General features: G+C 59.8%; 48 protein-coding genes and 1 pseudogene (1 of these 49 running past the window's edge). 38 read left to right on the forward strand and 11 right to left on the reverse strand.

What is annotated here, in order from left to right; translation table 11 throughout:
• Nucleotides 1-13: 13 nt before the first annotated feature.
• Nucleotides 14-2,194 (reverse strand): TonB-dependent siderophore receptor, encoded by a 2,181-nt coding sequence (locus HX899_RS17000; RefSeq protein WP_181292893.1) that lies wholly within the window; start codon nucleotides 2,192-2,194, stop codon nucleotides 14-16.
• A 414-nt stretch (nucleotides 2,195-2,608) separates the two neighbouring features.
• Between HX899_RS17000 and HX899_RS17005 the strand changes: the two are divergent.
• The 9 genes and pseudogenes from HX899_RS17005 (at nucleotide 2,609) to HX899_RS17045 (ending at nucleotide 12,199) form a co-directional block, all read left to right on the forward strand.
• Nucleotides 2,609-3,895: pseudogene (locus HX899_RS17005) on the forward strand (GGDEF domain-containing protein).
• Nucleotides 3,896-4,072: 177 nt separating this feature from the next.
• Nucleotides 4,073-4,816 (forward strand): FadR/GntR family transcriptional regulator, encoded by a 744-nt coding sequence (locus HX899_RS17010; RefSeq protein WP_003550551.1) that lies wholly within the window; start codon nucleotides 4,073-4,075, stop codon nucleotides 4,814-4,816.
• On the forward strand, nucleotides 4,800-6,398 hold the full coding sequence (locus tag HX899_RS17015) for an ABC transporter substrate-binding protein (RefSeq protein WP_181292894.1): 1,599 nt from the start codon (nucleotides 4,800-4,802) through the stop codon (nucleotides 6,396-6,398). The genes HX899_RS17010 and HX899_RS17015 overlap by 17 nt, the downstream gene beginning before the upstream one ends.
• Nucleotides 6,399-6,482: 84 nt before the next feature.
• On the forward strand, nucleotides 6,483-7,442 hold the full coding sequence (locus tag HX899_RS17020; RefSeq protein WP_168253851.1) for an ABC transporter permease: 960 nt from the start codon (nucleotides 6,483-6,485) through the stop codon (nucleotides 7,440-7,442).
• A 2-nt stretch (nucleotides 7,443-7,444) separates the two neighbouring features.
• Nucleotides 7,445-8,323 (forward strand): ABC transporter permease, encoded by an 879-nt coding sequence (locus tag HX899_RS17025; RefSeq protein WP_181292895.1) that lies wholly within the window; start codon nucleotides 7,445-7,447, stop codon nucleotides 8,321-8,323.
• A gap of 18 nt (nucleotides 8,324-8,341) precedes the next feature.
• Nucleotides 8,342-9,259, forward strand: a complete 918-nt coding sequence (locus HX899_RS17030; protein WP_181292896.1) for a dihydrodipicolinate synthase family protein — start codon at nucleotides 8,342-8,344, stop codon at nucleotides 9,257-9,259.
• 8 nt (nucleotides 9,260-9,267) lie between these two features.
• Nucleotides 9,268-10,284 (forward strand): ABC transporter ATP-binding protein, encoded by a 1,017-nt coding sequence (locus HX899_RS17035; protein WP_181292897.1) that lies wholly within the window; start codon nucleotides 9,268-9,270, stop codon nucleotides 10,282-10,284.
• Nucleotides 10,285-11,238, forward strand: coding sequence for an ABC transporter ATP-binding protein (locus tag HX899_RS17040; RefSeq protein WP_181292898.1), 954 nt, complete (start codon nucleotides 10,285-10,287; stop codon nucleotides 11,236-11,238).
• Between the two features lie 25 nt (nucleotides 11,239-11,263).
• Complete coding sequence (locus tag HX899_RS17045; RefSeq protein WP_181292899.1) at nucleotides 11,264-12,199, forward strand: dihydrodipicolinate synthase family protein; 936 nt, start codon at nucleotides 11,264-11,266, stop codon at nucleotides 12,197-12,199.
• Nucleotides 12,200-12,301: 102 nt separating this feature from the next.
• Here the strand turns inward: HX899_RS17045 and HX899_RS17050 are convergent, their stop codons facing one another.
• The gene (locus tag HX899_RS17050) at nucleotides 12,302-13,066 is read right to left on the reverse strand and encodes an IclR family transcriptional regulator (protein WP_181292900.1); all 765 of its coding nucleotides are present in this window, start codon (nucleotides 13,064-13,066) and stop codon (nucleotides 12,302-12,304) included.
• A 193-nt stretch (nucleotides 13,067-13,259) separates the two neighbouring features.
• Here HX899_RS17050 and HX899_RS17055 point away from each other — a divergent pair, with 193 nt between their 5' ends.
• The 7 genes from HX899_RS17055 (at nucleotide 13,260) to HX899_RS17085 (ending at nucleotide 21,441) form a co-directional block, all read left to right on the forward strand.
• Nucleotides 13,260-14,834 (forward strand): ABC transporter substrate-binding protein, encoded by a 1,575-nt coding sequence (locus HX899_RS17055; protein WP_181292901.1) that lies wholly within the window; start codon nucleotides 13,260-13,262, stop codon nucleotides 14,832-14,834.
• 146 nt (nucleotides 14,835-14,980) lie between these two features.
• Nucleotides 14,981-15,835 carry an alpha/beta hydrolase gene (locus HX899_RS17060; protein WP_181292902.1) on the forward strand — a complete coding sequence of 285 codons (855 nt, stop codon included), beginning with the start codon at nucleotides 14,981-14,983 and terminating at the stop codon, nucleotides 15,833-15,835.
• Nucleotides 15,832-17,442 carry a gamma-glutamyltransferase gene (gene ggt / locus HX899_RS17065; RefSeq protein ID WP_181292903.1) on the forward strand — a complete coding sequence of 537 codons (1,611 nt, stop codon included), beginning with the start codon at nucleotides 15,832-15,834 and terminating at the stop codon, nucleotides 17,440-17,442. The genes HX899_RS17060 and ggt overlap by 4 nt, the downstream gene beginning before the upstream one ends.
• Nucleotides 17,443-17,569: 127 nt before the next feature.
• On the forward strand, nucleotides 17,570-18,544 hold the full coding sequence (locus HX899_RS17070) for an ABC transporter permease (RefSeq protein ID WP_065282810.1): 975 nt from the start codon (nucleotides 17,570-17,572) through the stop codon (nucleotides 18,542-18,544).
• A gap of 4 nt (nucleotides 18,545-18,548) precedes the next feature.
• The gene (locus HX899_RS17075; protein WP_138390398.1) at nucleotides 18,549-19,463 is read left to right on the forward strand and encodes an ABC transporter permease; all 915 of its coding nucleotides are present in this window, start codon (nucleotides 18,549-18,551) and stop codon (nucleotides 19,461-19,463) included.
• Nucleotides 19,460-20,437: an ABC transporter ATP-binding protein gene (locus tag HX899_RS17080; protein ID WP_181292904.1), complete on the forward strand. Its 978-nt coding sequence runs from the start codon at nucleotides 19,460-19,462 to the stop codon at nucleotides 20,435-20,437. Before HX899_RS17075 ends, HX899_RS17080 begins: the two co-directional genes overlap by 4 nt.
• The gene (locus tag HX899_RS17085; protein ID WP_210273785.1) at nucleotides 20,437-21,441 is read left to right on the forward strand and encodes an ABC transporter ATP-binding protein; all 1,005 of its coding nucleotides are present in this window, start codon (nucleotides 20,437-20,439) and stop codon (nucleotides 21,439-21,441) included. The genes HX899_RS17080 and HX899_RS17085 overlap by 1 nt, the downstream gene beginning before the upstream one ends.
• A 49-nt stretch (nucleotides 21,442-21,490) precedes the next feature.
• Here the strand turns inward: HX899_RS17085 and HX899_RS17090 are convergent, their stop codons facing one another.
• Both HX899_RS17090 and HX899_RS17095 read right to left on the reverse strand, forming a co-directional pair.
• On the reverse strand, nucleotides 21,491-21,916 hold the full coding sequence (locus HX899_RS17090; protein ID WP_017957358.1) for a CBS domain-containing protein: 426 nt from the start codon (nucleotides 21,914-21,916) through the stop codon (nucleotides 21,491-21,493).
• A gap of 326 nt (nucleotides 21,917-22,242) precedes the next feature.
• On the reverse strand, nucleotides 22,243-23,292 hold the full coding sequence (locus HX899_RS17095; RefSeq protein ID WP_181292906.1) for an AI-2E family transporter: 1,050 nt from the start codon (nucleotides 23,290-23,292) through the stop codon (nucleotides 22,243-22,245).
• Nucleotides 23,293-23,434: 142 nt separating this feature from the next.
• On the opposite strand from HX899_RS17095, the gene HX899_RS17100 reads away from it, so the two are divergent.
• Genes HX899_RS17100 through HX899_RS17110 form a run of 3 tightly spaced genes read left to right on the forward strand, consistent with a single transcriptional unit; the run spans nucleotide 23,435 to nucleotide 25,790 of the window.
• Complete coding sequence (locus HX899_RS17100; protein ID WP_246697128.1) at nucleotides 23,435-24,529, forward strand: alpha/beta fold hydrolase; 1,095 nt, start codon at nucleotides 23,435-23,437, stop codon at nucleotides 24,527-24,529.
• Between the two features lie 35 nt (nucleotides 24,530-24,564).
• Entirely contained in the window at nucleotides 24,565-25,239 is a 675-nt protein-coding gene (locus tag HX899_RS17105) for a L,D-transpeptidase (protein ID WP_138390401.1), read from the forward strand.
• Between the two features lie 14 nt (nucleotides 25,240-25,253).
• Nucleotides 25,254-25,790: an OmpA family protein gene (locus HX899_RS17110; RefSeq protein WP_138390402.1), complete on the forward strand. Its 537-nt coding sequence runs from the start codon at nucleotides 25,254-25,256 to the stop codon at nucleotides 25,788-25,790.
• A gap of 92 nt (nucleotides 25,791-25,882) precedes the next feature.
• Here HX899_RS17110 and HX899_RS17115 read toward each other — a convergent pair whose 3' ends face one another.
• Nucleotides 25,883-28,345: a glycoside hydrolase family 3 C-terminal domain-containing protein gene (locus HX899_RS17115; RefSeq protein ID WP_181292907.1), complete on the reverse strand. Its 2,463-nt coding sequence runs from the start codon at nucleotides 28,343-28,345 to the stop codon at nucleotides 25,883-25,885.
• A 201-nt stretch (nucleotides 28,346-28,546) separates the two neighbouring features.
• Between HX899_RS17115 and HX899_RS17120 the strand changes: the two genes are divergently transcribed.
• Nucleotides 28,547-29,185, forward strand: coding sequence for a TetR/AcrR family transcriptional regulator (locus tag HX899_RS17120; protein WP_181292908.1), 639 nt, complete (start codon nucleotides 28,547-28,549; stop codon nucleotides 29,183-29,185).
• A 60-nt stretch (nucleotides 29,186-29,245) separates the two neighbouring features.
• Here HX899_RS17120 and HX899_RS17125 read toward each other — a convergent pair whose 3' ends face one another.
• Nucleotides 29,246-30,082 carry an alpha/beta hydrolase gene (locus HX899_RS17125; RefSeq protein WP_181292909.1) on the reverse strand — a complete coding sequence of 279 codons (837 nt, stop codon included), beginning with the start codon at nucleotides 30,080-30,082 and terminating at the stop codon, nucleotides 29,246-29,248.
• Between the two features lie 123 nt (nucleotides 30,083-30,205).
• On the opposite strand from HX899_RS17125, the gene HX899_RS17130 reads away from it, so the two are divergent.
• Nucleotides 30,206-31,147, forward strand: coding sequence for a LysR family transcriptional regulator (locus HX899_RS17130; protein WP_181292910.1), 942 nt, complete (start codon nucleotides 30,206-30,208; stop codon nucleotides 31,145-31,147).
• 94 nt (nucleotides 31,148-31,241) lie between these two features.
• Here HX899_RS17130 and HX899_RS17135 read toward each other — a convergent pair whose 3' ends face one another.
• Entirely contained in the window at nucleotides 31,242-34,268 is a 3,027-nt protein-coding gene (locus HX899_RS17135; protein ID WP_180196539.1) for a glycoside hydrolase family 38 C-terminal domain-containing protein, read from the reverse strand.
• A gap of 274 nt (nucleotides 34,269-34,542) precedes the next feature.
• Entirely contained in the window at nucleotides 34,543-35,562 is a 1,020-nt protein-coding gene (locus HX899_RS17140) for a LacI family DNA-binding transcriptional regulator (protein WP_180196538.1), read from the reverse strand.
• 170 nt (nucleotides 35,563-35,732) lie between these two features.
• Here HX899_RS17140 and HX899_RS17145 point away from each other — a divergent pair, with 170 nt between their 5' ends.
• The 8 genes from HX899_RS17145 to HX899_RS17175 all read left to right on the forward strand — a co-directional run bounded on the left by HX899_RS17145 (nucleotide 35,733) and on the right by HX899_RS17175 (nucleotide 44,887).
• Nucleotides 35,733-36,992 (forward strand): sugar ABC transporter substrate-binding protein, encoded by a 1,260-nt coding sequence (locus HX899_RS17145; RefSeq protein ID WP_181292911.1) that lies wholly within the window; start codon nucleotides 35,733-35,735, stop codon nucleotides 36,990-36,992.
• A gap of 63 nt (nucleotides 36,993-37,055) precedes the next feature.
• Nucleotides 37,056-37,937: a carbohydrate ABC transporter permease gene (locus HX899_RS17150; RefSeq protein WP_020047465.1), complete on the forward strand. Its 882-nt coding sequence runs from the start codon at nucleotides 37,056-37,058 to the stop codon at nucleotides 37,935-37,937.
• Nucleotides 37,930-38,766, forward strand: coding sequence for a carbohydrate ABC transporter permease (locus tag HX899_RS17155; protein WP_181292912.1), 837 nt, complete (start codon nucleotides 37,930-37,932; stop codon nucleotides 38,764-38,766). Before HX899_RS17150 ends, HX899_RS17155 begins: the two co-directional genes overlap by 8 nt.
• Before the next feature lie 13 nt (nucleotides 38,767-38,779).
• Complete coding sequence (locus HX899_RS17160; protein ID WP_181292913.1) at nucleotides 38,780-39,922, forward strand: ABC transporter ATP-binding protein; 1,143 nt, start codon at nucleotides 38,780-38,782, stop codon at nucleotides 39,920-39,922.
• A 141-nt stretch (nucleotides 39,923-40,063) separates the two neighbouring features.
• The gene (locus tag HX899_RS17165) at nucleotides 40,064-41,437 is read left to right on the forward strand and encodes a NosD domain-containing protein (RefSeq protein WP_181292914.1); all 1,374 of its coding nucleotides are present in this window, start codon (nucleotides 40,064-40,066) and stop codon (nucleotides 41,435-41,437) included.
• A 92-nt stretch (nucleotides 41,438-41,529) separates the two neighbouring features.
• Nucleotides 41,530-43,218 carry a glycoside hydrolase family 32 protein gene (locus HX899_RS17170; protein ID WP_181292956.1) on the forward strand — a complete coding sequence of 563 codons (1,689 nt, stop codon included), beginning with the start codon at nucleotides 41,530-41,532 and terminating at the stop codon, nucleotides 43,216-43,218.
• A gap of 129 nt (nucleotides 43,219-43,347) precedes the next feature.
• Entirely contained in the window at nucleotides 43,348-43,536 is a 189-nt protein-coding gene (locus HX899_RS35120) for a hypothetical protein (protein ID WP_246697123.1), read from the forward strand.
• A 211-nt stretch (nucleotides 43,537-43,747) separates the two neighbouring features.
• A complete protein-coding gene (locus HX899_RS17175) occupies nucleotides 43,748-44,887 on the forward strand; it encodes an ROK family transcriptional regulator (RefSeq protein ID WP_138390410.1) in 1,140 nt (379 codons plus the stop codon).
• A 27-nt stretch (nucleotides 44,888-44,914) separates the two neighbouring features.
• On the opposite strand, the gene HX899_RS17180 is transcribed toward HX899_RS17175, so the two are convergent.
• Entirely contained in the window at nucleotides 44,915-45,961 is a 1,047-nt protein-coding gene (locus HX899_RS17180; protein ID WP_138330771.1) for a Gfo/Idh/MocA family protein, read from the reverse strand.
• Between the two features lie 369 nt (nucleotides 45,962-46,330).
• On the opposite strand from HX899_RS17180, the gene HX899_RS17185 reads away from it, so the two are divergent.
• The 6 genes from HX899_RS17185 (at nucleotide 46,331) to HX899_RS17210 (ending at nucleotide 52,730) form a co-directional block, all read left to right on the forward strand.
• A complete protein-coding gene (locus tag HX899_RS17185; RefSeq protein WP_003550504.1) occupies nucleotides 46,331-47,629 on the forward strand; it encodes a hypothetical protein in 1,299 nt (432 codons plus the stop codon).
• Nucleotides 47,630-47,699: 70 nt separating this feature from the next.
• Nucleotides 47,700-48,629 (forward strand): carbohydrate ABC transporter permease, encoded by a 930-nt coding sequence (locus tag HX899_RS17190; protein ID WP_003550501.1) that lies wholly within the window; start codon nucleotides 47,700-47,702, stop codon nucleotides 48,627-48,629.
• A complete protein-coding gene (locus HX899_RS17195; RefSeq protein ID WP_011649125.1) occupies nucleotides 48,626-49,468 on the forward strand; it encodes a carbohydrate ABC transporter permease in 843 nt (280 codons plus the stop codon). Before HX899_RS17190 ends, HX899_RS17195 begins: the two co-directional genes overlap by 4 nt.
• Before the next feature lie 38 nt (nucleotides 49,469-49,506).
• Nucleotides 49,507-50,745, forward strand: a complete 1,239-nt coding sequence (locus HX899_RS17200) for an ROK family transcriptional regulator (RefSeq protein WP_181292915.1) — start codon at nucleotides 49,507-49,509, stop codon at nucleotides 50,743-50,745.
• Nucleotides 50,746-50,791: 46 nt separating this feature from the next.
• The gene (locus HX899_RS17205) at nucleotides 50,792-51,646 is read left to right on the forward strand and encodes a sugar phosphate isomerase/epimerase (protein WP_180196531.1); all 855 of its coding nucleotides are present in this window, start codon (nucleotides 50,792-50,794) and stop codon (nucleotides 51,644-51,646) included.
• A 22-nt stretch (nucleotides 51,647-51,668) separates the two neighbouring features.
• Nucleotides 51,669-52,730, forward strand: coding sequence for an ABC transporter ATP-binding protein (locus HX899_RS17210; protein WP_138390414.1), 1,062 nt, complete (start codon nucleotides 51,669-51,671; stop codon nucleotides 52,728-52,730).
• 148 nt (nucleotides 52,731-52,878) lie between these two features.
• On the opposite strand, the gene HX899_RS17215 is transcribed toward HX899_RS17210, so the two are convergent.
• Nucleotides 52,879-53,364, reverse strand: a complete 486-nt coding sequence (locus HX899_RS17215; RefSeq protein ID WP_180196530.1) for a ProQ/FINO family protein — start codon at nucleotides 53,362-53,364, stop codon at nucleotides 52,879-52,881.
• A 276-nt stretch (nucleotides 53,365-53,640) separates the two neighbouring features.
• Here HX899_RS17215 and panC point away from each other — a divergent pair, with 276 nt between their 5' ends.
• Both panC and panB read left to right on the forward strand, forming a co-directional pair.
• Nucleotides 53,641-54,552 carry a pantoate--beta-alanine ligase gene (gene panC, locus HX899_RS17220; protein ID WP_180196529.1) on the forward strand — a complete coding sequence of 304 codons (912 nt, stop codon included), beginning with the start codon at nucleotides 53,641-53,643 and terminating at the stop codon, nucleotides 54,550-54,552.
• The gene (gene panB / locus HX899_RS17225) at nucleotides 54,549-55,370 is read left to right on the forward strand and encodes a 3-methyl-2-oxobutanoate hydroxymethyltransferase (RefSeq protein ID WP_180196528.1); all 822 of its coding nucleotides are present in this window, start codon (nucleotides 54,549-54,551) and stop codon (nucleotides 55,368-55,370) included. The genes panC and panB overlap by 4 nt, the downstream gene beginning before the upstream one ends.
• 21 nt (nucleotides 55,371-55,391) lie before the next feature.
• Here the strand turns inward: panB and HX899_RS17230 are convergent, their stop codons facing one another.
• Nucleotides 55,392-56,306, reverse strand: coding sequence for a hydrogen peroxide-inducible genes activator (locus HX899_RS17230; protein ID WP_181292916.1), 915 nt, complete (start codon nucleotides 56,304-56,306; stop codon nucleotides 55,392-55,394).
• Between the two features lie 143 nt (nucleotides 56,307-56,449).
• Here HX899_RS17230 and katG point away from each other — a divergent pair, with 143 nt between their 5' ends.
• On the forward strand, nucleotides 56,450-57,671 hold the 5' portion of the coding sequence (gene katG / locus HX899_RS17235; protein WP_181292917.1) for a catalase/peroxidase HPI. 968 nt of this gene lie beyond the right edge of the window; the window shows 1,222 of its 2,190 coding nt (coding positions 1-1,222); the start codon lies at nucleotides 56,450-56,452; its stop codon lies off the right edge, out of view.

Raw genomic sequence — 57,671 nt, forward strand, 5'->3', positions numbered from 1 at the left:
CCGCCGCCATATATTACCACCGATACTTCAGGGTCGCCGTCATGTTGCGGCCCTGGCCGAGATAGCAGAAGCCCTCGTTGCAGACCGTGTCGCGCTGGTCGGCAATATTGCGGATATTGAAGGCAGCCGTCAGACCCTCGTAGTTCTTGTCGATCGCGCCGAAATCATAAGCGGCAGATGCATCGACGTAGAAGCTCGAAGGGTTCTTCGAGGTATTGGCGGTATCCGTCCAATTCTCGCTGACATAACGGACGCCCGCGCCGACCGACAGGCCGTTGAACGGATTGGTTTCCTGGAAAGTATAGTTGGCCCAGAGGCTTGCGACATGCGCGGGCGTGAAGGCCGGCGTGTTACCCTCGTTATTGCCCCCGGTGACCTCGGAATGATTGTAGGTGTAGGCAGCAATGAGATCGAGACCGTCGGCGATTGCCGCGCGGGCTTCAAGCTCGATGCCCTTTCCCGTCACTTCGCCGAGCGAGTCATAGGCAAGGGTCAGCGGATTGACCAGCACCGGCTTGTTCTTTTCGACGATATGGTAGGCGACCGCCGACAGCAGGATGTCGGTGCCGGGCGGCTGGTACTTCACGCCGAGCTCGTACTGTTCGCCCTCCGTCGGCTCCAGGATCTTGCCGGATGTCGACCGGTTGGTCACCGGATCGAACGAGGTCGCATAGGAAACGAAGGGCGCAATGCCGTTGTCGAAGAGATAAAGTGCACCGGCCTGCCAGGAGAAGGCATTCTTGTTGACGTCTTCCGAGTCGTTCAAGCCGAAGGAGGGGTAAGTCGTGTCACGCGTCTGGTTGACCCAGGTCTGGCGTCCGCCGAGGTTGAAGCGCCAGTTTCCAGCCTCGATCTGGTCCAGGGCGTAAACGCCGACTTGGCGCATATCGGCATCGGCAACGATGAAGTTATAGTCCGGCGTTGCGCCCGAAACACCATAGGTCGGATTGGCAATATCGAAATCGAATGCCGAGTTCACCGCCCCGATGCCGTAGCCCCAGTTCGACTGGAGATTGGTGTAATCGAGCCCGAACAGCATCGTATGGGCAAGCGGGCCGGTATCGAACTTCGCCTCGAGCTGGTTGTCGACCTGGAAGACATTCATCTCATCCCGGATCGAACTTGCGTTGCGATGGGCGACAGTCCCGGTCCAGCTGGAAACGCCGAGGTAACGAGCCCTGAGATCGAGATGGGAATAACGCAGGTTCTGCCGGAAGGTCAGGCCGTTGTCGAATTCATGCTCGAACTGATAGCCGACCTGCTGCTGCTTGACCTTCTGGTAGTCATAGTCGGGATCGCTCGCCCTGATGTCGAGGATCCTCCCGTCGACGGTCGTGATCGCGCCGACATTGGCATCGGTCTCGTCGGACTGCGCCAGGCCGTACAGCGTGAAGGATGTGCCTTCGTCGGGCTTCCAGGTGAAGGACGGCGCCAGGAAATAGCGGTCGTCGGCAATATCGAAATTGTTGTCGCCGTGACGGGCAAGACCGACGATGCGATAGAGAAAATCGTCGTTCCCTTCGCTGATCGGTCCACCGAAATCGAACATCGCCTGAGCCCGATCCTTGGTGCTGTAGGAGATGCCGACTTCATGGATCGGCTCTTCGGTCGGAAGCTTCGATATCTTGTTCACCAAACCACCCGGCGATCCCGAGCCGTAGAGAACGGATACCGGCCCCTTGATCACCTCGACGCGTTGCAGCTGATAAGGATCGGTGCGGAACATGCCGTAATTGATGTAGGGCTGGCGCAAGCTGTCACGATAGTCGCCAACCGTCGTAACGTTGAAGCCGCGAATGAAGATCTGGTCGAATCGCGGATCGAACCCGTTCGGTCCGGTTGTCACGCCGGCCGAATAGCGCACGGCCTCGATGATGCTCTGGGCGCCACGCTGCTCGATTTCCTTCTCGGTGGTCACCGAGACCGAACGCGGCGTCTCGACGAGCGGCGTGTTGATCTTGGTCGCAGCCGAACTGTTCTTGGCGGCAACGGACGTCCGGTCGGTCTTGCTATCAGAGGATGCGCCTTGAATGACGATCGGTTCCAGCGCTGTCGCGCCGGCATCTGCGGATGCGCTCTGGGCTGATGCCGGCGATGCTGTAATGCCGATCAGGACGATCGCTGTCGTGACAAATAGGCTATCTCTATAAATTCGCGATACATTATTAGAAACATTCAAAAAAACACGCGCCATTGCTTGGTCCCTACGTCACGGATGCGGGCGGAACCTATGGAGCGAAATTGGCTCTGTCAACATAAGATGATTGTTTTAGTCATCTTTTAATCGATAAAATTGCTGCGTTCGACGCTCCCGAACAGGTTGCACTCAGCATCGAGGCCCGTAACGTTCTGTTCGGGTAAATTGCCAACGCAGGCGGTTCTGTCGTGCGAGGGACCAAGTGCGGACCGAGACGACTGTCAATCTGCCGGTCTCGATGGGGCGAACCGTAAATTTGGCCCGGCACCGGTGAGACTTTGAACCGATGTGACACACTTAACAACATACTGTCGTGAAGTGGTCCAAAATCATTAGGGCAAGCATATCGTCTTTCGGGGCGGAATTCGCGGCTCGTCTTGTCTCCGACCGTCTGCTCCCTAGATCCGACACATGGATACCGAGCGAACCACAGCTCCTATCAAATCGGTAAGGGCGTCTTCGCGGAAACCTCTTCAGAGGTTGAGCCCGGCCATTGTAGAGCAAGTCGAGCGCCTGCTTGGTGGACGCACGCGTGATATCCGCCTCAATGGCGAGCTGACTCAGCTTTTTGGCGAACGCTCCTGGCCGCGGACTGCCAAGATCATCCGCGCGTGGATGGTTTGAGTTATCGTGCTCGACGTCCTGACGTTGGGCCTCAACGCGATCTTGCTTCCGGCTGAAACGGTCATGTCGATGCTTTGGCCAGCGTCTATCCTTCCCCCCGCGGCTCTTGTCGCCGCGATAGCCTTCCTGCGGCCGCACGCTTTGTGGGTGCAGGGAGTTTTCCTCCTCTCTGCTGTTTTTCTCATTCTCCTGTCGGTCGCCTTGGTGGGCGTCAATACCGGTGGCGAGTTTTATGAGCGGCATTTGACCATCATGCTTTTTGTGGCCGTCACTGCCATTATCATATTTCCCGTTCCACTCGGTTGGGCGATGGCGATCGGTGCTGCCGCCCTTGGTATCTACCTTGTGTTTCAGCTGCGCAATCCGGGCATCGAAGTGGGAAGTGCTCTGGCCGGGACGCTGTTTTTCGCCAGCGGGGTGGCGGCAACCATCGTTGCCCGACGCACCGCCACCATCTTCGCTCAGAAGACTTTCTTGCTCGAGTTACGAGATCGAAGCCGGCTCGCGGCGCTTACCGACGCCAACTCGCAGCTGGAATTGCTGGCGCGGACCGACCCGCTGACGGGTGTCGCCAACCGGCGTTCGATGATGGAAACGCTAAATCATTTCTGGAACGAGGACCTTAAACGAACGAGCGGCGCGGCGATGCTGATGTGCGATGTCGACGACTTCAAACATCTCAACGATAATCTCGGACATGCCGAAGGCGACCGTTGCCTGGTGAAAGTTGCCGGCATCATTCAGAGCAGCATGAGAGACGAGCGGGACCAGGTCGCCCGGTACGGAGGCGAAGAATTTCTCGTCTTTCTCCCAAGCTCCGATGAACAAGAGGCCGGGTTGGTCGCTGAGAGAATTCGCAGCCGAGTGGAAGCTGCGTCTCTTCCAAATCCTACCTCCCGCGTCGGTCCCTGGGTCACTGTCAGCATCGGCATAGCGATATTGATGCAAAACGGTGAACTCGTGTCAGCAGAGCACATGCAGCGCCAAGCGGATGCGGCCCTCTACCTTGCCAAAAAGACCGGCCGCAACCGGGTCGTGGTCCATTCTCCAGAGGTCGATCAAAGCCTCCAATGAAGTAATTCCAGCAAAAGTACGCTGTTCCTGTTTGTCCTTCTGGTGCCCAAAAACGACCGCCTTAAACGGCTTCGAGCCGGTTTGGTGTCGACCGTCCGAGCTTGCCCATTTGACAGATATCCTACAAGTCGATATGTAACATCCATCTTATCGACGATGCGGGAAAGTGACCGGGGCATGACATTGAAATCGATGAAGCCGCTGACGCGCGCCCCGCTGTTGCATGTCTCCGTGCAGGAAAGTCTGCGCGCCTATATCGACGACAATGGCCTTGCGCCGGGAACCCTGCTTCCGGCGGAAGGAGAGCTTGCCACCCAGCTCGGTGTCAGCCGCAATTCGCTGAGGGAAGGCATCAAGGCGTTGGAATCGCTCGGCGTGCTGGAGACGCGGCGCGGCGTCGGCATCTTCGTGAAGGCCTTTTCCTTCGAGCCGCTTCTCGACAACCTCGCTTACGGCCTCGGCGGCGCCCTGCGGCAGATCGAGGAGGTCCTCGAAATCCGGCGTACGCTGGAAGTGGGATTGATCGGCAAAACGATCGACGTGATCGGCGAGGAGGACATCGCCGAGCTGCGCGCCACGGTCAATCGGATGCGCGCCCATGCCGAGCGGGGCGAAACCTTTGCGGAAGACGACCAGCTGTTCCACCGACTGCTGTTTCGCTGCCAGGACAATGAAACGCTCGTGCGGCTGATCGATGTCTTCTGGCTCGCCTTCTACAAGGCATCGGATTTCGTCAATCTTGAAAATGCCGATCCGATGGCGACGTGGCGCGACCATGCCGCGATCGTCGATGCGATTGAGGCAAAAGATCTGGAGGAGGCGCGCAGGCGCCTGGATCGTCACTACGAGGGCATCGCCCGGGTGATTGCCAACAACAAGACAAGTTCAAACGTGGGAGGAACACATGAAAAGACTGTCTAGATTATCCGTTATTGCGCTTGGCGCTCTGCTGTCGACGGCTGCCGTTCCGGCTCTTGTCGTTTCGGGCGCAGCAGCTGAGGCTCAGGCAGCCACGCTGTCGGGTGGCTTCGATGTCGGCCCCGGAGGCTTCCAGGGCAACTTCAATCCGCTCGCCGCGACCGCCGGCTTCACCTGGCTCAGCGTCTACTACGAACCGCTGATCACCTATGACGAGAAGCTGCAGAAGGTTATCGGCGCGCTGGCAAGCTCCTACGAGGTCAGCTCCGACCAGATGACCTACACGTTCAAGCTGGCGGACGCCAAATGGCATGACGGCAAACCGTTCACCGCCAAGGACGCAAAGTTCACCATGGGCCTTGCGATGGATGCGAAAACCGGCTCGGTGCTCGCTGCCCGGCTGAAGGGCATATCGTCGGTCGAGACGCCGGATGAGCACACTGTTGTCATCAAGCTCAGCGCGCCGAGCAGCAGTTTTCCCGACACGATGACCAAGGTGATGATGCTGCCCGAGCATGCGCTCTCCTCGATTCCGGCCGACCAATTAGCGAAGAATACCTGGTGGTCCACCGCTCCGATCGGCACCGGTCCGTTCAAATTCACCAAATACGTCTCGGATCAATATGTCGAACTTGCCGCAAACACCGATTATCGCGGTGGCAAACCCGCACTGGAACGCGTCATCAATCGCTATTTCGCCAACCCGGCTGCGGCGATCGCGGCGCTGAGATCCGGCGAAATCCAGTTCACCTATGTCGATTCCAACGACGTGCCGACCTTCAAGGACAACAAGGACTTCAAGGTCATCGAAGGCAACTCTTTCGTCGTCAACTATCTCGGCTTCAACCACGAATCCCCGCTCTGGAAGGATGTGCGCGTCCGCCAGGCGGTGATGTACGCGATCAATCGCGATGCCATCATCCAGAGCCTCTACGGCGGCGCGGCCAAGCCCGCCAACTGCGCCTATGTCGCCGAACAGCTGATACCTCAGGGCATCGACAGCTATGCCTATGATCCTGAGAAGGCCAAGAAGTTGCTGACGGAAGCCGGCTGGGACCAGATCAATGGCGGCAAGCCGATCACGCTTCTGACCTATTACACCACGCCGCTGGCCACCAACGTGCTTGCCGCAGTTCAGGCGATGCTTGCCCAGGTCGGCATCAACATCGTCCCGCGCGCCGTCGATGCGCCAACCTATAACAGCATCGTGCTCAATGCGACGCCGGACATTGCCCAGTTCCAGTTGGTTTATGCCGGGCTGCAGAACGGACCGGATGCCGGAAGCATCAATGTCGGCCTCAACGAGAAGCAGATCCCTCCGGCCGGACCGAATGTCGCCAGGGTTCGCATGCCTGACCTCACCAAGGCGCTCGATAGTGCCTTGGCCGAGCCGGATAGCGCCAAGCGGGATGCCGCCTACCAGGACGTCTGCAAGGTGATGAACACGAACCTACCCTGGGCGACGCTCTGGGTGGCAAATCGCTACGGCATCGTCTCGACCAAGGTGAAGGACTTCGTCTGGACGCCGGCGCCGGGCGGCGGTCCCTACCAGGCCAACCCGCAGAAATGGTCGATCGCCGAATAGGCGTTTTCCTGGAAAGCTGGAGGGTGGCTTCGGCCACCCTGACCAGATGGCCTGAACAAGACGGCCCGACAAGACGGATTGCCGATGCTCCAATACAGTCTCAGACGCCTGATCATAGGAATAGGCATGCTCGTCGCCCTGAGCATGCTGATCTTCCTGCTGCTGCGCCTGACGCCCGGCGATCCGATCGACGCCTATATCGATCCGAACCTGCCGATGTCGCCGTCAGACCTTGCCGATCTGCGCAGAAGCCTCGGGCTCGATCAGCCCTTGCCCGTGCAGTATCTGGGCTGGTTGCAGCAGGCGCTGACGGGCAATCTCGGCTATTCGATCAAGCGTCTCGATCAACCGGTTCTGGGTCTCGTGCTGTCACGGATTGGCCCGACAGTGCTCTTGATGGGCACCGCACTTGCCTTCGCAATCGTCGCAGGCATCACCTTCGGGGTGATCGGCGCCGTCCGCCGCAATTCGCTTGCCGATCTCTCCTTGTCGGTGGTTGCGCTTGCCGGCATTTCCAGCCCGGCATTCCTCAGCGCGCTGATCGGCCTCTATATTTTCTCCGTCCGCCTGCACTGGATGCCATCAGGCGGCATGCTGACGCCGGGCGAGGAATTCTCGGTGGGCGATCTCCTCCACCATCTGATCCTGCCGGCGGCACTTCTGTCTGTCGCGCAAGCTGCGTTGATCATGCGCTACATGCGCGCTTCGCTGCTCGAAGTCCTGAACCAGGATTACGTGCGCACGGCCCGTGCCAAGGGTGTTCGCGAGTTCTGGGTCATCAGCAAGCATGCGTTGCGCAATGCGCTTCTTCCGATCGTCACCCTGATCGGTTCCACCATCGGGCTTGCAATCGGCGGCGCCATCTTCATCGAGAGCGTATTCAACTGGCCGGGCATGGGGCTGTTGCTCGTCGATGCCGTGCAGACCCGCGACTACCCCGTCATCATGGGGGCGACGCTCGTCATCGGCGCGTGCGTTATCGTCGTCAATCTTCTGACCGACATCACCTATGCGGTCGTCGACCCGCGCATCAAGGTGGGTTGATCATGCTGGCACGCTCTTCCGAACGCCGGAGCCCCGGTCCACTTGCCCGCGCCTTCAGTCGGTTTCTGCTCAACCGCGCAGCTGTTGCCGGCGTCTGCATTGCCACGCCAATGCTGCTGCTGATCCTCTCCTATCCCCTATGGTGGGCTTTCCGGCCGAACGACATCGATCTTCTGGCCATGAATAGCGGCCCGACGGCAACGCACTGGTTCGGAGCCGATGGCGTCGGCCGCGACGTCTTCGCGCGCGTGCTCGAGGGCGGCCGGATTTCGCTGCTGGTCGCTGTCGCATCGACCGCGCTTTCGGCAGTCATCGGTTTTCTCTTCGGGGCAATCTCGGCGCTTGCAGGACGCTGGACGGACGCCGTCTCGATGCGCTTCGTCGATCTGGTGATGACCCTGCCGCCCGTCATCTTCCTGCTTGTGCTCGCTTCGATTGCCGGCACCGGCATCTGGCCGACGGTGCTGGTCATCTCGCTGCTCTCCTGGCCGCTGCTTGCGCGCATGATCCGCTCGCGGCTGCTGGAATTGCGCGAACGCGACTTCGTCATGGCCGCCCGCGGCATGGGCGCCGGCATCGGACATCTGCTCTTTCGCCACGGCCTGCCGAACTCGATCGATATCCTGGTGGTCTATGCAACGCTTCAGATCGCCAATGCCATCCTGCTCGAGGCGGGGCTATCCTTTCTCGGTCTCGGCATCGCCCCGCCGGCGGCAAGCTGGGGCAACATGCTGAACGCGGCCCGCTCGACCGCGGTGCTCGAACAATATCCGTGGCAATGGCTCTTCCCCGGCGCCGCGCTCATCCTTGCCGTCCTGGCAATCAATTTCATTGGCGATGGCCTCAGAGATGCCTTCGACCCGCGTGCCGAACTGAACTGACAATCGAAAGAAGCGAAAATGACCAAATTCAAGGGTGTCGTCCCCCCCGTCGTAACACCGCTCAATCCGGATCTCACCATCGACTACCCATCCTATACACGCGTGCTCGAGCATCTGATCGATGCCGGCTGCCATGGCGTATTCGTGCTCGGTTCGACGAGCGAGGTGATCTTCCATAACGAAAAGACCCGGCGGGACATCATCGACCATTCGGCCAAGGTGGTGAATGGTCGGGTGCCGCTGATCGTCGGCGTCATCGATCCGACCACGGATCGCGTCATCGCCCATGCGAAGGTTGCAAAGGCGGCCGGCGCCGATGCAGTCGTGGTGACGGCGCCATTCTATACCGTCACCAGCCAGTCCGAGATCCTCGATCACTTCCGTTATATCCGCGACGCGGTGGATGTTCCCCTGGTCGCCTACGACATTCCCGTCTGCGTTCACGTCAAGCTGCAGCGCCAGACCGTCGTCACGCTCGCCAGGGAAGGCGCGATTATCGGCCTCAAGGATTCCAGCGGCGACGACGGCAACTTCCGCTATGCGCTGCTCGACCTTGCCGAACATAAGGACGTCTTCCTGATGACCGGCTCCGAGATCGTCGTCGACACTGCCTTGCTGATGGGCGCCCATGGCGTCGTTCCCGGTATCGCCAATGTCGATCCGCACGGCTATGTCCGCCTTTGGGATGCTGCCCAGCGCGGCGACTGGGTCGCCGCGAAGAAGGAGCAGGAGCGCCTCTGCCGCCTGTTCGAAATCGTGTGGGTCGCGCAGGGCCGGGTCAGCGGCGGCGCAGCCGGCATCGGCGCCTTCAAGACCGCCATGCGCAGCCTCGGCATCATCGATTCCGCCGTCATGCCGCGGCCGCGTGCCTCCCTCAACGATGCCGAAACGGCGAGGATCGACGAGATCCTGCGAGCAACCGGCCTGCTGAACTGAGCCGGCTGATGGAACAGACCGCCGAACCCGTGCTCGACATCAAGGGATTGCGAACGATCTTCCGCATCCGCAGCGGCGAGATCACGGCGGTCAACGATATCGACCTGACCGTTGCCGCCGGCGAGACGCTTGCGCTCGTCGGCGAATCCGGCTCCGGCAAGTCGGTCACCAGCCTGTCGGTCATGCGGCTGCTGACCCGCAACATCGGCGTGATCGCCGCAGGCAGCATCCGCCTTGCGACGGGCAACGGCGTGGTCCGCGATCTCGTCTCCCTCGACGAAGAGAGCATGCGCAGGATCAGGGGCGACGACATCGGCATGATATTCCAGGAGCCGATGTCGAGCCTCAACCCCGTCTTCACCATCGGCGACCAGATTGGCGAGCCGATCCGCATCCATCGCGGTGCCGACCGCAAGGCGGCAATGAATGCAGCCATCGCGTTGCTTGAAAGCGTCGGCATACCGGACGCTCGACGCCGTGCCGGCCAATATCCGCACGAACTGTCGGGCGGCATGCGGCAGCGCGCGACGATCGCCATGGCGCTCGCCTGCGATCCGGCGCTGCTGATCGCCGACGAGCCGACGACGGCGCTCGACGTGACGATCCAGGCGCAGATTCTCGACCTGCTTCTCAAATTGCAGCGCGAGCGCGGCATGGCCATGCTCTTTGTCACCCACAATCTCGGCGTCGTCGCCGAAATCGCCCATCGCGTTGCGGTGATGTATGCCGGCCGGATCGTCGAAGAAGGGCCGGTCGGCGAGGTGTTTCGCAATCCCAAGCATCCCTACACGATGGGTCTTCTTGCCTCGATGCCGCGCCTTGGCGATGCGGCGCGGATGAAACAGGCCGGCGAAAAGCTTGCGGCCATTCCCGGCATGGTTCCGAGCCTGATGAACATGCCGAGCGGCTGCGCCTTTTCCCCGCGCTGCAAATTCGCGATCGAAGCCTGTCGCGCTGCCGTTCCCGCGCTCGAACAGGTCAATCCGCAGCACCGCAGCCGCTGCATCAGATGGCAGGAGATCTAGATGAGCGCACCGCTGCTCTCCGTCCGCGACCTTTCGAAACATTATACTTCCCGCGGCACGCGGCTGAACATTCTTGAGGGCATCTCCTTCGATATCGGCAAGGGTGAAGTCGTCGGGCTTGTCGGCGAATCTGGCAGCGGAAAGACCACGATCGGGCGTTCCGTCCTTCGCCTCGTCGAACCGTCGTCAGGCAGCGTCCGTTTCGACGGGACGGAACTCACGGCACTTTCCGCCTCGGCGCTCAGACGGCAACGGCCGCGCATGCAGTATATTTTCCAGGACCCCTTCGCCAGCCTGTCGCCGCGCATGACGATCGGCGAGATCCTGACGGAAGGCCTGAAGATCCAAGGGATCGGAACCGCCCGCGACAGGCTCGAACGGGCGCAGTCGGCCTTGGCAAAGGTCGACCTGCCCGCCGATGCGATCAATCGGTACGCGCATGAATTTTCCGGTGGCCAGCGCCAGCGCATCGGGATTGCCCGTGCGTTGACCTTGTCGCCCGAATTCATCGTCGCCGACGAGCCGGTCTCGGCGCTCGACGTGTCGATCCAGGCGCAGGTGATCAACCTACTGCGCGACCTGCAGCAGCAGCTTGGCCTGACCATGCTGTTCATCTCGCATGACCTTGCCGTCGTCGAATATATCTGCGACCGGGTGATCGTGCTCTATCTCGGCCGCATCATGGAAATCGCACCCAGTGCCGATCTCTATGCGAGACCGCAGCATCCCTATACGCGCGCGCTTCTCTCGGCGATTCCGTCGCCCGATCCGGATGCCCGCCGCAACAGGCAGATCCTGAAAGGCGATATTCCAAGTCCGGCCAATCCGCCGAGCGGATGTGTTTTTCGCACGCGCTGTCCGAGCGCGCTGGAGGCCTGCGCCGCCGCCGTTCCCCAATTGCGGGAAATCGCGCCCGGCCACTTCAAGGCCTGCATTCGCGACGACCTCAACTGATCCGTCATCCATCGGAGAAAAACAGATGACTGCGAAGACGCCGCATCCCGCCATCAGCGGAAATTGGGCGAGCCTGCTTCTACCGATCGCGGCCGATGACAGCATCGAATTCGACAAGCTCGGCGAAGAGATCGACATCCTCATCGATGCCGGCGTCGATGGTATCTATTCGAACGGCACTGCCGGCGAATTCCACAATCAGACGGAGGCGGAGTTCGACAGGATCCAGGCAATGCTGGCCGAACGCTGCAAGGCATCTTCAACGCCATTCGTGATCGGCGCCTGCCAGCCCGACCCGCTGATCATGCTCAATCGCGTCCGCCGCGCCGCCGCGCTCGATCCCCGCGCGATTCAGGTCATATTGCCGGACTGGTGGCCGCTCAACGATGCCGAAGCGGTCGACTACCTGAAACGAGTGGCCGAGGTTGCCGACGGCATTCCGCTCATCCTCTACAACCCGCCGCATGCAAAACGCGTGCTGGCGCCAAGGGAGCTCGGCATGGTCTGCGCGGCAGTGCCTGAGGTGATCGGCATCAAGCTCGCCGATGGCGACGCCTCCTGGTATGCCGAGGCACGCCGGCATCTGTCCGGGCTTTCGCTCTTCGTCCCAGGCCATCATCTCGCAACCGGCACCAAGGAAGGTGTGGCAGCAGGCTCCTTTTCAAACGTGGCCTGCCTCAGTCCCCGCGGTGCTCAGACCTGGACGGTCTCGATGCGAAACGATATCGACGCCGGACTCGATCTGGAGCGACGCATCTGCACGTTTATGGACGCGCATATCGTCCCGTTTCGCCAGGAATTCGGCTATTCGAACGCCGCTCTCGACAAGCTTTTGGGTGCGATCGGCAATTGGGGACCCGTGGGCACCCGTTTGCGGTTTCCCTACCGCTCGATAGACATGGCAGAAGCGGTCAGGTTGCAACGCATCGCACGCTCCGAACTCCCCGATCTTTTCCCCTGAGTTTGCTCAAAGGACGGGCCTGGCACGAAACAAGCTGCGTTGGCTCGCCTTGATGGGCGCCGAACCGAAGAGACAAGGCCCGATGGCGCAGAACGAAAAGCTCTACCATCCCAGCCGAGCCGATATCTTGCTGGAGGCTTCCTTCAGCAGAACGATGAAGCGATCGACATCGCTTTTTTGCGTGCGAAAGGCCGGGGCGCCGACATTCACCGCGGCGATCACGGATCCGTCGAATGCCAGAACCGGCACTGAGACGGAGACGAGTTGCTCGCTGACTTCACCATAACTCACACAAAATCCCTGGCGGCGGATTTTATCCAATTCAGCAACCAACTTGCCACGATCCGTGATCGTGCGCTTGGTCAGCCGCGGCAAAGTCTCGGGGATCATTTGCAACTGCACCTGGGGGTGGAGATAGGCGAGAAGCACCTTGTACGAGCCGGCCGTGAGCGGCCGCCTTCGACCGATCATCGCCTGAACCCGCAAGTCACGCATCGGTTCGAACTTTGCAATGCACAGGGATTCCCCATTGTCGATGATCCTGAGCTGGGTCGTTTCGTTCGCCTTCTGGCCGACTTCTTCAAGAATAGGATTGGCTATTCGCACCAGATCAACCTGTGTCGAGGCCGCAGTCCCGAGAATGATCGCAGTCGTCCCCAGCCGATAAGTGCCTGTATCGCTCTTCCGCACTAGGCCGCGCCGTTCCAGTGTGCGTAACATGCGCAAAATTCTCGGCTTGGTTTCCGCAAGGTTCTGCGCCACCTCAGTCAGTCTGATGTCCGGGTTTTTGGCGACATTCAGCAATACGTCGATGCAGACATCAACAGATTGCACAATATCGCTTTTTGATGATTGTCTTTTGTCCATGGGACCAGAATTTTCTCCGCGACCGAGGCTGAAGGATTGGCATAGTTTCAAGTTACGCCTACCGTAACGCGCTTGTTTTCCGTTTGACAGCCCCCTTGAGGCCCCCTTACCAATTTGTGTCAAGAGTGGACGGGAACCCGCTCGTACCGACCAAGCAAGGTCGGCCCAAAAACGCTAAACCGGGATGGAAGAAATGGCCGCAAAAATATTGACGCGGGCAGCGATCGGGCTGCTCGGAACGATCGCTATTCCTGCAATGGTCGCCGCACAGGAAACCCCGCTGACGATCGGGATGTCGACGACGCCAACGACGCTGGATCCCCATGAAGACAGTTCGGCGCCAAACAATGCGACCTCGCGCCATATCTGGGACAGCCTCATAAACCTCACGGGAACGTCGGCAAATGCCCCGGAACTCGCCACCGAATGGAAGGTCGTCGACCCGACCCACTGGGAATTCAAGCTGCGGAAGGGCGTGAAATTCCATGACGGCAGCGAGTTCAACGCCGATGACGTCATTGCGTCGCTTCTGCGTGCCCGCGACAAGCCCAGCCAGAGCTTTGCTTCCTACACCCGCAATATTGTCAATGTCACGGCCACGGATCCCTATACCATCGTCGTCCAGACAAAGGTTCCGGATCCGATCCTGCTGAATTCCGTCAGCCGAATTCGCATTATCAGCGCCGATTGCAAGGAGGCGCCGGTCCAGGATTTCGACAACGGCAAGTGTGCAATCGGAACCGGGGCCTATTCCTTCGTCTCCTATTCGCCAGGCAGCAACCTGACCTTGAAGCGCAATGACAGCTATTTCGCTGGCCCCTCGCACTGGTCAAACGTCACGCTCCGCTTCCTGCCCGATGACGGCGCCCGTCTGGCATCGCTTCTCTCCAACGAGATCGACATTGTCGAAACCCTTCCTGCCGATGGAATGGCACGCGTGGAAGCGAGCGATAATCTGCAAGTCATCAACGGCCTGTCTTCCCGCTTCGTTTATCTTGGCCTCGATGTCAGCCGCGATGTTTCACCTTTCGTGAAGGCTGCGGATGGCTCCGATCTCGACAAGAACCCGCTCAAGGATGAACGGGTGCGTCGTGCAATGCTGATGTCGATCAACCGGCCGGCAATCGTCGACCGCGTCATGCAGAAGAACGGCACGGTGGCCGACCAGTTCGTCACCCAAGGCTATGCGGGCTATTCCGAAAAAGTCGAGAAGGTGGGTTATGATCCCGCCGCCGCCAAGGCGCTTCTGGCCGAGGCCGGTTATCCCGATGGCTTCAGCCTGACCCTGCATGGCCCCTCTGGCCGTTACGTCAAGGATGCCGAAGTTCTGCAGGCGGTCGGCCAGATGTTCACGCGCATCGGCATCAAATCGAAAGTCGAGGTCCTGCCCTGGTCGATGTATTCGGAAGCCTACTCAAAAGGCACCTACAGCACCTATTTCGGCTCCTGGGGTGTGAACACCGGCGAAACCACCAATCCGACTGTTGCGCTCGTCGCCACGCGCGACGAGAAAAAGGGGACCGGCAGATATAACGGCGGCGGCGTGTCCGATCCGAAGATCGACGAGGTGCTGGCCAAGGCCAGTTCGACGCTCGATCAAGCCGAACGCGCGCCCCTTCTCGAGGAACTGTCGACCGAGACCTTCAACAACCTCTGGCTCCTGCCGATGCATTACGAAAACGTCGTGCTGGGCGCAAAGAAGACCGTGTCCTACACCCCGCGCGGCGACAAATATACGCTCGCTTACGACGTGAAGCCGGTGGACTAATGCATGTCGTCCAAAAGCGCGCAGCGGTTTTGGGACAAATAAAGACTTGAAGTGCGTCGCATCGATCCACTCGCTGCGACGCGGTTTAAAACAGCAGCATGGGGCCGCACCGGGCCGTCCCTTTCTTCATCTCCCAGGAGACATTCATGCAGGAACTTGGAACGGGCGAAGCCGTCGCCCGGGCGAAGGCCATCTATGACTATGGCCAGACGGCCATCTTCGCCTCTCAGGCCGATCCCCGCCTCCATATGGTGCTTTATGTGCCGCCAACGGCGGCAGACGGCCGCAAGCTCGACCTCCTGGTCGCGGTCCACGGCACTGGGCGCACGTCGGCCATCGACTTCCGCGACGGTTTTGCCGAATTCGGGCTCTACAACGATTGCGCCATCCTTTGCCCGATCTTCCCGGTTGGCGTTCTCGGCGATGGTGCGCGTTCCGGCTACAAGTTTCTTGAGGAAGGCGACATCCGCTACGATCAGGTCGTCCTCGCCATGGTCGCGGAGATGGCCAACAAATACCGCCAGGACTGGTCCAAATTCGCCATGTTCGGCTTCTCCGGCGGCGGGCATTTCGTGCATCGTTTCACCATCCTGCATCCGGAAAAGCTCTGGGCGGCATCGATCGGCGCACCTGGTTCCGTCACCCTTCTGGATCCCACGCGTGACTGGTGGGTCGGCATTCGGGATCTGGAAGCGCGCTTCGGCAAATCCTTCCGGCCCGAGGATCTCGCCAAGGTGCCGGTGCACATGATCGTCGGCGATGCCGATCTGGAGACCTGGGAAATCACCCACAAGCCGGGCGGCAAATATTATATGGACGGCGCAAACGACGCCGGCAAAACGCGGCCCGAGCGCCTTGCCGCCCTGGCGAGCTCATTCCGCAAAGCGGGTGTCGATGTGACGTTCGATTGTGTTCCGGGCGTTTCTCACGACCGGATGAAAGTTCTCGGTCACGTCAAGGCCTTCCTGGCAAAGGTACTCGAGGAGCGGCGCGCGAAATGAGAAATGCAACGATCGTGGCGCCTCAGCCGGAGGCCGTCGAAGCCGGTGCGGAAGTTCTCGAACGCGGCGGCAATGCCATCGACGCAGCACTCGCCTGTGCCTTCGTCCAAGGGGTGGTCGACCCGCAGATGGCCGGCATCGGCGGCTTCGGCTCCATGCATGTCTACATGCCGAAAAAGGGTGTGCACGAGATCCTCGAATTTTATGCGCGCGCGCCGTTGAAGGCTGCGCCGGACATGTGGCTCGACAAGATCAAGCACGAGAGCCGCGACGGCTTCGGCTACGTGCTTGAAGGCAATATTTCCGATATCGGCTACCTTGCCGTCTGCACCCCCGGCTCGCTCAAGGGCTATGACACCGCGCTGCGCGACTACGGCACCTTCGATTGGGCCGATCTCATCAAGCCGGCTATCCGCCTTGCCCGTAACGGTTTCATTATCCGAAACCATATGCACTGGTATTGGGCCAAGGACCAGTCGAACGACGGTTTTGCCAACACGCTCGACAAGCTGCGCTTTTCTGAAACGGGCCGGAGAACCTATTTCCACGATGACGGCACGATCAAGAATGTCGGCGACCTGCTCGTCAACAAGGACATGGCACAGACCCTCGAACGCATCGCGCGAAGCGGCGGCTCGGACATCTTCTATCACGGCGAACTGGGCGAACAGATCGCCGACGATTTCAAGGCAAATGGCGGCTTGATCGATCGGCAGGATCTGGCGCGTTACGAATTGTCGAAGGTAGAGCCGGTTTGGGGCGACTACCGCGACAACCGCATTGCTACCTCACCTCCGCCAGGCTCGGGCTTCCCGATGCTGGAACTCCTGCATATCATGGAGCAGTTCGATGTCGGCTCGCTGCGGCATGGCAGCGCCGAACATATCCACATCCTGTTCGAAGCGATGAAGCGGATGACGATCGACAAGGACGCGCATATGGGCGATCCCGCCTATGTCGACGTGCCCTATGAAAAGCTGCTGTCGAAAGAGCATGCAAAGGTGCATGCCGGCGCGATAAAGGCGGGCGAGATCGCCAGTGTTTCGCGTCTTGATAGCTCGCAGCGCGACACCACCCACATCTCGGTGATCGACAAGGACGGCAATGCCGTCGCGATGACCCACACCCTCGGCAGTCCCTCGGGCGCGATCACGGACGGCCTCGGCTTCATGTATAATGGCACGATGAGCCGCTTTAATCCGCTTCCGGGCAAGCCCGGCTCCATCGCGCCCGGCAAGCGGCGTCCCAGCTCGGCGGCACCGACGATCGTCTTCAAGGGCGATGAGCCCAGCATCGTCATTGGAGCGCCAGGCGGCAGCTATATCGCGCCCGCCGTTGCGCAATGCCTGATGAACATGATCGATTTCGACATGTCCGTGCTCGAAGCCGTCTCGGCGCCGAGGATCGTAGGGGTGTCGAACACGATCGACATCTGCAATCGCATTCGCCACTCTGTCGAAGACGAGCTGCGGACGCTGGGCTACCAGGTGGCGCGGTCACCGCAGACATATGCGTTCGCAGCAGTCCACGCGATCAAGATTGACGGCGGCATCTCGAAAGGCGCGGCCGATCCGCAACGCGACGGGATGGCGATCTCCGTCGGCTAAAGCATGTCGCGCAAAAGTGCGCAGCGGTTTTGCGACAACGACATGCGTAAAAACAAAGACGTCGATTCAAAGTGTTACAGCCTTTGCGGCTCTCGAAAAGACGTACGGCGCTGTAGGGAGAGGTTCAATGGTCACATCCATTATCAGGCGGTTGATACAGGCGCTGTTCGTCATTGTCGCGATGACGATCATTGTCTTCATCGGCGTCAATGTGATCGGCAACCCGGTCGACATCCTGATCAACCCGGACGCCAATCAGGCGGAGCGGGCACTCGTTATCGCGCATTACGGCCTGGATCAGCCGCTGTGGAAACAGTATCTGCTGTTTCTCCAAGGGCTTCTGCACGGGGACTTCGGCAACAGCTTCGTTTATGGGCGGCCGGCGCTCGGCCTGATCCTCGAACGCCTCCCGGCGACGCTCGAACTGGCGATCACGGCTCTCGGCATCGCGCTGCTGTTCGGCCTGCCGCTTGGGCTGTATGCAGGGCTCTACCCCAATCGGATCTCCTCCAAGCTGATCATGAGCGGCTCAATTCTGGGGTTCTCGCTTCCGACCTTCTGGGTCGGTCTCATGCTGATCATGGTGTTTTCCGTCGAGCTCGGCTGGTTGCCGACAAATGGCCGCGGCCCAACGCGGGAACTGCTTGGCGCACAATGGTCGTTTCTGACCGGGGACGGCATCAGGCATCTTCTATTGCCGGCCTTCAACCTGGCTCTGTTCAAGACGTCGCTCATTCTTCGGCTGACCCGCGCCGGCGTGCAGGAGGTCCTTCCCCAGGACTATGTGAAGTTTGCCCGCGCCAAGGGATTGCGAGAGCGGCGGATCATTTCGGTGCACGTTCTCAAGAACCTGATGATCCCGGTGGTGACGATCATCGGTCTCGAGTTCGGCTCACTGATCGCCTTTTCGGTCGTCACCGAAAGCATCTTTGCCTGGCCGGGCATGGGCAAGCTCATCATCGACTCGATCAACCTTCTCGATCGCCCCGTCATCGTCGCCTACCTGATGATGATGGTGCTGCTCTTCGTCGTCCTCAATTTCATCATCGATATCTGTTATACCCTTCTGGATCCGCGGGTCCGGCTGGAAGGAAAGGCTTGACCCCATGGCCGAACCACAAACGCAAGACACCAGCGCTCCAACGCCCGAACCCAGTCGTCTCTCGAAAGGGATCGCGGATTTCTTCAGCTCTCCGGCAGCGGCGATCGCCTTCCTCACGCTGGTGATCATCTGTTGCCTGGCGCTGTTCGCGCCATGGATCTCTCCGCAAAATCCCTATGATTTGATGCAGCTCGACATCATGGATGGACGACTGCCGCCGGGGTCCGAATCCATGACCGGGCTTGTCTATCACCTCGGTACCGACAGCCAGGGCCGCGATATCCTGTCCGGCATCCTCTATGGGCTGCGCACGTCGTTATTGGTGGGCGTTCTGTCGGCTTTCGCCGCTGCCATCATCGGAACCTCAGCCGGACTGTTCGCCGCTTACATGGGAGGGCGCACAGAAACCGCGATGATGCGGCTCGTCGACCTGCAGCTGTCGTTTCCCACCATCTTGATGGCGCTCATGATGCTTGCCGTGCTTGGCAAGGGCGTGCCCAACGTGGTGATCGCACTGATCATCGCCGAGTGGGCGACCTATGCCCGCACGGTCCGCGGCACCGCTCTGGTCGAGCGCGAGAAGGAATATATCGAGGCGGCCCGGATGCTGCGCCTGCCCGGATGGCGCATCCTCTTCAGGCACCTGCTGCCGAACTGTCTTGCGCCGGTCATCGTCATCGCCACCATGCAGATCGCCCGGGCAATCGGCCTCGAAGCAACCTTGTCCTTCCTCGGTCTCGGTGCATCCGTGACCGAACCCTCGCTCGGCATGCTGATCTCGACGGGCTACCAGTATCTTCTGACAGGCCTTTACTGGATCAGCTTCTTTCCCGGCATTGCGCTTCTGGTCACGATCGCGGCGATCAATCTCGTCGGCGACCGGCTGCGCGATGTCCTCAACCCGAGGAACATGTCATGACCCCATTGCTGCAAGTGAGCAATCTTGTCACCGAATTCGGCGGCGGCAGGGGACGCCCCAGCCTTTGCGCCGTCAATGATGTGTCGTTCACGGTGGAGCGCGGCAAGGTCCTTGGTCTTGTGGGAGAATCCGGATCCGGAAAGTCGGTGACCGGCTTTTCGATCATGCGGCTCCTTGATAAACCCGGCCGGGTTGTCGGCGGCAGGGTCATCTTCGACGGCGCCGACATCGCGAAATATTCGGACGAAGAGATGCGGCAGCTGCGCGGCAAGCGGATCGCCATGGTATTCCAGGATCCGATGATGACGCTCAATCCGGTCCTGACGGTCGGAACGCAGATGGTGGAAGCCGTCCAGGCACACGAGCGAGTCTCGAAGGATGCCGCCCGGCAGCGGGCGCGGGATGCTTTGGCGCTGGTCGGCATACCAAGCCCTGAAGAAAGGCTTGCCGCCTATCCGCATCAGTTTTCCGGCGGAATGCGCCAGCGCGTGGCAATTGCCATCGCGCTTCTTCACAAGCCGGACCTCATCATCGCCGATGAACCGACAACGGCGCTTGATGTGACGATCCAGAGCCAGATCATTTCCGAATTCCAGAAACTCACGGAAGAGGGAAGTACGGCGGTGATCTGGATCACCCACGATCTGGCTATCGTTTCAAGATTGGCCGACGAGATCGCCGTCATGTATGCCGGCCGCCTCGTCGAGACCGGACCGGTGGGCAAGGTTCTGACCGATCCTCACCATCCCTACACCGCCGGTCTGATCGCGTCCGTTCCTTCGCAAAACAGACGCGGAGAGCCCCTTCACCAGATCCGCGGCATGACGCCGGCGATTAACCGGCTCCCACAGGGATGCAGTTTTCGTACGCGCTGCGATCGGGCAACCGACGGCTGTCTGGTCATGCCGGCGCTCATGCCGGAAGGCGATCGCTCCTTCCGTTGCATTCATCCCGTAACGAAAGAGGTAGCATGATGACGGTGACCGCCGCGCCCCTGATCGAAGCGAGGAACGTGTCGCAGCGCTTCGGAGCCAAGCCCGACCTCGCCGCCAAGATCGCGCTCAAGCTCAAACTGGCCAAGCCGGCGCCTGTCGTTCACGCGCTTGATAATGTCAGCCTCAGCATTCGGCCCGGAGAGGTTGTCGGCCTTGTCGGCGAAAGCGGCTGCGGGAAGTCGACGCTCGGCCGCGCCATTGCAGGGATCACCTCGCCAAGCCAGGGCCACATTCTCTGGAAGGGGATGGACCGAAGCGCCATGTCGAAAGGCGAGCAGCATCAGTTTGGTCTCGCCAGCCAGATGATTTTCCAGAATCCGATGGCGGCTCTCAATCCGCGCATGACCGTCGAGCAGCTTATCTGGGAGGCGCCTCGAACACATGGGCTTGCCCGCTCGACGGAACGCGACGCCTATGTCGACAGATATTTGATGCTGGCCGGTTTCGACCCGGCCATGAAAAAGCGATACCCGCACCAGTTTTCCGGTGGCCAGCGGCAGCGCGTCAATATTGCGCGCGCGCTCGCCGTGCAGCCGAAATTCCTCGTCTGTGACGAAAGCGTCGCGGCGCTCGACGTTTCCATCCAGGCTCAGGTGATCAACCTGTTCATGGAACTTCGTGACAAGCTCGACCTGACCTATTTGTTCGTCAGCCATGATCTCGGCGTCGTGGAACATATTTCCGACCGCGTTGCGATCATGTATCTCGGCCGCATCGTCGAAGAGGCGCCCGTCGAGGAGGTTTTCAGGCGGCCCAATCATCCTTACACGAAAGCGCTCTTGGCCGAAGTGCCGCGCATCGAACCCGGCAAGCGACAGTTCAAGCCCGTCGATGGCGAACTGCCCAGCCCGATAAACCCGCCGAAAGGCTGCCACTTCCATCCGAGATGCCCGTTTGCGATGGACCGCTGTCATATGGAAGTGCCGGTGAAAAAGGAAGTTGCACCGGGGCACTTGTCGGCTTGCCACCTCAACGATGAATGATCTCAAGCGATAGGATCGCTGATTGCTTCAGGCCAAAATCATCCCGGTTCTAATGTGCATGAGCGCCGCCCGGACGGGACACTTTTTTCAATCCGGCTCCCGCTGCAGCGGTGTCCGCCAGGGACGCATCGCCGAGCGAGATGACGCCGGTAAGGCGTTTGTCACGATTGACGACGGGAAGGCGGCGGACCTGGACCTGCCCCATATTGCGGGTCACGTCGTCGACATCTTCGTCTTCGAAACAATATTTGACATCGCGCGACATGACTTCGCGCACCTTTGCATCGCCCCCTAATCCGTCGGCAAGTCCGCGCACGACAAGATCGCGGTCCGTGATGGTTCCGACGAGCCGGTCATTGTCGCCGACCGGCAGGAAGCCGATCTGCCTGTCGGCCATGCATCTCGCGATTTCGGCTATCGTCTGATTAGGGTTGGCGATTTCTACATCGCGCGACATGATCTCTGACACTTTCATGGTCTTTCCTCCTGTTGTGCGGTTAGCGGAACGTCAAACGTTGCGGTGAGAGTCGTTCCAGGCTCCATTTATGCCCGCTCCTCCTGGTCACTCCTCGACCCATCTTCAACGGGGCTTATCAGGATCCGACCAGAGGGCCCGGACTTCTGCCGGCAGTCCGTGGCGCACTTTCCGCACCTTGCTTGCTCGGATCACTATAGTAACATAGGCCCCGAAAACCGACCTTACGGTTGGCGTCGATTGAACATGATGATGGCTCGAATCTATCAAACCAGTCAGGGAGACGAAAGTTCCGGAAGCCACCGTTAAATGCACCGGCCGCTTCGTCAGGAATCCGACGTGCCCTCCTCCTCCACGAATATCCCCCAAGCGGCGATGAAGAGAGCGGCTATCAGCGGCCCGATCACGAAACCATTGATGCCCAGGAGAGAAATGCCGCCAATGGTGGAAATGAGGACAACATAGTCGGGAAGCTTGGTCTCCCTGCCGACCAGGCGCGGCCGCAGAAGATTATCGACAAGACCGATGACAAGGGCGCCGACCGCAACCAGCACAATCGCCTTCACCCAAAAACCGGCCAGGGCCAGGTAAATGGCCGTGGGGACCCAGATCAATGCGGCGCCGACCGCAGGCAGCAGCGACAGGAAGCTCATCAGTACGCCCCACAGCAGGGCTGGCTCGACGCCGAGGGCCCAGAAGGCGATGCCGCCGATCGAACCCTGGATGATGGCGATGATAATATTGCCTCGCACGGTCGCGTGAACGACCGAAGTGAATTTGGAGGTGAAGCGAAGGGTATGGGCATCGCTGAGAGGCAGCGCTCTTCTGATGGCGCGGGCAAGGGCGCGCCCATCCCGGAACATGAAGAACAGGATATAGAGCATCACGCCGAAGGTGACGAAGAACCGCAGGGTGTTCTGACCGAGGCTCAAGGCGCGTCCGGCAAAAAAACCGCCGCCCTGCATCAATGCCGAGGAGACGCGGTCCTGAAACGTATCGACGCCGTTCAGCTCGATGCTCCGGAGCCAGTCGCGGAGGAACAAGGGCAATGCTTCCTGCAGATTATGAATAAAGCTCCGGACGTCGATCTCGCCAGTGTCCATACGTTGATAGAGATGGTTGCCCTGCTGGACGAGTGAACTGAGGACGATCAGCCCGGGAATGATCACGACGCAGAGACAGATCAACACAGACACTGCTGCAGCAAGGTTTCCCCGCCCACCCAGCCGAGCCTCTATACGGGCGTGAAGCGGGAAGAAGATGATAGCGAGGACGACTGCCCAGAATATCGCCGAATAGAACGGTAGCACGACGGCGACGAACGCAATGGTCACGAGGACCAGAAGCACATAGAAACTGACACGCTGAAGGAGCATCCGATCTTTCCGCTTCGAGACCGCGGTGATGGTAGCACAGATAAGGCGGCAGCGCTGGGCCTCCCTTCCATCCTACTCTAACGGCTCGATGCCGTTGGCGCCGTCCCGCAACCGGCCGGAACTTCTTCTTCAGATCTTAGTTATGCGGCTCATGTTAGTGAAGCCAGTCCAGCCGACACTCGGAACAACAATTCACGTTGAAGATCAGGATGTTCACATCCTTGACGGTGGCAACCCACATGGCATTCCAGTCCTCCTCCTGCATGGCTGCGGCAGTCTTGCGCAGGAAATTTTGCTTCCCTTCGACAACAGCGATTTCCGGATCATTGCACCCGACCGCCCCGGCTATGGACTGAGCACGCCGCTTGCACCGGCTGAGCGTGGACCTGAGGGACAGTCCTTCTGGCTTGAACGCCTTCTCGCCTCTCTTGACCTGCCGGAGGTGACGATCGTCGCGCACTCGATCGGCAGCGCAGCCGCGCTACACCTTGCGGCAAGAAGACCGGACCTCGTCAGGGGACTTTTTCTCATCTCTCCATGTTGCGGGCCGGTGCCGCCGAAGCCGTTGATTGTGCTTAGATCGGCGGTCGCTCCGGTGGTCGGGCCGTTGATCCGCCAGCACGTCATCGGCCGGTGGCCCGCATTCTTTCTCGATCGAGGCCTGAGGTCGTCCTCCTTTCCCAATCCCCTGCCTTCTCATCTCTCGGACCTGCCGGCCTCTCACGTGGTCAATCCCATTACCATCCGCACGATGGCGGACGAGTTGCGCGCCTTCAACCGAGACATGGAGCGCCTTCCAGATCTGCCTGGCGATCTTCCCCTGCACGTTCTCTTCGGGATGGCGGACCGCGTGATATCACCGAACTGGCATATCGATTGGCTTTGCAGGAAGCATCCGGGGCCGATCCTCAGATCGCTGGAAGGTGTCGGGCATTTGCCCCATCATGTGGTCCCTGGCGTGGCGCGACGGATGCTTGGTGATCTTGTGGAGGCATGCGCACAAGAAACGGAACTCCCGCGTGTGAGGAGCATCGGCTCGCAGGCGGTTGCGGAAGCGCCATCTCGCAAAGAGTACATGCCGATCTTCAGAGGAGATGAATGCCCGGCCCTCGAAGCGCCGCGGCATTCCAGAGTAGCGATGGGGCAATACCAGCCACAGGAGGCCCGTGCCCCGATCTCCGCCTTGAGGGAGGAGATGATTTTTCTGTTGTCGCAAATGAAAAATCTGATTTACTGACGCTTCGCTGCTTGGCTTTAAGGGGGATATTGCCGATGCCGTGGACACGCAGAAATATTGTGCTTGGTGGATTGGCGTTACTTGGCGCCGGTGCAGTGCAGAAACCGGTATTTGCCGCGGCGTCTTCCTTTTTCGACGGCACCATCGTCGACAATGGCGTGACGTTCCGAAGAACCAACTTCGCCAAGATCGACAAGAAGTGGCACCGCCAGGTCGTCAAATATTTCAGCAGCGAGCCGATCGGCACCGTTGTCGTCGATACGAGGCACCATTTCCTCTACGTGATCATGGAGAACAAGACCGCCATCCGCTACGGCGTCGGCGTCGGCCGCGAGGGCTTCAAATGGTTTGGCCGCGCCACGATTGACAGCAAATCGCTGTGGCCGCGCTGGACGCCGCCGCCGGAGATGCGCAAGCGCCATCCCGAACTGCCCGAATTCGTGGCGGGAGGCTCACCGAAAAATCCGCTCGGTCCCCGCGCCATGTACCTGCATCGCGACGGCGTCGACACCGGCTATCGCTTCCACGGCACGCTGGAGCCGTGGAGCATCGGCAAGGATGCCTCCAGCGGCTGTATCCGCATGTTCAATGAAGACGCCATCGATCTTTACCAGCGTTGCCCGATCGGCACCGCGGTGCAGGTTCTGCCGCATATTGCCGACCAGGCTGAAAGTGCGGCGCAGGTCAGCCAAGCGACCCCGGTCGAATAAGGAATATCACCTTGATGTCTGCTCCGACCGGATACATGAGGCGCCTTGCCGCCGCAGCCATGCTCTTGGCGCTCGCCGCCTGCAGCACCACCGATATCGCCTCCGTGGAAGAACCTGCTGCGGCGCCGATGACCGGCCAGACCAACGATCCCGCGCCCGGCTTCGAAAACGTCGCGATGGGCAGCGAAGAGGATTTCATCCTCAATGTCGGCCGGCGGATCTACTTCAAGCAGGACTCCGCAACACTCGATTCCGTCGCCATGGCAACCCTGGATAACCAAGCCGCCTGGCTCAACAGGAACCCCTCCTGGCTGCTCAAACTGCAGGGATTTGCCGACGACTCCGGCTCCGCATCCAGCATGGAGACGCTGTCGCAGAAGCGCGCCGATGCGGCGATGGCCTATCTCGCCTCGAAGGGCGTGGACGCCAGGCGCATGTGGGCCAAGGGCTACGGCAACGACCGCGAAGTCCGCGACTGCACGGAGCGCTCCTGCAAGGTGCAGAACCGGCGCGTCGTCACCAATCTGCGCACTCAGCCCGACGCGGTCTGATCCAGCTCGAACCACTCAGCGCTTGGGGCAGACGCGTCAAGCGTTATCGGCCGGGCTCACTCGAATACGATATGGATCTCGCCAGCCTGCGTTTAATACGAAGGTGGCAGCACGTAGTCGAATGGTGACGGCAGTTCGATGATGAACCTGATATCCGCGGCATTGGCGGCCACGATCAGTTGGTAATCGCCCGGTTCGGCGCGGAAGGCACCAGACTCGACGTCGAAATAAGCGAGATCGCGGGGCAGGATCTTCAGCTCGGCTGTGCCCGTCTCACCGGATCGCAGCGAAAGCTTTGCGAAGGCCCGCAGTTCCTTGTCCGGCCGCTCCACCTTGGACTTTGGCGAGCGCACATAGAGCTGGACCAGTTCCGATCCGGCCCGGTCGCCGATATTGGTCAGATCGACGCTGATCGTCACGCCTTCGGCACCCATTTCGCTCGCTGAGAGCCGCGCCTCGCCCCAGCTGAAGCGTGTATAGCCAAGGCCGAAACCGAAGGGGAAGAGCGGTTCGACAGCGCGCGTATCGTGATGACGATAGCCGACGAACACGCCTTCGGCATAGCGCACATGCCCATCCTTACCCGGATAGACGGCTGGATCACCTGTTATCGCGGAATTGTCGGCAAGCGCCTTCGGAAATGTCTGCGGCAGGCGCCCACCGGGCTCGACATCGCCGAACAGGACATCGGCGACGGCATTGCCCAGCTCCTGCCCAGGATACCAGATCTGCAGCACGGCGCGAACCTTGCCGAGCCAGGGCATTTCCACCGGGCCGCCGGTCTGCAGCACGACGACGGTGTTGGCGTTGACCGCCGCGACCCGCTCGATCAGTTCCTCCTGCCGACCCGGAAGCCGCATGTCGGGCAGGTCCAAGCCTTCGGTATCCCATTCGCCGTCGCGGCCGACGAAGAGAAGCGCCACATCGGCATTCAGCGCCGTCTCGACGGCGTCCTGCATATCGGCCTCGCCCAAGGGCTTTTCGACGCCGAACCGAATGGCCGTGAGGTTGATCCCCTCCCCGTTTGCCACCGGTGGGTCATATTCCACGGTGACGGCATGGGCTCGGCTCGGATCGAGCGCCACCGTGCCGCGCTGTTCGTCATTGGCGGTGCCGAAATAATTCTCGCCGCGTGTCCAGCCATCATGGCCGTCGACCGTGAGCCTGCCGTCGACGAAGAGCCGCGCCAGTCCAGCATTGGTCATGCCGAAGACATGATCGCCGCTCTCCTCCGGCACGAATTGCATCGTCATCCGTGCCGAGAAATCGGTTGGGTCGAGCTCGGCCGACGGCAGCTCGAACCAGAAGAACTCACCCTTGTCGACGGTTTCGACATGAAGCGGAGTGCCCTGGCAACCACGCCCCTTGAAATATTCGACGGTGATCTTTCCCTTGGCCACCTCGATCAGACGGTTGTGGCGGCAGCCGACGGCGTGGCTGACGCTGTTGGCATTGGAAAGGGCGGCTCGAATCCCTTCGAGCGGGCTGACCGTGTAATGCGCCGCGATCTGCGCGCTGCCGCCGCCCATCACACGCGCGCTCGCGGCGTTGGGTCCGATGACGGCGATCCGGTCGAGCGACGTCTTGGCAAGCGGCAGGATGCCGTCGTTCTTCAAAAGGACTGCTCCCTCTGAGCCGAGACGCCGGATCAGCGCCCGGTCTTCCGGCAGGTCGACTGCCCGCTCGGTGAGGTCGGGCCTCTTCTCGAAGGCACCGACCCGCTCGAGCAGCAGCAGGATCCGCCGCGCCGCCGCCCGCACCGTTGCCGCTTCGACCCTGCCCTCGCGCACGGCCGCAACCAGCTTCTCGCCGCGATCGCGCGCCGGGCCGGGCATTTCGAGATCAAGACCGGCATTGATCGTCTCGGCCGTCGAATGCGAACCAAACCAGTCGGACATGACGATCCCGTCGAATCCCCATTCCTCGCGCAGCACCTTGGTCAGCAGCCACTCATGCTCGCTCGTATAGGTGCCGTTGAGGCGGTTATAGGAGGACATGACGGCCATCACGCCGGCGCGCCTGACAGCCTGTTCGAAGGGGGGAAGGTAGATTTCGCGCAGCGTCCGCTCGTCGATATCGGAAGACATGGTCTGCCGCTCGATCTCGGATTCGTTGCCGGCGAAGTGCTTGATCGTCGCGGCGATCCCCTGGCTCTGCACGCCCTTGATATAGGCGACGGCCAGTTCCGCGGTCAGCATCGGATCCTCGGAATAACATTCGAAATTTCGCCCGTTGAGCCCGGAACGATGAATATTCACTGTGGGCGCGAGCAGCACCGCGGCCCCCTTGCTCTTCGCCTGGCAGGCAAGCGCCACACCCATGCGCTCGACGAGATCGGGATTCCAGGTGGCGCCGAGCGCGATGGCGACAGGAAAGCAGGTCGCCTTGACGCCGCCGACCAGCGAACCCGCGCCGCGGGCGCCATTCGGTCCGTCCGTCACCTTGATCTTCGGCACATCAAGACGCTCGACGGGAACCGTCGTCCAGAAATCGGCGCCGGACAGCAGGGAGACCTGCTCCTCGAGCGTCATCTTGTCGAGAATGGAATCGATCATGCAAACCTCCCCTTCAATGGAATTCGGGCATTGCGAAGTGCTGGCCGAGCATGCCCGGGCAATTCATCCGGCGGCGGCATCAACTTCTCCACGCGCCAGACAGTTCTTAAACCTACCGATTACTCGGTATTTTTAAGATGTCAACTGCCGAGCCGTGATGTATGGATGGAGGGCGGGAGAAAGAGGCAGGCGGAAGAGACGATGGCAGAGTTTTCTGAATCGAAGACCGGACAGGACGAAAAGCGACGGCGCAGATCCCGCAAGGGCGAAGCGCGCCGTGCGGAGATCCTGACGGCTGCGATGCGGCGCTTTGCCGAAGACGGCTACCAGAATGCCGCCATCGGCGATGTGGCCCGCGACGTCGGCCTGTCGCTGCCCGGCCTGCTGCACCATTTCCCGACCAAGGTCGATCTGCTGCTCGCCATTCTGGACAAGCGCGATCTCGAAAGCGAAAGCTTCATCGACCCCCATCGTTCCGATCTCCGCGGCTTGCTCAAAGGCATGGTCGAGGTCTTCCGCCGCAACGCCGAAATGATCGAGGTCATCAGGGCCTTCGCCATCCTGAATGCCGAGAGCCTGATGAAGGATCACCCGGCCAAGGCCTGGTTTCTCGATCGCGCCACTCAGCTGCAGAATGACATCGCCGCGACCTTCGAACAGGCCGTCGCCGATGGCTCGATCGACGGCAAAATCGATGGCGGGGCGATGGCGGCCGAGCTGATCGCGGTGATGGACGGCCTTCAGATGCTCTGGCTGCGCGATCCCACCCGCTTCGACATGGTCGGCGGGTTGGAAGCCTATGTCAGCCGCCTGCTGGCGAGCCTTGGCCTGGAGGATTGAGCTTGGCTTGCGGCTCTGTGCTCGGGGGCCGATCGAGGTGACGCTCTATCGGAAGATCTATCATCCATCAAAGCGTGCCAACCAGACCATAATGCGGCTTACAGCTTCGTAATACCTCTGCCCGACGAGCAGACCCGTATGTGTCGTACCCCAGAGACCTAGATATTCGCCACCGATGTGGCGTGCTGTCGCCAGGCTTCGATGATCATCGGATTCGTCGTTGACGGCGCAAATGACGAGGCTGGGGCACGTGATCTTCTCGCTTTCGATGGAAATCCCGTCCGCCCCGAAATGAAAGGAGAATGCGCTGAATGCCTTTGCAGATTCCATGGACAGATACTTCCGCTGGAATTCGATATCCTCGAATGTTTCATCTACACTGATTTGCTCATCGCGTGTTGGAGCAGGTACGACGAGGCCGGGCGGTTGGGACGCAAGATCCCGATACGGCGCCTCAGCATACACTTCCCGGCAAATGCTGGAATCGATCAAGACTAGCCCGGCAATCTTCACACTTTCCGCCAGTTTCTGGCTCAGGATTCCTCCCATGCTGAATCCGATCACGATGGGCGGGGTTCCACATTCTTTGACAATTTCGGAGATCACCAGCCGGATGTCTTCCAGGTAATCTTCAAACAGGATTTTTGTGAAATCCACCGACCTGCTTTTGTAGTGGCCTCGCAGGTTGACGCAATAAGAGGTCCATCCAGCCGATATGAAATGAGGAATGTATTTGCTCCACATCCAGCTCCCGGTAAAGGCGCCGTGAACAAAGAGCAAAGGCGGCCGAACGGACTGCCCTGGATCGCTGTGCCCATGAAATATTTCGAGAAATAAGTCATTCTCTCCGATGTATTTTTCCGTGTGCTCGGGTCGTTCTTTTGCATAGTCCCGCATACCGCTCACTCCTTTGATATTGGCTGGCTGGCATCGAGACAGAGGATATTTCCTATGCAATATTGATCAATTACGGCTCTTGGACTTACATAAAGGACAAAATATCTTCAATCGGGTGCTGATGTGGACAGTCTCGCAAGCGTTGTCGCCTTCGTTCACGCCGTCGAACAGCAGAGCTACGTCGCAGCCGCGAGGGTTGCCGGAGTTTCGCCGTCCGCGATCGGAAAGGCGGTGGCGCGTCTCGAAAGCCGGCTGGGCGTGCGGCTCTTCAACCGGACAACGCGCAGTATCAGCCTGACTGAGGAAGGAGCGGTTCTCTACGAGCGCTACAAACGCATCATCGACGACATGGATGACGCAGAGGCCACAATCTCACGAAGCCGGGAACGTCCAAGGGGGCGCCTTCGCATCAGCGTACCGCATATCGTCGGGCACCACCTTCTTATGCCGATCCTGCCCATTTTTGCCGAGCAATTTCCGGAGATCGAACTGGACATCGATTTCGAAGACAAGGTTATCGACCTGGTGGCAGAGGGCCTGGATGTCGTCGTGCGGAGCGGTGAACTTGCCGATGCACGATTGATTGCCCGCCGTCTCGGCGATCAGCATTTCGTCGTTTGCGAAAGTCCCGATTATTTCAAGCGCCATGGGCGACCGGAGACCCCGGATGACCTCTCCCAACATGCCTGCATTCAATTCAAATACCCATCCAGCGGTCGTGTCGCGCCGTGGGCATTCCGCCCGCCATACGATCGGGTAATTTTCCCAAGAAGCCTTACATTCAACAATACGGACGCAGGGCTGCGGGCAGCACGGGACGGTTTGGGCCTTGCGCATCTGCCTGTCTACGTCGCAGAGCCCCATATGCGAACCGGAAGTTTGATCCCCGTCCTGACCTCCTTCATGGTGCCGTACGGTTCGCTCTCGCTCGTCTGGCCATCCAATCGTCAGCTTTCACCCAAAGTCCGCGCTTTCGTGGATTTTGTCGCTGCGAACTTTGCCGCCCGCCCCGACGCTTTTCGCCCGTTGGATGCGGCTGGCATCTCATCCAATTCTAGGAGATAGCAGGCGCTTTCAGGAGCGCCCGCCAGTTCTTGAAATCATGGTGCGGCATGCTGCCATAGGCCATTTGATTCCCGGCACGTATGGCGGTCAGGCATCAGCCATTCTGCAGCTTCCAGGTCCTGACTTCGAACGGCATGATGTCGGCAGGTCCCTTTCGCTCCATCGGCTCTTCGAGAATGTTCAGCGGCTGCGATGCTGCCCATCCGGAAGGCAGGTTGAGGGCGAGCCTGCCGCGCCGGCCGGCCGGTTCGTAAAGGCGCAGGATGAGGCCGTCGCCCTCTTCCGCCGGCTTTAGGCCTGAGAACGCGACAGGGATGCCGGTGACCGCAAGCGGCGCAAAAATGCCGGCGGAGAGGCCGCTGAATTGAGCCGAGACGAGCGGCTGATTGAGATCGATCGCCTCGTCGAGAACGCCGCCTTCATGCCAGGCGCCTTCATGCGGCATCAGTGCATAGGTGAAGCTCTGCTCCCCTTCGTCGGCCAACGGATCCGGATAGATCGGCCCGCGTACGAGGCTCATGCCGATCACATTGCCGCGGGCGCTATGGCCGTATTTGGCATTGTTGAGCAGCGCGACCCCGAAATCCGGCTCGCTGATATCGACGAAGCGGTGCGCGACGGCCTCGAACATCGCCTGCTCCCAGGACGTATTCGTGTGCGTTGCCCGTTCGACGACGCCGAAGGCGCATTCGAAGGTCGCCTTGCGGGCCTGCGCGGCGACCGGGTTCAGGGTTCGCAGCAGCGTGCGGCGATCATGCCAGTCGATCGTCGTTTCGATGTCTAGCCGCCTGGCGTTGGCCGTCAGCACATAGGTCTGCGTGACGCTCGAATTCCGGTAGCGGTAAACGACGCGGATCGCCGCGCGGTGCGGGCCGTCTTCAACGAGGGTGATACTATCAGGCGTATCGAGGCGGACGGCCTTTTCGGCATAATCCGCATCGATGTCCCAGGCGTCCCAGTTGCGCGGCTTGTCGGCCGGATAGACCCAGAGCTGATTTGCCGAGCCGTCGACCGCTTCCCGGCCCGTTGCCTTGTGAAGGAGGCTCGAAACCGCCCCGTCCCTGCCGATGGAGACCGAGAGGTGCTCGTTTTCGAGACGCTCGGGGCCTGCCTTCAGCCCGCCCGCCGGCTTGAGCGAGCCCTTGTCGAAGACCGCGACGGACAAGGGGGCGACGAGATCGGCGGCCGCGACGACCGTGCCGTCGGAGAGCGTTGCGCTGAGCGGTCTGGCCGCAAGAGACGGATTGACGACGACGAGGGCATCGCCAACCCCGCCTTTCGGCAGCTTGGCCGACAGCGCTTGCAAGGCATTTGCCTGTTCGGTTCCAGCACGTTCGATGACGCCGCCCAGTTCCTGCTCGGCATCCTGATAAACTTCACGGATGCTCGAGCCCGGCAGAATGTCGTGAAATTCGTTCTTCAGCACCACGCGCCAATCCGCTTCGAGGCTTCGGGGCCTGTCTGCTCCGAGCATATGCGCCAGCGAAGCGATGGTTTCGGCGGTGATCAGCGCGCGTTCGGCCTGGCGATGCTTGCGCTTGACGCCGCTTTGCGACGTCAGCGTGGCGCGGTGCAGTTCGAGATAGATTTCGCCATCCCATACCGGAAGGTTCTGTTCGCCTGCGGTGCGGTGCGCCTGTTCGTAATAGCTTTTGACGGTGCCCCAGCGTGCCTGCGGGATCGCCGGGAAATCGCGCAGCTGCACCTCGCGCTCGACCATCTCGGGCGTGACGCCGCCGCCGCCGTCGCCATATCCGACGGCCAGCAGCGAGGTATCGTGCTGTGTCTTGCCGCGGAAATTCTTCCATGTCGGCACGTAGCAATCGGCTTGCACGAAGCCGTTATAACCCTGCATCGGATTGTCGAACGTGTGGGTCAGCACCCGGCTGCCGTCGAGACCCTTCCACCAGAAGAGATCGGATGGAATATGGTTGGTCTCGCTCCAATTGACCTTGATCGTGAAGAAGCTGTCGATGCCGCCCTGCCTCAAGATTTGCGGCAGCGCGCCTGAAAAGCCAAAGCAATCGGGCAGCCAGCAGACCGTATGGCGCGTGCCGAAGGTCTTTTCGAAATAACGCTGGCCATAGAGAACCTGACGGGCGAGACTTTCGCCGGTCGGCATGTTCGTGTCGGGCTCCACCCACATGCCGCCGACGGTTTCCCACTTTCCTTCCGCGACCTTCTGCTTGATGCGATCGAGAAGCTCCGGGTCTTCCTCTTCCATCTGCGCGTAATAATGGGCGGTCGATTGATTGAAGCGGAAATCGTCGGAGCGCTCCATCAATGACAGCGCCGTATTGAAGGTGCGCCGCATTTTCCGCCGCGTCTCGCGATAGGGCCAAAGCCAGGCGAGATCGATATGCGCATGGCCCGTCAGCAGCAATTCTCCATTCGGCGGGAAGCGCTTCTGCAGCTCCTTCAACTTCGCCGTCAGAGCCTCGAAGGCTGTGGCTGCCGAAGCGCTCTGCTCCTCCGTAAGGCCTGCCGGATTAGCCTCGAGCTCCGGCAGTTCCCAGATCTTCTGCTGCATGACAGCGCTTGATGTGCGGGAGATATAGGCCGCCGTATCCGACGGCCAGTCGAGACTGCGCAACGCGTGCTCGGCGGCATCCATCAGGTGCGGCACGACTTCATGCTCGCCCAGCACATCGATTGCCTCGGCAACCTGCTTTAACAGAAGATGCAGGCGGTGAGCTGGACCATCGAGCCAGATAAATCGGGCCTTGTTGAGCCGTGGAGCGCGATTGGGCTCGCCGAATGGAAACCGGGCGACGGTTTCCGTTGCGATCGAAAAGCGGCGGCCCTTCAGCGGGAATTCCTGATGGTAGGGATCGAGACCGAATGTTTCCGTCTCGCCGTCGGGGTAGCTGAGCGTAATCAGGCTCTCGCCGCCGAGGTCGAGCTGCAGGCGAATATCGCCGAGAGGCCACGCCTCCGGCGCTTCAGCGGTCGCGGCAAAATGCACCACCCCCTGGCGGTGCGGCCAATCCTGGTGATGGCCAATCGGCTCGCCCTCGAACGTCCAGCCGTCGATCGCAGCACTTTGTCGATCTCGCCAATGCGCCAACTCGGCAATGCGAACTTTGAGACGATCGAGGCGCTGGGCAATGGTCAGAGGCATGGCTTATCCTGTTGAAAATCGACGGCTGACAATCTTGTCGTCATGCTTTTGGGGTCATGGTCATGGTTTGGGGGAGATGAAGATGGCGCGACCGACATCGCGATTGCCCGGCCCCTCCTCCAAGCAGGCTTGCAGAGTCTTAGATTAAGTAACTTTGATTTGGCGTCAAGCCCGGAAGAAGCGAACCGCTCCGGCTTTACCGGATGTCACTGTCACGCCATGTTCTTGCGAAAGCTTGCTTGCTCGATCAGACGCTCTCATGCATGAGGTCAGATTACAGGGAGCGCACCGAAAGTCGCTCCACCAAATTGCAGGACATAACTCGACTGGTCGGGCAAACTTCGCTTCCCGCCACCACGCTATTCAACAATTCCGCCCCTTGCAGACCGAGATCGTAATATGGCAAAGCGGCAGTGGTCAGCTCCGGCCTCAGCGCCAGGGAAACCGTCCGGAAATCGTCAAAGCCGACAATACTGACATCCTCGGGAATCCGAAGACCCAATGCCATGGCCGCGATGTAGATTTGGATCGCCATTTCGTCGTTGCCGCTCATGATTGCGGTCGGTCGATCCTTTTGTTGAAGCATCTCGGTGGCGGCAGCAAAAACGTAGTTCTTCTCTGCTCCTACCGGTCCTTCCATGCCAAGGCGGATAGTGAGGTCGTTCTCCGCAAGGCCAAAGTCTCCGGTGGTTTTGCGGAAAGCATCGAGGCGCAGTTCCGCACCAAGCAAAATGGGATTGAGCCGGATATAGCCGATCTTTCGATGCCCCCGCTCAAGCAGATAGCGTGTCAGATCCTGAGCGCCCTGGTAGTCATCGGGTTCGATCGACGGCAACAGCTCGCTCGTTTTTGGTCGGCAGTTGATCATGACTGTGGGGATGCCGACGTCGCCGATTTCGGGGTCAACGATGCGATGGTACATCGTTACGTAGAGAACACCGTCAATGCGGTGCGATTGGAACATCTTCCAAATTTTAATCTCCTGCTCGGATGCGCCGCCGGTGTTTGCCATCAGAATGGTCTTGCCGTTGGCATTGGCCCAATCCTGGATCCCGCGAACGATATCCACTGAATAGGGCGTCGTCGACACGTAGTCAGCGATGATGCCAAATGTGTTGGAGCGACTTGAGCGTATTTGGCGCGCGGCCATATTGGGCACATATCCGAGGTCCCGGATTGCCCTTTCGACCCTCTCCCTCGTTTCCTCGGTCACATATGGTTCGCCGTTAATGACGCGAGACACAGTTTTGTTGGAAACTCCCGCCACCTTCGCGACGCTGACTATGCTGACCATGTACGCCAATCTCCTTGCCGGGATTCGTTTTAAACCAGACGCATGACAACGTCGACATATTTTTATGACAACGTCGTCATTCTGTATTGACAACGTCGTCATACGAAGATTACCTTCGCAGCAAGAAGGAGGGCTCAGTGCAAGTGCAGCGGGCCAACAGGGAGGTATCGATGAAGAAATTGCTTGGTGCCAGCGCACTCGCGCTTGTTTTCATAGCCGCCACTGCCAATGCCGAAACCATCAACATTCTGGTGGAAGGTGGCGGCGAAATGTTGCAGAAGGCGGTCGCCGAGAAGTTTACTGCCGAAACAGGCATCGAGGTGAACTTCACGACCGTTCCCTATCAGGGTGTCTTTGACAAATTCTCAGCCGAAATCGCGTCTGGCTCTTCCGCGTTCGATGTCGTGACGATCGACGTTGTGTGGAATGCGAAGTTTGCAGGCCACGTCGAGGATCTCTCGGCTCTTTTCACCGATGCGGTTCGCGCGGATCTGCCGCCTGTCTTGCTTGCCGATGCGAAGGTCGGTGACAAGCTGATCGGTATGCCTGCCTGGGCCAATGCCGAGATCGTGTTCTATCGCAAGGATCTGTTTGATAAGGCGGAGGAAAAAGAGGCATTTCAGGCCAAGTATGGCTATCCTCTCTCGCCGCCCAAAACCTGGCAGCAGTGGCGCGACATTGCGAAATTCTTCACGCGTGACACTGACGGCGATGGAAAGACTGACTTCTGGGGCACCGACACCATCGGCACGTTTTCAGAGGAATGGATGGCGCATGTGCTGCAGGCGGGTTCGCCAGGAGTGATCCTCGATAAGGACGGGCAGGTCATTATCGACAATGAGGCGCACAAAAAGGCGCTTGAATTCTACATCGCGCCGCACTGCATTGATCATTCCGTCCCTGAAAATGTGAACGAAATCGGCTGGGGCGAGGCGCAGAACCTGTTCTATCAGGGCAAAACAGCCATGATGAAGTTCTGGGCGCACGCCTACAAGATGACGCCTGCGGATTCAAAGGTCAGCGGCAAGGTCGGCGTGGTACCGATGCTGGCCGGTGAAGCCGGGATCGCAGCTGTTCCCGGCCCTTGGTACAACGTCGTTCCCTCGACATCCCAGCACAAGGACGCCGCGAAAAAATTCATCTCGTTTGCTATCGCCAATAATGCCCTGGGTATCGAAGCTCCCCTCGGCCTTGCAGCGACGAATTCCGCCTATCGCAGCTATTCAGGCAAGACCGGCTATGAGCACTTCCCCCCACTTCTTGAGACGCTAAGCGCGCCCGCCACCCAGGGCCGGCCGATCAATGAAAAATATCAGGAAATAGTCGATGAAGCTGTGCTGCCCGCTATCCAGCAGGCACTCACCTGCCAGGCAGATATCGGGGAGGTCCTGACGGAAGCCAAGGAAACGATCGAGGACATTCTCAACTAGCCTCGTACATTCCTCCACATCGTGGGGCAAAATATGCCCCACTCTTAGCTTTCGGAGACGGACATGTCGGGTGAAGACCGATTTGTACTTTGCATGCTCGCGCCTGCTGTCGCCATCCTCGGCGTGCTGGTCGCTTACCCGGTGGGGCTCCTGGTATTCGATTCCTTTTTCAAGGTCGATACGATCACGCCCCATATTCGCGAATGGGTCGGCCTGCAGAACTATGTCGATGCCTTGACGTCGAAACGTGTCATGGAAAGCGCTCTGCGGACCGTTCAGTATTCGCTCTTCGCGCTGTTTTTCGAGTTCACGTTCGGTTTCTGTGCGGCGCTGCTTTTTTCGGCGCTTGCCGGTCAATCGCGGTGGCATCGCACGATCTTCGCTCTGCCGCTGATGGTTCCGCCCATCGTCGCGGGTCTACTTTGGCGATTTCTGCTCGTCGGCAATATCGGCATCCTGAACTACGGGCTCGTCCGTTTGGGTCTGATTAGCGATCCAGAGGCAATCGCATGGTTGTCCAGCGAAGATATCGTCATCTATTCTGTTTCCTTTGCCGACATCTGGTTGACGACTTCCTTTGTCGCCCTTGTGTCCTATGCCGGGCTGACGAACATCCCGAAAGACCTGCTGGAGGCAGCGCGGATCGACGGGGCGAATGCCCTCAAGCGCTTCTGGCATGTCACCCTTCCCCTCATGCGGCCGGTGATCGCCGTCGTGGTGATCGTGCGAGGCGTGGATGCTGCAAAGACATTCGACCTGATCTGGATACAGACGCAGGGTGGTCCCAGTCATGCTTCCGAAGTGTTCTCGATGAACATCTACCAGCGCATGGTTCGGTTCGGCGATCTCGGCGAGGCTTCCGCGTCAGGAACATTGTTCCTCATCGTCATGATGCTTTTGGCGGCAGTCGCCTATTGGAAGATATGGAGGCCGGTCCATGCGTAGAGCTCCCCGCCTCAATCTCAGCGGAATCCTGATCAACGCGGCAGCCCTCGTGTTGGTGCTATCCTACGCGCTGCCTTACATCTATCTCCTCATGACCTCCATCAAGCCGGCGGCTGATGTGCAGCAGATCCCGCCTAGCTTCTTTCCCGCCGTTGTCTCGTTCGAGAACTTCCGCGAAGTGCTGCGATCCTCCACTTTGCCGAGAGCCTTCGTCAATTCACTCACCGTCGCGGTACTGACGACGGCTCTCTCGCTTGCGGTGGCCGTGCCTGCCGCTTACGTTGCCACGCAGTACCGGCGCCGGATCACCACCATTTTCCTGCTCTTCGCCCTGGTGACGCGCATGGTGCCGTCGGTGGCGCTCGGAGTGCCGCTGTTCCAGCTTTTGAAGTCTGTGGGTCTGCTCGATACCATTCCAGGCCTGGTGCTCGCTCACACGTCGGCTGCGGTACCACTGGCACTGCTGCTCATGTCCGCGTTCTTCGAGGGCATACCGAAGGAGCTCGAAGAAGCGGCGCGCATGGATGGCTGCACACGATTCCAGGCGTTTCGAAAGATCGTGCTTCCGGTCATGACAGGGGGAATAGCGGTCACCGCGCTCTTTACCTTCATCACAAGCTGGAACGAGTTTCTTTACGCGCTGCTGCTGACGTCCGAGGCGACCAAAACGGCGCCGATCGTCATCGCTGAATACAATTCGGTCTATGGGCTTGCCTGGGGGGCGATGACCGCGGCAGCCGTCCTCTACTCGCTGCCGGTCATCATCGTAACGCTCGCACTGCAAAAACAGATCGTCGGCGGCCTGACTTTCGGCGCTGTAAAGGGATGAGGGAGGCAAAGGCATGGCCGGCATAGAACTGCGCAATATCAACAAGGTCTACGGAAACAGCTTTCACGCTCTGCACGATCTAAGCTTCGACATCAGGGATGGCGAGTTCATGGTTTTCGTCGGCCCGTCCGGATGCGGGAAGTCGACGGCGCTCAGGATGATTGCTGGCCTGGAGAGCATTACGAGCGGTGAGCTCAGGATCGGTGACCGGATCGTCAACGATGTCGATCCCAAGGATCGCGACATCGCCATGGTCTTTCAGTCCTATGCGCTCTACCCGCACAAGACCGTGCGGGAGAACATTGCCTTCCCATTGCTGATGGCAGGCCTGCCGAAGACCGAGATTGCCAGCCGCGTAGACGAAGCAGGCCGCATCCTCGAACTGACGACTTTGCTCGACCGCAGGCCGGCACTCCTCTCAGGAGGCCAGCGTCAGCGTGTCGCCATGGGACGGGCGATCGTCCGCAAACCAGCGGCCTTCCTGATGGATGAACCGTTGTCGAACCTCGATGCCAAGCTGCGCGTGCAGATGCGCGCCGAGATCGCCAGCCTCCAGAGAAAACTGAATGTCACGACGATTTACGTGACCCACGACCAAGTCGAGGCGATGACGATGGGTGACCGCGTCGCTGTCATGAAAGGCGGTGTGCTGCAGCAAGTCGACACACCGCAAAACCTGTACAATCGTCCTGACAATGTCTTCGTCGCCGCCTTTATCGGATCGCCTTCGATGAATTTGTACGAGGCCGTTCTGAATGGAAGGACGCTGACCCTGGGCAGCAACAGCCTGGAAATCCCCGACCGGGTTTTCGCAGACCGCCCCTCGCTCAACGGTGCGTCCAACCGTCAGCTCATTGTCGGTATCCGCCCGGAGCATATGAACGACGCCGCAATCCGGCCCTCTTCGGCCGAGATTTCGGCCCCGGTTACTCTTGTCGAGGCGCTAGGTTCTGAATCCATGGCGCATCTGAATATCGACGCAACCCGGGTGGATGCCGGCGACCCGGACGCCATCGCCGACATCGGCAACGGAAAGGCTGCTGTAGCCCGCTTTTCTCCGAAGAGCACAGTCCGCGCAGGTGACATCGCGCGCATCGCTGTCGATGCCGACGAACTCCATTTCTTTGAACCCGACAGCCGCTCCAGCATCTGGTGATGGTGCGCAGGATCCTGCTCCAAACTCGAACAAGAGAGCCGGTTGAACGCATTTCCCCAGGCGGCTTGGGCACGACAAGCCAATCAAGAACATCGGCCTACTCTCGCTGTGGAGTAGGAAATGGCCGAGGAGACATGAACTATGGCAAGTGACAACTTTTACGACGTAACACAATATCCCTTAGGCAACCCCCAAGAGGACATTGGATCGGTCATCAATAGCATCATTGCGGATATTAAGAGCAGGCAAGCGGTTCGCGACCAGAATGACGGCGGGAAGCCTGGAGCGGTGATCTATATTCCGCCAGGCGATTATCGTCTTGCCACCCAAGTCGTTATAGACCTGAGCTATCTGAAGATTGTCGGCTCGGGACATGGTTTTACGTCTTCGAGCATCCGTTTCAATACACCCGCAAACGAACTGGCACAGTGGCGTGAAGTGTGGCCGGGCGGAAGTCGCATATGTGTGGACATGTCTCCGGACGCCGCCGACGGTGAGGCTGCCGGAGCCGCGTTCTACGTCAAGCGCACCGGCAATCCTCGCATAAGCTCTGTGGAGTTTGCCGATTTTTGCATCGATGGCCTGCACTTCATGGACGACGGTTCGGGGCAGAATGATGCGGAAAATACCTACAGGAATGGCAAAACGGGAATCTATGTGGGCAGCGCCAATGACTCATTCCGAATAACGGGGATGGGCCTTATCTATCTGGAACATGGCGTGACTGTTCATGACGCGGATGCGCTGGCAATAGACAACAATTTCATTGCAGAGTGCGGCAACTGTATCGAATTGAAAGGTATGGGGCAGGCCTCGAGGATAGCGAATAATTTTGTCGGAGCCGGATATAGGGGACATTCCGTCTACGCTGAAAATTACGGCGGCATCCTGGTCTCTTCAAACAACGTCTTCCCCCGAGGCGCCAGCAGCGTCTATTTTTCCGGCGTGGTGCGTTCCTCGATCACAGGAAACAGATTCCATTCCTTCTATCCCGGAATGCTGGTTTTTGCTGCGAATTGCTGCGAAAACCTGGTCTCCTCAAATCACTTCCTGCGAGATCGCGAGCCGTGGGCGCCCATGCAGAGGTACGATAACGGCCTGGATGACCTGTTCGGACTTTTGCACATTGATGGCAGCAACAATTCGGTAATCGCCAACCACATTTCAGAAACGATCGATATTCAATATATCAAGCCTCTCGCCGCAAAGCCTGTGATCATCAATGTCGTTTCCGGCAGCGGCAACTACATCGCCAATAATCACATCGTGGCCACAACCGAAATTTCGCAAATCAACGACGCACCAAACAGCGCCTGTTTTTCAACGCAAGTGGGCGCATTGCTTTCAACGGACAATTTGAAGGCGCTCGAGGTAACGGCAGTATTGGTGCAAAGGGGTTCGGTGCGGAATACAGTTCTGGATTCAGGCAGTGTCGAACAGGTCGAGATGGACAGAACAGCGAATGCTTTCAGGGGTACTCCAGTTCTTGGGCAATCGTCGGCAGAGTTTCATTAGATCGAGCATAGCTAGGCCGTCGGTCGAAAATTCAGTGACTATTCGGAGTTGTGTTCATGGCGAACCAAATGGACCGGGAAGATGGCCGGTTGATGAAGCAAAACCTTTTCCTACCCTCGGGGTACCGCTTGGAATTTTGGGCCGCGGGCGACGGCTTTTTTCGCGTAGACATTGACGGGAAAACGGTTTGGCATGTTCGGTCATTTGCCATCCATTCGGAGTTTTTCAAATATCACCACAGGGAAGCTTGCGAGGTCAACATTGTCACCAATGCGCCGGACGCTGTTCTGTGGGCCTATGGATATCAGCCTCAAACCGTGAATGAGACCGGTATAACAGTGTTTGAACTCTCGCAAAGAGGGATCCTTCAACGCACCGGCGCGGAAATTGAAGATTGGCTTCGGTCCGATCCGGATCGTCCTGCGTTTCATTTCTCGCCAATCCGGCATTGGATGAACGACCCCGTAGGTCTCTGCAAGATCGACGAGCTATGGCACCTTTTTTATCAATTCCATCCCGGCGGCAGTGATTGGGGACCGATGCACTGGGGACATGCGACCAGCCGCGATCTGGTCAATTGGCTTCACATGCCGGTATTTCTGCATCCCGAACAGAACCTGTGGCGTCTCGGCGCCACAGGAGGCGCATTCTCCGGCAACGCCTTTCGGGATCGAGATGGAAGTTTGATGTTCTTTTACACCGAGCGCCTGCCCGCCTATGACCTTTTCGAGGGCTATCGGGAAATTCAGAAAATAGCGCGCCCGGATCGGAGGATGATCAAGGCAGAAGGCATTGTGACGGTGTTGGAAGAGCGTCCCGACGGTGTCGAGCACGACTTCCGCGATCCAAAAGTTTGGTGGGATGACACAGCCAACGCCTATCGCATGATACTCGGCGCATCGATCGAAGGCGATCCCGCGGTGTTGTTGTTCGGCTCCGGCGATGGCCTCGATTGGCAATATCTCAGGCCGCTCTACCGTGCGCCGGTTAACTTCCGCCAAGAAGGCGCGCGTGCGGTGGAATGCCCGGATTTCTTTCCGCTGGAGGAAAAGTGGGTTCTGGTGATGGGTTTTGTTGGCCATGTCGAGCCACGGACACGGCGCCACAATCTCCTTTATGCCCTGATCGGCGAGTTCATCGACGACTGCTTCGTACCCGACATGCCGGAGCTGCAATTGCTGGATTTCGGCACCGATTATTACGCGATGCAGAGTTTCGAAGCGGGAGGGCGCCAGATCGCCTTTGCCTGGCTTTTCAATTGGGAATATCGCAAGCCTGAGGGCTCAGCCTATTCCGGGGAGATGTCCCTACCACGTGTTCTAAGTTTGAGTGAAGACAGGAAGAGGCTGCGCATGCTGCCGACGATCGAAGTCGACGATCACTTTGCCGCTGACCCTATCGTTGAGGACCAAAGCGGCAAATTCTCGCTACCGATGGCCCCCATTGAAATCCGCCTTTCCGGAGCTTTGGAAGGCAGCAAGATCGTTGCGACGCAGGGCGGCGAACTTGCCTTCGAGGTGGGCGTCGCTGGCGGTATCCTCTCGATCCGGCTCGCCCAGGACGACGGCTCGATCCATTACGTGGCGGAGCTTGGCGACGGAAAGGACCTTCGTCTGTTTCATGATTGCGGCATCGTCGAGATCTTCGCCGATGGCGGAACTGTTTGTGGAACCCGTCGCGGCTACGTGAATATCAACCCCGATTACCTGGAAATCTCATCGTCCGCTTCAACGCGGGTGCTGGAAAGGGATGCGAAACGCTGCTGTGCTGCCGCGAGATGAGCTATTGAGTGAAACGCCTGGGCCTTCACGGAATAACGAGATCTTGATCGACGACAATAGTTATCGAAACCCCTGTTTGACCGAGAATTGCACTGATATGGCAGATTTCAGGCAGCTGGGGAGGGTGGGATGTTTCAAGTCCGCAAATTATTGACAGCCACGATAGCCGTCATCGTGATTGCCGTATCGTCGTCATCCTGCACGACGACCTCGAATGACTCGATGCAAACCGGCTCGGTTGGATATACCGGCACCGACTATTCGCTCAGACCTGCCTGCCGCGATGGATTCGGCAACGATCATCCTTGCAGCTATTAGTGACCAATAGAGTGAAGCTTCCATTGCCATGTCGTTTCGACGATCTGTTGACGCATTGCGCGGCATTCGCCCCGCCGCGCGTCGTCAGCGCCTTGATGGCGCTGATCCCGGTTGATAGGACGTTCAGCCCAAAAAGCGGCCGCTAAGCCCGGCTTTCCCATAGCCCGTGGATGAAGTACACAACCGAGATGGTGCTCTAGGAAAGACAGTCATGCGGTATCTTCGGTCAGGGCCGCGTCGGCTTCACACTCAGGAGATGGGCGCCCAGCGCGCCAAAACGGTCGGTCTGCGGTCCGGCGAAATCGCCGATCGAAACATTCGCGTCATTCTGGAAGCCATCCGCCGCCATGGCCCGCTGACGCGGATGGAACTCGGCCGGCATTGTGGCCTGACCGGTCCGGGCATTACCAATATTCTCCGCCGGTTGGCTGACGAAAAGCTTGTCACCTCCAACCGCCGCAATGGCGTTGGCGGAGGGGCCACCGCTACCGAGTTTGCCTTGCGCCCGGAAGGTGCTTTCTCGATCGGCGTCAAGCTTCGCCAAAGGCGTGGCGAGGCCGTGCTCATCGATCTGAGTGGCCAGGTCCATGACCGGGTCTATATCGAGCTGGACCCCGCTGACAAAGTCGGCCTGGTGCATGCGGCCGTCAGGGATATGGTCGATCGCCACGCGACATTGCCGATCATCGGGCTCGGCATCGCCGCCAACGACTGGACGGACGATCAAAGCGATCAGATCGCCGCGATGTCGACGATCGCGCGTCCCTATGTCGAGAACGAGTGCACGGCGAGCCTTCTCGCCGAGCGCACGATCGGCAGCTCCGGCAGGGAAGGCGGACTTGCGATGATCATCATCGACGACGACGTTCAGGCCGGCTTTCTCATTCGCGGTATTCCCTATTCCGGCGTGCATGGCCGGGCAGGCAGCATCGGCGAAATGCTGACCGGTCCCGACAATGTCCAGCTCAATACCGTCGTCGGTTTCGAGTCCTTGCGATCACGGATCGGCGACCGGGACTTCACCCGTCTGCTGCAAGGGGAGGAAATCTCCTCGCCGTTACTGTCGCAATGGATACGGGAAGCCGCAGGCCATCTGCTCGACCCGATCATCGCCATGGCCGGTTTCCTCGCGCCGAGCGTCGTCATGATCGGCAGCGACCTGCCGCAGTCCGTGATCGAAGCGCTGATCCATCAGCTTTCCATCGAGCGGCGCGACACCTCGACGAGACCGTTGCTGACGCCCTGGATTTCGCCGATGAAACCCGCGAGTTTCAGCGGCGGCGGCGTTGCGCTCGGTGCGGCACTCCTGCCCTTCCTCAACACTTTGCTGCTGCCGCCGGCTTCGGCCTGATGGCCCAACCAGCCGCTTTGGCGCGACTCAGCCGAGCGCTTCATCGGCGTGGCTGAGATCGGAGGCCAGCGCCTTGTCCAGGACTTTCTGGATATTGGTCGCCCGCCGGAACGAGGGTTCCTGGGTCCTGCCCGCCCGCACGGCCTGGACGAAACGCTGGTAGTTCGTCTCGACCGGATCGAAGGGGACGTCACGCCAGGTCGCCGTGTGCACGTCTTCTCCAAGACAGGCGCGTAGCGTCGATTTTCCGGTGTCGTAGATCATCTCGATCGAGCCGGTTTCGCCATAGACCCTGAGGCGCAGCTGATCCATCTGTCCGGCCGCCGTGCGCGTCGCCTGGATCGTCCCGATCGCCCCGCCGAAGAAATCGACATTCATCGTAAAACTGTCATTCGCATCGAGATCATACTCGCCGATCTTGTGTCCCGGCGCCTTGTCGAAGGTCTTCAGCCGGGCGAAGACATGAGCAACGTCGAGCCCGGAACCGTATGATGCGAAATCGACGATGTGAATTCCGATATCGCCGAGCGCGCCGTTGGATCCGTGTTTCTTGCTCAGCCGCCACAGCCATTTGCTTTCGCTCTTCCAGTCGCCCCAGTGGCGGCCGACCAGCCAGCTTTGCAGGTGGGAAGCCTCGACGTGCCTGATCTCCCCGATTTCGCCGGCGAGCACCATCTGCCGGCCTTTCTGAAGAGCAGGCGAATTGCGATAGGTGAAATTGACCATGCCGACCTTGCCCGATCGCTCGATGGCCTCGGTCATCTCCATGGCCTTGACCGCATCGGTGGCGAGCGGCTTTTCGCAGAAGACGTGCTTGCCGGCGGCAATGGCCTGAAGCGTCGTCGGGTGGTGAATGCGGTCCGGCGTGACGTTTGCCACTGCGTCGAACTCGCCCCAGGCGAGAGCATCCTCGAGGGTCGTGAAATGATTGGCGATGCCATGTTCGGTGCAAAAGGCCGCGAGCCTTTCCGGGACGACATCGACGCCGCCCACCACGCTGACGCCTTCGATCGCCTTGAAGTTGGCGGCATGCTGGTTGGCCATTCCGCCGGTACCGAGAATGAGTAGACGCATCTTATCCTCCATGGAATTAACTTCCCGCGGCAGTTCAGCCGGGCAAAACCGCACTCGCGCCATCGCAGCCATCCGCGATTGCCTCGTGCTCTTCTTCAGGAAAATTGCGGTGGATGCGCCGCGCGTGCCGCGGGACGCTCCATCACTTTCACGGCGCATGTTCTTTTCCGGAAATCGATCTCGATTTTCCGGAACTGTGCGCTAGCTGCTGTTGATTGTCGCCAGCATCTCAACCTCCCAGGTTTGGCCTTCCAAGCTGTGGCTTGACATCAAATCAAAGTAACTTAATCTAATTAATGCAGCACGGAAATGAGGAGAGGTCAACTGACCGCCAGGCTGTATCCGTTCAAAATGGGGAGGAGACCCATCATGAAGAGCGCCACCGTCAGCGCATTTGCGCTGAGCACCATGTTATTTTCAGCATCCGTTTCATTTGCCCAGGAACTTGCCACGAAGGACAGGATCGGCCTTGCCGATGCGCCGAAATCCCTCGTCGTCCGTCTGACGAACGATAGTCCCAACAATTCCGATCCGGCGATCGCCGAGGGCTATCAGAAGCTGTTCGTCGATTTCATCAAGAAGCATCCGGACTGGAAATTGCAGATGCAATTCATGTCCTCGGACATCGGCACCGAACAGGCCAAGATGCTGGAGCAGGCCAAGGCCGGCAACGCGCCTGACTGCGCTGCCGTCGACTCCTTCGTCCTCTCGCAGTTCATGGTCAATAAAGTTCTTGCGGACTTCACGCCGTATTTTTCGAAGGAGGAAGTGGATGACCTGTTCCCCTTCATCCGCAGCGGCATCACGGATAAGGATCAGACGGTCCGCGCCTGGTGGTGGGATACGGACCTTCGTGTGCTCTACCGCAACAAGTCGATCGTTGCGGATGCGCCCCAGACATGGGACGACCTGAAAACGGCCGCGCTCGCCTCCACCAAGGAAGGCATGGAAGGCGTTCTCTTCAACGGCGGGCGCTGGGAAGGGACGACGTTCGACTGGCTCGCGAATTATTGGGCGCTGGGCGGCAAGCTCGTCGACGACTCAGGCAAGCCGGTATTCGGCGAAGGCGAGAACAAGGAGAAGTTCCTAAAGGCGCTGAATTATTTCAAGGATCTCGTCGATTCGGGTGCCGCGCCCAAGCGCGTCAGCACGATCGCGAATTACGACGATATGAATGCCGCGGCGGCAGCGGCGACGACGGCGCTCTTCATCGGCGGCAACTGGCAATATGCGCAGCTGAAGGCCACGCTCGACGAGGACGAGTTCAACAACTGGACCTTCTCGCCGATCCCCGGCCCCAGCGCCGATGAGCGTTCGACCGGAACCGGCGGCTGGACGATCGCATCCTTCAGCAAGGACAAGGACAAGATCGAGATGTGCGCCAACCTCGCACGCGAGGTCTATATGGGGCCGGCAAACGCGCTGCAGCAGCAGTTGCCGACCAGGAAGTCGCTGTTCGACAAATATGAGGTCTTCTCCACCGAAGCCAACAAGACCTTCGCCGCGGCTCTGGTCGATGGACAGGCACGCCCGGGTGTGCCGATCTATCCTGAAATCTCCAACCAGATCCAGATCATGATGGGCGACGTGCTCTCGGGGACCAAAAAGCCGGAAGACGCCTTGAATGCCGCCTTCAATGCGGCGCTGGAGGCCTACAAGCGTCTCTAGTGCTTCCGACCGTGACGGCGCCTGCCCGCCAGGCGCCGTCGACATTGCGAAACCCCGCACAGAGAAGCCAATGAGCCCCATTGCCATCGAGGCTGACAGCCCGCCTCAAAGCAGAACGTTCATGCGCCGTTTCGCCGGTGCGCCCCTGCCCTGGATCATGCCCGTGATCGTCGTCATCGGCATCTTCTACCTTTACCCCGTCATCGACGTTTTCAGGCTTTCATTCACCAATGCCACGCTGATCGGCGACAATCAGGATTATACGCTGGGGTCGATCACCAATGCGTTGAGCTCGCCGCAGCTACCCGACATTTTATGGGCGACCCTGATCTTTGTCGGCGGCAGCGTTATCGGTCAGCAGATTTTAGGCCTTGCGGTCGCCGTCGTGGTTATCCGCGGCGAAAAGCGCGGCCTGTTCGGCACCACCATTTTGAGGACGACGGCGCTGGTTGCCTGGGTTGTTCCCGGAATTGCCGGCGGCATCATCTGGCAGATGCTCTTTTCCGAAGCGCCTTATGGTGCGTTGAACAGCATTCTGCGGTTGATGCACATGCCTGTTGTCGCCTGGCTCTCGGATCCCGCAATCGCACCGTGGTCTACCCTTATCTCCAACATATGGCGCGGCACGGCATTTTCGATGGTCGTCATGTATGCGGCGCTGAAGTCGATCGATCCCTCGCTCTATGAAGCGGCGGAGGTCGACGGTGCGACGGCATCGCAGCAGTTTTTCTTCGTCACGCTTCCGCAACTGCGCGCGGCAATCCTCGTCAACATGATCCTCATTACGATCCAGACGGTGAATACTTTCGATGCGATCATCACGCTGACGGGCGGTGGTCCGGGGCGTGCGACCGAGGTCATCTCGCTCTACGTCTTCAATATCGTCTTTAGAAACTACGACCTGTCCGGCGGCAGCGTGCTCTCCGTGCTCATGCTGATCATCAGCCTCGGGCTCGCCTTTATCTATGCGTCGTTCCTGCCGAAGGAGGAAGAGCAATGAGCGGACGGACCGGAACGCGGCTCGGCGATGCCATGAGCTATCTGTTCATGCTGGTAATGTTCGTATTCTTCGCCGGCCCCCTCACCTATCTCCTGTCGATGGCGATGCGTGACAAGCGCGAGATCTATCGCGGCGCGGCGAGATATATTCCAAACAATCCCACCATCGACAATTTCATCACCGTTTTGAACAACAGCTATTTTCCGATCTATCTCTGGAACGGCCTCAAGCTTGCCGCCCTTAGCGGACTGGGCGTCCTGATCGTCGCACTGCCCGCGGCATACGCTTTTTCCCGCTTTCAGTTCCGGGGCAAGGGCCTGTCGATGATGGGGCTGCTGCTTTTCCAGATGATCTCGCCGCTTGTCATCATGGTGCCGCTCTACCGCTACATGAACCGCCTCGGCCTGCTGGATACGCATTTTGCCGTCGTCATGGTCTATATCGCGCTTGGTGTTCCGCTGGCGACCTGGCTTCTGAAGAGTTCGGTCGACGGCATCCCGCGCAGCCTCGACGAAGCGGCGATGATCGATGGCTGCAATCGATTTTCGGTCTTCTGGCGCATCATTCTGCCATTATCGGCGCCGGGCATCGCCTCCGTCTTCATCATCACGGTGATTGCCGGCTGGTCGCAATTTCTGGTGCCTTTTCTGTTGCTCACGAAAAATGATCTGATGCCGATCGGCGTCGGGATCTTTAACTTCCGCGGCATGCAGACCGACTCGTCCATCCAGCTGCTTGCCGCCGCCTGCCTGATTGCGGTCGTTCCGGCGATCGTCGCCTTTCTGTCGCTCCAGCGGCTGATCCTCGGTGCGATGACCAGCGGCGCCGTCAAGGGATGACGAGCGGTTCAGGCGATGCGCAAGGAAGGATTTCGAGCATGAACCAGACACTCGGCGCCAGGCTGTCCCCGGATCTGACGGGCGCCAATGTCGAAGATGCAGGTGAGCACAACAGGGCCGTCGTCCTGCGCTGCATTCACCGTCAGGCGCCGATTTCGCGGGCTGAAATCGCTAGGCGGACGGGTTTTACCAAACCGGCGATCGCCCGGATCGTCGATCGCCTGCTGGACGAGGGCCTGATCATGGAAGCCCGCCGGCGGCATGGGCTGAGAGGCCAGCCGGCGATCGAACTCGAAATCAATCCGGATGCCTGTTTTGCCATCGGCATCAACATTGATCGCGACCATCTGACGATCCTGGCCGTCGATGCGGTCGGCAATGTCCGCGCCCGCGTACACCACGAGAAACGCTTCATTATGCCGGCGGAGTTCCTGCAGCTCACGGCCGATGCGATTTCGCATTTCCAGCGCAGCCGGCTCATCGACGACGCGCGTCTCGCCGGCATCGGTCTGGCGATGCCGGATTGGCTTGGCGAGATTTCGCTCCTCGGCAAGCCCAAGGCCTATCAGGAATGGACGGCATTCGATGTGCGCGCCGCACTGGAGAATCTCACGCAGCATCCCGTCTTCATCGAAAACGAAGCCAATGCCGCAGCCCTTGCCGAACTCGATTATGGACTGGGTGCTGAAAGCAGCAGCTTCTTCTACATCGCCATCAATCCATGCCCGGGCGGCGGCCTCGTGCTCGACGGCAACGGTCATCGTGGCGCCATGGGCCTCAGCGGCGAAATCGGCTGGCTGCCGATCGCCGACGGCCGGGATGGGAAGGCCCATAAGGTCCAGCTTCTCGGCGAGATATTCTCGCTGTTCTTCCTCTATGATTTCCTTGCGCAACACGGCGTCGAGGTGAGTGTTCCCCACGATCTCCTGACGCTGGATGCGCATGGCAGGCGCCTCGTGTCGCAATGGCTGAAGGAAATGAGCGCGCATCTGGCTGTCGCCGTCAAGCATATCGGCATGGTCGTCGACCCAGACGCCGTCCTTGTCGGCGGCAGATTGCCGATCCGCATCGTCGACGAATTGCTGCGCTACGTGCATGAGCATCTCGATGCCGAGGACACCAACCTTCCTTCGCTTCATCGCGCCTCGCTCGGAGAGGATGCCTCTGCCATGGGAGCAGCGGCCATGCCGATGGCAGCAGCCCTCATGCTCGCATCGGCGGACGCTGCTCAACGCACACGTTCGCCACTCAAGAACATGGATCGCCTGAACAGTTGAATCGGCCGCATGGCCCCAGGGATTTGGTGAAGATCGGAGGATTTTGATGAAGATCGGCTTTTACACTTCGACATTCAACGATCGCCCCCTGGAGGAAGTGGTTGATTTCGCCGCGTCGGCCGGGTTCGACGCCATCGAGATCGATGTCGGCGGTCATATCAAGACGCCGGATCGGGTGGAGGCCGCCGTCGCGCTCGCGCGCAGCCGCAACCTCTTCGTGTCGTCGATCACCTATTTCGGCAATCAGCTCGATGCCGACCGGGCAAAACGAACGGCACTTCGCGAAACGACCGCCGAATTCGCCGGCGCGATCGGGCAAGCGGGCGTCCCGATCTTCGTGATCTTCCCGGGCCGGGACGACACCGCAAGCGACGAAGCCAATTATGATGACTTCGCCGATTTCGCCAACGGCCTGATCGCTGAGACGCAGCCCTACGGCCTGACCTTCGCAATCGAGAACTGGCCGGGTCCGAAGGACAATTTCATCGGAACGACACCAAGAGGGTGGCAGGAGCTTTTTCAGCGGATCAGGGATCCTCGTTTCGGGCTGGAATTTGATCCCTCGCACCTCGTTCGCATCGGCGTCGATCCCTATCAGGCGATGGAGGCGGTGAAGGATCGCATCGCCATCCTTCATGCCAAGGACACGGCAATCGATCCGGAGAACCTGCAGGCTGTCGGCTATCACGGCAAGGGCTGGTGGCAATACAAGCTGCCGGGGCTCGGCCTCATCGATTGGCCGAGGTTTCTGCGCCAGGCCCGCGGGGCTGGTTTCGACGGCACGCTGTCGATCGAACACGAGGATGCCGCCTATGGCTGGCCGGGCAAGGACTTGGCCGCGCGCAAAGACGGCGAGCGCCTCGGCCTCGATTATTTGAGAAATGTCCTGAGCGGACTTTGACAGCGATTTCGGGAGGACGGTAATGGCCCATGTTTCGGTCAACAATGCGCGCAAGGATTACGGCGCGTTCAAAGCCATCAAAGGCGTCTCGGTCGATATCGGCGACGGCGAGTTCGTCGTTCTGGTCGGCCCTTCGGGCTGCGGCAAATCCACGCTCTTGAGGATGATTGCGGGCCTTGAGGGCATCACTTCGGGGCAGATCCAGATCGGCAAGCATATCGTCAACGAGCTTGCCCCCAAGGACCGGGACATCGCCATGGTGTTCCAGAATTATGCGCTCTACCCGCATATGACCGTTGCCAAGAACATGGGCTTTTCGCTGCGGCTGAAACGGATGCCGAGGACGGAGATCGATCAGCGGGTCGGCAACGCCGCGAAGATCCTCGGTCTCGAAAGTCTCCTGGAGAGATATCCCAAGCAACTGTCGGGCGGCCAGAGACAGCGTGTGGCGATGGGGCGGGCAATCGTGCGCGACCCGGCCGTCTTCCTCTTCGACGAGCCCCTGTCGAACCTCGACGCCAAGCTCAGGGTGCAGATGCGCTCGGAGATCAAGGAACTGCATCAACGGCTGCAGACGACGACCATCTATGTCACCCATGACCAGATCGAAGCCATGACCATGGCCGACAAGATTGTCGTCATGAAGGACGGACTGATCGAGCAGTCGGGTTCGCCGCTGGAATTGTACGATCGTCCGAACAACCTCTTCGTCGCCGGCTTCATCGGCTCCCCGGCGATGAATTTCATCAGCGGCAACATGACGGAAGACGGGTTTCGAACCGCCGACGGCCTGCTCCTGCCGAGCGAGCGCCGTCCGCCTGAAGCCGTGATCTACGGCATTCGTCCCGAACATATCCGGTTGGACCCGGGCGGCATCGAGGTGACGACGGTGGTCGTCGAGCCGACGGGTTCGGAAACGCTGGTCATCGTCCGGCTGGGAACGCAGACCTTGACTTGCGTCTTCAGGGAACGGATCAGGGCAACCCCCGGCGAGGTGCTGAGGATCGCGCCAATCCACGATGCGGTTCATCTGTTTGCCGGAGACGAGCAGCGGATCACCTCAGGCGAAGCCCCGTTGAACTGACCCGGCCGATTGCCCCTCCCCTTCGGCCGGCGCCGGCCGGGGGCGCGTTTTCCGCGCCCCCGATGCGGCCAAGCTCATAGAGCGACTACGTCGCCCTTGTGAATGACGGTCGCACGACCAAGACCACGACTGCAAGCGAGCGCTGATGTCATCCCGCTCTAGCTGGCGGCGTTCCTTTTTTGCCGAGGAGGGCTGCGCGGATCTGTTCGCTTTTGCTCAACAGGGGAGCGGGGACCGGTGCTATCTGCTCGGGCGCGTCTGTCTTACCGGTGGTCTGCTTGAGGCTCAGAAAGCGTTTTTGCGCGACCAGCCGGTCTTCGGACGACAGTGGTTCGACAGGTTCACCGTCAAGACTATGGCGCATAGAATCGGGTTGGGCGCTGGCGAAATAGTAGCGCCGGCAGTGGACATAGGCCGCGGTCGCTCGCCTGAGCGCGGTGACGCCGGCATCCGGCTTCAGGAGCGGACGGAGTTCATTGAAAAGGCCGACGGCAAAAGGAAGGACAGGATCTCCCGCCTTGGCCGGAAGGACGCCGACCGGCCGTATCAACAGCACATTGATCGCGGTTGCCTTCTCCACGTCGAGCTCGGTTGCAGCAATCGGTCCGCGGCTGATCTTCCAGGGCTTGTCCATGCGTCCTCCATGTAACGTCCATAGCGATCGACTGTGATGGTATCTTGACGGACAGGGCGAGTAACGGAAGTCGCATATCGTCGGTTCCACTGCAAGCAGGTGAAACGCGCAAACAGCGGCCAAGTGGCGAAAAGCCGTTCCCCGGGGCTGATATGGTCCGGTGTCGTCGGCTGGCTTTTCATCTAATCGTTTTTATCGAGGAATATGCATTGACCTGCCGCATCGATTACACTTCTTATCCGCGCCCAAGATGGAGTGACCGGCAGGGGAGGATATATGCGGGTTTTCTCGAGCATTGACGAGCTGCGCCACACGCTCGACGCGCTGAGGCGGCAGGGGCGGACGGTCGGCCTTGTTCCGACGATGGGCTATCTCCATGCCGGTCATATGGAACTGGTCGCGCGCGCCCGCGCCGAGAACGACATCGTCGTCGTGTCGATTTTCGTCAATCCGCTGCAATTCGGCCCGGCGGAAGATCTCAGCAAATATCCGCGCGATCTGGAACGCGACGCCGCCATGCTGAGGCAAGCCGGCGTCAATTTCCTTTTTTCGCCAGGCGTCGAGGACATGTATCCCCGCCCGATGCTTGCTGTCGTCGACGTTCCCGATCTCGGGCGCGAACTCGAAGGGGCGGTACGGCCCGGGCATTTTGCCGGCGTCGCCACTGTCGTCTGCAAGCTTTTCAACATCGTGCAGCCGCAAACCGCCTATTTCGGAGAGAAGGATTACCAGCAGGTCGTCATCATCAAGCGCATGGTGGACGATCTGGCCGTGCCGGTGCGCGTGATATCGGTGCCGACGCTCAGGGACAGCGACGGCCTCGCATTGTCGTCGCGCAACGTCTATCTCAGCGAGGCGGAGCGGCATGCCGCGGTGATCGTCCCTCAGACCCTTGACGAGGCAGAGCGGCTGGTCGCCGGCGGCCTGACCGATCCGGTGGAACTCGAGGCAAAGCTCACGGCATTTCTCAATCGCGAGCCTCTGGCAAAGCCCGAGGTCGTCGCCGTCAGGGATGCCGCAACGCTGCAGCCGGTCACATCGATCGCAGAGCCTATCGTCGTGGCGCTCTTCGTTCGGGTCGGCTCGACACGGCTGCTCGACAACAGGGTCGTCAGTAACAATCGAGTTGTCGGAAACAAAAGGGTGATCGGCGGGCAGAGCTTGCCGGGAAAGGGAGTGACCAGATGAGCGCGGCCGGAATTCAGAAGCGCATTACGCCACCGCGCATCTCAGCCATGAAGGGCGGCAAGCCGATCGTCTGCCTGACCGCCTATACGACGCCCATGGCGCGGCTACTCGATGAGCATTGCGACCTCCTGCTGGTCGGGGATTCGCTCGGCATGGTGCTCTACGGCATGGAGTCCACCATCGGCGTGACGCTCGACATGATGATCGCGCACGGCAAGGCGGTGATGCGCGGCGTCGACAAGGCCTGCGTTGTCGTCGACATGCCGTTCGGCAGCTATCAGGAATCCAAGGAGATCGCCTTCCGCAATGCTGTGCGCATCCTGCAGGAAACCGGCTGTGATGCCGTCAAGCTGGAGGGCGGCGAGGAGATGGCCGAGACCATCGCCTTTCTGACCAAGCGGGGGATTCCGGTTATGGGCCATATCGGCCTGATGCCGCAGCAGGTCCAAACCGCAGGCGGTTATCGATCTGTCGGCCATTCCGAACACGAGACGTCGAAGATCCGCCGCGATGCCCACGCCGTTGGCGGCTCGGGCGCCTTTGCTGTCGTCATCGAGGGCACGGTGGAGCCGCTCGCCCGGGAGGTGACGTCCGCCATGCACGTCCCGACCATCGGCATCGGCGCCTCTTCGGCCTGCGACGGCCAGGTTCTGGTCTCCGACGACATTCTGGGGCTCTTCAACGATTTCACCCCGCGCTTCGTCAAACGCTACGACGAACTCGGCAAGAGGATTTCGGCCGCCGCTGCCGCCTATGCCGACGAGGTCCGATCGCGACAGTTTCCGGCAGCGGAGCATACGTTCAAACGGCGATCTTGAGGCGAGGCCATATCAGGTCCATCACCGGGCGGCATACTGTTCACGCATGCTGTCGGCCGACCGGCGAACCGCCTCGGAAACCTGCTGGAGCTGTTTGGCCATGGGCGTCGAATTGCGCCAGATCATGCCGATGGTTCGCGACGGCTGCGGAGACTGAAAACGGGAGATCGAGACGTGCGCCGAGCGCGTTTCGAGGGGAACGGCCATCTCGGGAATCAAGGTGATGCCGATACCGGCGCTGACCATCTGGACTAGGGTGGAGAGAGAGCTGCCTTCCATGACTTCCCGGGGACGGGCCTGCCCGATCTTGCAGAACGACAAGGCCTGATCGCGAAAGCAGTGGCCCTCCTCGAGCAGCAACAACCGCATTTCGCGCAGCGCCTCGCGTTCGGGCACCGGCTTGCCCTCGTCTTCGGGCCGCCGAACCAGCACGAACTCTTCCTTGAAGAGCTCGAGTTCTGCCAGGGAGGGTTCGGACACGGGCAAGGCAACGATTGCCGTGTCCAGCTGGCCTTGCGCCAACTCCTGAACCAGCTTCGACGTTTGCGTCTCGCGCACCTTGATCTGGATGCCGGCAAAGCTCCTATTCAGATCGTTGATGATCGCTGGCAACAGATAGGGCGCAATCGTCGGGATGATGCCGATGCGCAGCCGCGTCAGGAAAGGATCGCGCGCGGCGCGCGCCAGATCCGCCAGTTCGTCCACGCCACGCAGGATATCGCGGATCCTGAGAGCGACGGCCTGGCCGAAAGCGGTCAGCTTCACCTCACGCGCGTTGCGCTCGAAAAGCTCGCCGCCCAACTCCTGCTCAAGTTCTTTGATCTGCATTGACAATGCCGGCTGGGAGATCGCGCAGGCGTCGGCAGCGCGTCGGAACCGGCCATCTCTTGCCAGTGCTTCAAAATAACGTAGCTGTTTCAGGGTAAGGTTCTTCATAACCTCAGCTTATCGCAACGATCAGTAAATCCAACTTAAATTTATTACATGCTTCCGATATGAAGACTGCAAGGGGAGAGTGGGGCGCCAGCTCGGCTCATCTTTTTTACGCGCAGACAGATCAAGCAATGAAGGAGACGATCATGGACAACCCCACTGACAGCGCAGGCAAATGTCCTGTGCCACACGGCAATACGCCTCGCAGCAGTCGATCCAACCGCGACTGGTGGCCGGACCAGTTGAACGTGCAGATTCTTCACCACAATTCCGGCCGCGCCGACCCCCTCGGCCAAGCCTTCGACTATGCTGAGGAATTCAAGAAGCTTGATCTCGACGGCCTGAAGAAGGATCTTCACGCGTTGATGACGGATTCGCAGGATTGGTGGCCGGCCGATTTCGGTCACTATGGCGGCCTGTTCATCCGCATGGCCTGGCACAGCGCCGGCACTTACCGCATCACCGATGGCCGCGGCGGCGCCGGGGCCGGCCAGCAGCGTTTTGCGCCGCTCAACAGCTGGCCTGACAACGTGAACCTCGACAAGGCCCGCCGCCTGCTGTGGCCGATCAAGCAGAAATACGGCAACAGGATCTCCTGGGCTGACCTGTTGATCCTCACCGGCAACGTCGCGCTCGAATCCATGGGTTTCAAGACCTTCGGTTTCGCCGGCGGCCGCGCCGACGTCTGGGAGCCGGAAGAACTCTACTGGGGTCCTGAGGGAACCTGGCTGGGTGACGAACGCTACAGTGGCGAACGCGAACTGGCAGAGCCGCTTGGCGCCGTGCAGATGGGCCTTATCTATGTTAACCCGGAAGGCCCCAACGGCACTCCGGATCCGCTGGCATCCGCCCGCGACATCCGTGAAACATTCGCCCGTATGGCGATGAACGACGAAGAAACCGTGGCGCTGATCGCCGGCGGTCATACCTTCGGCAAGACCCATGGCGCTGGCGATCCGTCGTTTGTCGGTGTCGACCCCGAAGGCGGCGAGCTTGAAGCTCAGGGCCTGGGCTGGACCAGCAAGTTCAACACCGGCGTCGGTCGCGATGCCATCGGCAGCGGCCTCGAAGTGACCTGGACCCAGACGCCGACCCAGTGGAGCAACTACTTCTTCGAAAACCTGTTCGCTTTCGAATGGGAGCTGACGAAGAGCCCGGGCGGCGCTCATCAGTGGCAGGCCAAGAACGCCGAAGCCTCCATTCCAGATGCCTACGACGCCTCGAAGAGGCACCTGCCGACCATGCTGACCAGCGATCTCGCGCTGCGTTTCGATCCGGTCTACGAGAAGATCTCGCGCCGCTTCCTCGAAAATCCCGAGCAGTTCGCCGACGCTTTCGCCCGCGCCTGGTTCAAGCTGACCCACCGCG

The sequence above is a fragment of the Rhizobium sp. WYCCWR 11146 genome (assembly GCF_013591995.1).
Classification (GTDB): domain Bacteria; phylum Pseudomonadota; class Alphaproteobacteria; order Rhizobiales; family Rhizobiaceae; genus Rhizobium; species Rhizobium indicum.

Coding starts and splice junctions, on each gene's coding strand:
- HX899_RS17000 (WP_181292893.1), bottom strand. CDS start 2,194: ATGGCGCGTGTTTTTTTGAATGTTTCTAATAATGTATCGCGAATTTAT.
- HX899_RS17010 (WP_003550551.1), top strand. CDS start 4,073: ATGACATTGAAATCGATGAAGCCGCTGACGCGCGCCCCGCTGTTGCAT.
- HX899_RS17015 (WP_181292894.1), top strand. CDS start 4,800: ATGAAAAGACTGTCTAGATTATCCGTTATTGCGCTTGGCGCTCTGCTG.
- HX899_RS17020 (WP_168253851.1), top strand. CDS start 6,483: ATGCTCCAATACAGTCTCAGACGCCTGATCATAGGAATAGGCATGCTC.
- HX899_RS17025 (WP_181292895.1), top strand. CDS start 7,445: ATGCTGGCACGCTCTTCCGAACGCCGGAGCCCCGGTCCACTTGCCCGC.
- HX899_RS17030 (WP_181292896.1), top strand. CDS start 8,342: ATGACCAAATTCAAGGGTGTCGTCCCCCCCGTCGTAACACCGCTCAAT.
- HX899_RS17035 (WP_181292897.1), top strand. CDS start 9,268: ATGGAACAGACCGCCGAACCCGTGCTCGACATCAAGGGATTGCGAACG.
- HX899_RS17040 (WP_181292898.1), top strand. CDS start 10,285: ATGAGCGCACCGCTGCTCTCCGTCCGCGACCTTTCGAAACATTATACT.
- HX899_RS17045 (WP_181292899.1), top strand. CDS start 11,264: ATGACTGCGAAGACGCCGCATCCCGCCATCAGCGGAAATTGGGCGAGC.
- HX899_RS17050 (WP_181292900.1), bottom strand. CDS start 13,066: ATGGACAAAAGACAATCATCAAAAAGCGATATTGTGCAATCTGTTGAT.
- HX899_RS17055 (WP_181292901.1), top strand. CDS start 13,260: ATGGCCGCAAAAATATTGACGCGGGCAGCGATCGGGCTGCTCGGAACG.
- HX899_RS17060 (WP_181292902.1), top strand. CDS start 14,981: ATGCAGGAACTTGGAACGGGCGAAGCCGTCGCCCGGGCGAAGGCCATC.
- ggt (WP_181292903.1), top strand. CDS start 15,832: ATGAGAAATGCAACGATCGTGGCGCCTCAGCCGGAGGCCGTCGAAGCC.
- HX899_RS17070 (WP_065282810.1), top strand. CDS start 17,570: ATGGTCACATCCATTATCAGGCGGTTGATACAGGCGCTGTTCGTCATT.
- HX899_RS17075 (WP_138390398.1), top strand. CDS start 18,549: ATGGCCGAACCACAAACGCAAGACACCAGCGCTCCAACGCCCGAACCC.
- HX899_RS17080 (WP_181292904.1), top strand. CDS start 19,460: ATGACCCCATTGCTGCAAGTGAGCAATCTTGTCACCGAATTCGGCGGC.
- HX899_RS17085 (WP_210273785.1), top strand. CDS start 20,437: ATGACGGTGACCGCCGCGCCCCTGATCGAAGCGAGGAACGTGTCGCAG.
- HX899_RS17090 (WP_017957358.1), bottom strand. CDS start 21,916: ATGAAAGTGTCAGAGATCATGTCGCGCGATGTAGAAATCGCCAACCCT.
- HX899_RS17095 (WP_181292906.1), bottom strand. CDS start 23,292: ATGCTCCTTCAGCGTGTCAGTTTCTATGTGCTTCTGGTCCTCGTGACC.
- HX899_RS17100 (WP_246697128.1), top strand. CDS start 23,435: ATGCGGCTCATGTTAGTGAAGCCAGTCCAGCCGACACTCGGAACAACA.
- HX899_RS17105 (WP_138390401.1), top strand. CDS start 24,565: ATGCCGTGGACACGCAGAAATATTGTGCTTGGTGGATTGGCGTTACTT.
- HX899_RS17110 (WP_138390402.1), top strand. CDS start 25,254: ATGTCTGCTCCGACCGGATACATGAGGCGCCTTGCCGCCGCAGCCATG.
- HX899_RS17115 (WP_181292907.1), bottom strand. CDS start 28,345: ATGATCGATTCCATTCTCGACAAGATGACGCTCGAGGAGCAGGTCTCC.
- HX899_RS17120 (WP_181292908.1), top strand. CDS start 28,547: ATGGCAGAGTTTTCTGAATCGAAGACCGGACAGGACGAAAAGCGACGG.
- HX899_RS17125 (WP_181292909.1), bottom strand. CDS start 30,082: ATGCGGGACTATGCAAAAGAACGACCCGAGCACACGGAAAAATACATC.
- HX899_RS17135 (WP_180196539.1), bottom strand. CDS start 34,268: ATGCCTCTGACCATTGCCCAGCGCCTCGATCGTCTCAAAGTTCGCATT.
- HX899_RS17140 (WP_180196538.1), bottom strand. CDS start 35,562: ATGGTCAGCATAGTCAGCGTCGCGAAGGTGGCGGGAGTTTCCAACAAA.
- HX899_RS17145 (WP_181292911.1), top strand. CDS start 35,733: ATGAAGAAATTGCTTGGTGCCAGCGCACTCGCGCTTGTTTTCATAGCC.
- HX899_RS17150 (WP_020047465.1), top strand. CDS start 37,056: ATGTCGGGTGAAGACCGATTTGTACTTTGCATGCTCGCGCCTGCTGTC.
- HX899_RS17155 (WP_181292912.1), top strand. CDS start 37,930: ATGCGTAGAGCTCCCCGCCTCAATCTCAGCGGAATCCTGATCAACGCG.
- HX899_RS17160 (WP_181292913.1), top strand. CDS start 38,780: ATGGCCGGCATAGAACTGCGCAATATCAACAAGGTCTACGGAAACAGC.
- HX899_RS17165 (WP_181292914.1), top strand. CDS start 40,064: ATGGCAAGTGACAACTTTTACGACGTAACACAATATCCCTTAGGCAAC.
- HX899_RS17170 (WP_181292956.1), top strand. CDS start 41,530: ATGAAGCAAAACCTTTTCCTACCCTCGGGGTACCGCTTGGAATTTTGG.
- HX899_RS35120 (WP_246697123.1), top strand. CDS start 43,348: ATGTTTCAAGTCCGCAAATTATTGACAGCCACGATAGCCGTCATCGTG.
- HX899_RS17175 (WP_138390410.1), top strand. CDS start 43,748: ATGCGGTATCTTCGGTCAGGGCCGCGTCGGCTTCACACTCAGGAGATG.
- HX899_RS17180 (WP_138330771.1), bottom strand. CDS start 45,961: ATGCGTCTACTCATTCTCGGTACCGGCGGAATGGCCAACCAGCATGCC.
- HX899_RS17185 (WP_003550504.1), top strand. CDS start 46,331: ATGAAGAGCGCCACCGTCAGCGCATTTGCGCTGAGCACCATGTTATTT.
- HX899_RS17190 (WP_003550501.1), top strand. CDS start 47,700: ATGAGCCCCATTGCCATCGAGGCTGACAGCCCGCCTCAAAGCAGAACG.
- HX899_RS17195 (WP_011649125.1), top strand. CDS start 48,626: ATGAGCGGACGGACCGGAACGCGGCTCGGCGATGCCATGAGCTATCTG.
- HX899_RS17200 (WP_181292915.1), top strand. CDS start 49,507: ATGAACCAGACACTCGGCGCCAGGCTGTCCCCGGATCTGACGGGCGCC.
- HX899_RS17205 (WP_180196531.1), top strand. CDS start 50,792: ATGAAGATCGGCTTTTACACTTCGACATTCAACGATCGCCCCCTGGAG.
- HX899_RS17210 (WP_138390414.1), top strand. CDS start 51,669: ATGGCCCATGTTTCGGTCAACAATGCGCGCAAGGATTACGGCGCGTTC.
- HX899_RS17215 (WP_180196530.1), bottom strand. CDS start 53,364: ATGGACAAGCCCTGGAAGATCAGCCGCGGACCGATTGCTGCAACCGAG.
- panC (WP_180196529.1), top strand. CDS start 53,641: ATGCGGGTTTTCTCGAGCATTGACGAGCTGCGCCACACGCTCGACGCG.
- panB (WP_180196528.1), top strand. CDS start 54,549: ATGAGCGCGGCCGGAATTCAGAAGCGCATTACGCCACCGCGCATCTCA.
- HX899_RS17230 (WP_181292916.1), bottom strand. CDS start 56,306: ATGAAGAACCTTACCCTGAAACAGCTACGTTATTTTGAAGCACTGGCA.